Annotated in this window: 43 protein-coding genes; 11 read left to right on the top strand and 32 right to left on the bottom strand. The window is 71.0% G+C overall.

Annotated features, from left to right (window positions below; all coding sequences use genetic code 11):
* Positions 1-288 (top strand): SDR family NAD(P)-dependent oxidoreductase (locus tag ABR571_RS03875; protein ID WP_409451874.1); only part of this gene is annotated, 288 nt, incomplete at its 5' end.
* Here ABR571_RS03875 and ABR571_RS03880 read toward each other — a convergent pair.
* The 7 genes from ABR571_RS03880 to lgt form a co-directional block, all read right to left on the bottom strand.
* Positions 233-1,195, bottom strand: coding sequence for an LLM class F420-dependent oxidoreductase (locus ABR571_RS03880; protein ID WP_409451875.1), 963 nt, complete (start codon positions 1,193-1,195; stop codon positions 233-235). The genes ABR571_RS03875 and ABR571_RS03880 overlap by 56 nt on opposite strands.
* On the bottom strand, positions 1,192-1,776 hold the full coding sequence (locus tag ABR571_RS03885; RefSeq protein ID WP_409451876.1) for a TetR/AcrR family transcriptional regulator: 585 nt from the start codon (positions 1,774-1,776) through the stop codon (positions 1,192-1,194). The genes ABR571_RS03880 and ABR571_RS03885 overlap by 4 nt, the downstream gene beginning before the upstream one ends.
* The gene (locus ABR571_RS03890) at positions 1,773-3,002 is read right to left on the bottom strand and encodes an acyl-CoA dehydrogenase family protein (protein WP_409451877.1); all 1,230 of its coding nucleotides are present in this window, start codon (positions 3,000-3,002) and stop codon (positions 1,773-1,775) included. Before ABR571_RS03890 ends, ABR571_RS03885 begins: the two co-directional genes overlap by 4 nt.
* A 19-nt stretch (positions 3,003-3,021) precedes the next feature.
* On the bottom strand, positions 3,022-4,044 hold the full coding sequence (locus tag ABR571_RS03895; RefSeq protein WP_409451878.1) for a phosphotransferase family protein: 1,023 nt from the start codon (positions 4,042-4,044) through the stop codon (positions 3,022-3,024).
* A gap of 64 nt (positions 4,045-4,108) precedes the next feature.
* A complete protein-coding gene (locus ABR571_RS03900) occupies positions 4,109-6,271 on the bottom strand; it encodes an MMPL family transporter (RefSeq protein WP_409451879.1) in 2,163 nt (720 codons plus the stop codon).
* An 87-nt stretch (positions 6,272-6,358) separates the two neighbouring features.
* On the bottom strand, positions 6,359-7,090 hold the full coding sequence (locus ABR571_RS03905; RefSeq protein WP_409451880.1) for a VIT1/CCC1 transporter family protein: 732 nt from the start codon (positions 7,088-7,090) through the stop codon (positions 6,359-6,361).
* Positions 7,083-7,973, bottom strand: a complete 891-nt coding sequence (gene lgt, locus ABR571_RS03910) for a prolipoprotein diacylglyceryl transferase (protein ID WP_409451881.1) — start codon at positions 7,971-7,973, stop codon at positions 7,083-7,085. Before lgt ends, ABR571_RS03905 begins: the two co-directional genes overlap by 8 nt.
* Before the next feature lie 39 nt (positions 7,974-8,012).
* Between lgt and ABR571_RS03915 the strand changes: the two genes are divergently transcribed.
* Positions 8,013-8,993: a quinone oxidoreductase family protein gene (locus ABR571_RS03915; RefSeq protein WP_409451882.1), complete on the top strand. Its 981-nt coding sequence runs from the start codon at positions 8,013-8,015 to the stop codon at positions 8,991-8,993.
* 7 nt (positions 8,994-9,000) lie between these two features.
* Here ABR571_RS03915 and trpA read toward each other — a convergent pair whose 3' ends face one another.
* The gene (trpA, locus tag ABR571_RS03920; protein WP_409451883.1) at positions 9,001-9,798 is read right to left on the bottom strand and encodes a tryptophan synthase subunit alpha; all 798 of its coding nucleotides are present in this window, start codon (positions 9,796-9,798) and stop codon (positions 9,001-9,003) included.
* Positions 9,795-11,045, bottom strand: coding sequence for a tryptophan synthase subunit beta (gene trpB / locus ABR571_RS03925; RefSeq protein ID WP_409451884.1), 1,251 nt, complete (start codon positions 11,043-11,045; stop codon positions 9,795-9,797). The genes trpA and trpB overlap by 4 nt, the downstream gene beginning before the upstream one ends.
* 99 nt (positions 11,046-11,144) lie before the next feature.
* On the opposite strand from trpB, the gene ABR571_RS03930 reads away from it, so the two are divergent.
* Complete coding sequence (locus ABR571_RS03930) at positions 11,145-11,741, top strand: class I SAM-dependent methyltransferase (RefSeq protein WP_409451885.1); 597 nt, start codon at positions 11,145-11,147, stop codon at positions 11,739-11,741.
* On the opposite strand, the gene ABR571_RS03935 is transcribed toward ABR571_RS03930, so the two are convergent.
* From ABR571_RS03935 to hisD, 15 genes are all read right to left on the bottom strand, one after another.
* Entirely contained in the window at positions 11,738-12,268 is a 531-nt protein-coding gene (locus ABR571_RS03935; protein WP_409451886.1) for a helix-turn-helix domain-containing protein, read from the bottom strand. The genes ABR571_RS03930 and ABR571_RS03935 overlap by 4 nt on opposite strands.
* 396 nt (positions 12,269-12,664) lie before the next feature.
* On the bottom strand, positions 12,665-13,468 hold the full coding sequence (gene trpC / locus ABR571_RS03940; protein WP_409451914.1) for an indole-3-glycerol phosphate synthase TrpC: 804 nt from the start codon (positions 13,466-13,468) through the stop codon (positions 12,665-12,667).
* A 94-nt stretch (positions 13,469-13,562) separates the two neighbouring features.
* On the bottom strand, positions 13,563-14,171 hold the full coding sequence (locus ABR571_RS03945) for a Trp biosynthesis-associated membrane protein (protein WP_409451887.1): 609 nt from the start codon (positions 14,169-14,171) through the stop codon (positions 13,563-13,565).
* Entirely contained in the window at positions 14,168-15,670 is a 1,503-nt protein-coding gene (locus ABR571_RS03950; RefSeq protein WP_409451888.1) for an anthranilate synthase component I, read from the bottom strand. Before ABR571_RS03950 ends, ABR571_RS03945 begins: the two co-directional genes overlap by 4 nt.
* Positions 15,667-16,029, bottom strand: coding sequence for a phosphoribosyl-AMP cyclohydrolase (hisI, locus tag ABR571_RS03955; protein ID WP_409451889.1), 363 nt, complete (start codon positions 16,027-16,029; stop codon positions 15,667-15,669). The genes ABR571_RS03950 and hisI overlap by 4 nt, the downstream gene beginning before the upstream one ends.
* Before the next feature lie 24 nt (positions 16,030-16,053).
* On the bottom strand, positions 16,054-17,598 hold the full coding sequence (locus ABR571_RS03960; RefSeq protein WP_409451890.1) for a sensor histidine kinase: 1,545 nt from the start codon (positions 17,596-17,598) through the stop codon (positions 16,054-16,056).
* A gap of 10 nt (positions 17,599-17,608) precedes the next feature.
* Positions 17,609-18,328 (bottom strand): response regulator transcription factor, encoded by a 720-nt coding sequence (locus tag ABR571_RS03965; RefSeq protein WP_409451891.1) that lies wholly within the window; start codon positions 18,326-18,328, stop codon positions 17,609-17,611.
* A 115-nt stretch (positions 18,329-18,443) separates the two neighbouring features.
* On the bottom strand, positions 18,444-18,980 hold the full coding sequence (locus tag ABR571_RS03970) for a hypothetical protein (RefSeq protein ID WP_409451892.1): 537 nt from the start codon (positions 18,978-18,980) through the stop codon (positions 18,444-18,446).
* Positions 18,981-18,996: 16 nt separating this feature from the next.
* Complete coding sequence (gene hisF, locus ABR571_RS03975) at positions 18,997-19,770, bottom strand: imidazole glycerol phosphate synthase subunit HisF (RefSeq protein ID WP_409451893.1); 774 nt, start codon at positions 19,768-19,770, stop codon at positions 18,997-18,999.
* A gap of 42 nt (positions 19,771-19,812) precedes the next feature.
* Entirely contained in the window at positions 19,813-20,532 is a 720-nt protein-coding gene (priA, locus tag ABR571_RS03980; RefSeq protein ID WP_409451894.1) for a bifunctional 1-(5-phosphoribosyl)-5-((5-phosphoribosylamino)methylideneamino)imidazole-4-carboxamide isomerase/phosphoribosylanthranilate isomerase PriA, read from the bottom strand.
* On the bottom strand, positions 20,529-20,864 hold the full coding sequence (locus tag ABR571_RS03985; RefSeq protein ID WP_409451895.1) for a hypothetical protein: 336 nt from the start codon (positions 20,862-20,864) through the stop codon (positions 20,529-20,531). The genes priA and ABR571_RS03985 overlap by 4 nt, the downstream gene beginning before the upstream one ends.
* Before the next feature lie 10 nt (positions 20,865-20,874).
* Complete coding sequence (gene hisH / locus ABR571_RS03990; RefSeq protein ID WP_409451896.1) at positions 20,875-21,477, bottom strand: imidazole glycerol phosphate synthase subunit HisH; 603 nt, start codon at positions 21,475-21,477, stop codon at positions 20,875-20,877.
* A gap of 73 nt (positions 21,478-21,550) precedes the next feature.
* Entirely contained in the window at positions 21,551-22,144 is a 594-nt protein-coding gene (hisB, locus tag ABR571_RS03995; RefSeq protein WP_409451897.1) for an imidazoleglycerol-phosphate dehydratase HisB, read from the bottom strand.
* Positions 22,137-23,237, bottom strand: a complete 1,101-nt coding sequence (locus tag ABR571_RS04000) for a histidinol-phosphate transaminase (RefSeq protein WP_409451898.1) — start codon at positions 23,235-23,237, stop codon at positions 22,137-22,139. Before ABR571_RS04000 ends, hisB begins: the two co-directional genes overlap by 8 nt.
* Positions 23,234-24,532 (bottom strand): histidinol dehydrogenase, encoded by a 1,299-nt coding sequence (gene hisD / locus ABR571_RS04005; RefSeq protein WP_409451899.1) that lies wholly within the window; start codon positions 24,530-24,532, stop codon positions 23,234-23,236. Before hisD ends, ABR571_RS04000 begins: the two co-directional genes overlap by 4 nt.
* An 80-nt stretch (positions 24,533-24,612) precedes the next feature.
* Between hisD and ABR571_RS04010 the strand changes: the two genes are divergently transcribed.
* Entirely contained in the window at positions 24,613-25,290 is a 678-nt protein-coding gene (locus tag ABR571_RS04010) for an LON peptidase substrate-binding domain-containing protein (protein WP_409451900.1), read from the top strand.
* Here the strand turns inward: ABR571_RS04010 and ABR571_RS04015 are convergent.
* Both ABR571_RS04015 and ABR571_RS04020 read right to left on the bottom strand, forming a co-directional pair.
* A complete protein-coding gene (locus tag ABR571_RS04015; RefSeq protein ID WP_409451901.1) occupies positions 25,201-25,824 on the bottom strand; it encodes a hypothetical protein in 624 nt (207 codons plus the stop codon). The two genes, ABR571_RS04010 and ABR571_RS04015, sit on opposite strands and share 90 nt — an antisense overlap.
* Entirely contained in the window at positions 25,811-26,386 is a 576-nt protein-coding gene (locus ABR571_RS04020) for a hypothetical protein (protein ID WP_409451902.1), read from the bottom strand. Before ABR571_RS04020 ends, ABR571_RS04015 begins: the two co-directional genes overlap by 14 nt.
* A 98-nt stretch (positions 26,387-26,484) precedes the next feature.
* Between ABR571_RS04020 and ABR571_RS04025 the strand changes: the two genes are divergently transcribed.
* From ABR571_RS04025 to ABR571_RS04035, 3 genes are all read left to right on the top strand, one after another.
* A complete protein-coding gene (locus ABR571_RS04025; RefSeq protein ID WP_409451903.1) occupies positions 26,485-27,168 on the top strand; it encodes a PadR family transcriptional regulator in 684 nt (227 codons plus the stop codon).
* Positions 27,169-27,339: 171 nt separating this feature from the next.
* A complete protein-coding gene (locus ABR571_RS04030; protein ID WP_409451915.1) occupies positions 27,340-28,308 on the top strand; it encodes an ATP-binding cassette domain-containing protein in 969 nt (322 codons plus the stop codon).
* On the top strand, positions 28,305-29,165 hold the full coding sequence (locus ABR571_RS04035) for an ABC transporter permease (RefSeq protein WP_409451904.1): 861 nt from the start codon (positions 28,305-28,307) through the stop codon (positions 29,163-29,165). Before ABR571_RS04030 ends, ABR571_RS04035 begins: the two co-directional genes overlap by 4 nt.
* On the opposite strand, the gene ABR571_RS04040 is transcribed toward ABR571_RS04035, so the two are convergent.
* Entirely contained in the window at positions 29,147-29,767 is a 621-nt protein-coding gene (locus ABR571_RS04040; protein ID WP_409451905.1) for a TetR family transcriptional regulator, read from the bottom strand. The two genes, ABR571_RS04035 and ABR571_RS04040, sit on opposite strands and share 19 nt — an antisense overlap.
* 69 nt (positions 29,768-29,836) lie before the next feature.
* Here ABR571_RS04040 and ABR571_RS04045 point away from each other — a divergent pair, with 69 nt between their 5' ends.
* From ABR571_RS04045 to trxA, 3 genes are all read left to right on the top strand, one after another.
* On the top strand, positions 29,837-31,345 hold the full coding sequence (locus ABR571_RS04045) for an MFS transporter (protein WP_409451906.1): 1,509 nt from the start codon (positions 29,837-29,839) through the stop codon (positions 31,343-31,345).
* 64 nt (positions 31,346-31,409) lie between these two features.
* A complete protein-coding gene (locus ABR571_RS04050) occupies positions 31,410-31,823 on the top strand; it encodes a winged helix-turn-helix transcriptional regulator (RefSeq protein WP_409451907.1) in 414 nt (137 codons plus the stop codon).
* A 27-nt stretch (positions 31,824-31,850) separates the two neighbouring features.
* The gene (trxA, locus tag ABR571_RS04055; protein WP_409451908.1) at positions 31,851-32,183 is read left to right on the top strand and encodes a thioredoxin; all 333 of its coding nucleotides are present in this window, start codon (positions 31,851-31,853) and stop codon (positions 32,181-32,183) included.
* Between the two features lie 91 nt (positions 32,184-32,274).
* On the opposite strand, the gene dnaE is transcribed toward trxA, so the two are convergent.
* On the bottom strand, positions 32,275-35,745 hold the full coding sequence (gene dnaE, locus ABR571_RS04060) for a DNA polymerase III subunit alpha (RefSeq protein ID WP_409451916.1): 3,471 nt from the start codon (positions 35,743-35,745) through the stop codon (positions 32,275-32,277).
* Between the two features lie 199 nt (positions 35,746-35,944).
* On the opposite strand from dnaE, the gene otsB reads away from it, so the two are divergent.
* Positions 35,945-36,718, top strand: coding sequence for a trehalose-phosphatase (gene otsB / locus ABR571_RS04065; RefSeq protein ID WP_409451909.1), 774 nt, complete (start codon positions 35,945-35,947; stop codon positions 36,716-36,718).
* 60 nt (positions 36,719-36,778) lie between these two features.
* On the opposite strand, the gene ABR571_RS04070 is transcribed toward otsB, so the two are convergent.
* The 4 genes from ABR571_RS04070 to ABR571_RS04085 all read right to left on the bottom strand — a co-directional run.
* Positions 36,779-38,215 (bottom strand): trehalose-6-phosphate synthase, encoded by a 1,437-nt coding sequence (locus ABR571_RS04070; protein ID WP_409451910.1) that lies wholly within the window; start codon positions 38,213-38,215, stop codon positions 36,779-36,781.
* 34 nt (positions 38,216-38,249) lie between these two features.
* Entirely contained in the window at positions 38,250-39,179 is a 930-nt protein-coding gene (locus tag ABR571_RS04075; protein ID WP_409451911.1) for an RluA family pseudouridine synthase, read from the bottom strand.
* Positions 39,176-39,727, bottom strand: a complete 552-nt coding sequence (gene lspA / locus ABR571_RS04080) for a signal peptidase II (RefSeq protein WP_409451912.1) — start codon at positions 39,725-39,727, stop codon at positions 39,176-39,178. The genes ABR571_RS04075 and lspA overlap by 4 nt, the downstream gene beginning before the upstream one ends.
* 54 nt (positions 39,728-39,781) lie before the next feature.
* The coding region (locus tag ABR571_RS04085) for a TraR/DksA family transcriptional regulator (RefSeq protein WP_409451913.1) at positions 39,782-40,427 on the bottom strand (646 nt) is incomplete at its 5' end.

Below are 40,427 nucleotides of genomic sequence, written 5' to 3' on the forward strand. Positions count from 1 at the left end.
CCCTCGATGCTCGTGCGCGGCGAGGGCTGGCTGCTCAACACCGCCTCGGCCGCCGGCCTGCTGACCTCGCCGGGCGATGCGCCGTACACCGTCACCAAGCACGGCGCGGTGGCCCTGGCCGAGTGGCTGGCCGTCACCTACGGCGATCAGGGGATCGGGGTCAGCGTGCTCTGTCCGATGGGGGTGGCCACCCCGCTGCTGATGGACCCGCTGGCCGCCGGTGATCTGCATGTCAGCTCCTCCCGAGTGCGCAGAGCAGGTCGAGGGTCGGTGGGCCGGCCGGCGTAGGCAGCAGCGCGATCGCCGGCGTCTGCACGCCCGCGTCCACATACGCCTGCACGTGCTCACGGCACGCCTGCGGGCTGCCGTGCACCACCAGCGCGTCGATCACCTCGTCCGGAATCGCCGCAGCGGCGCCCGCCCGATCGCCCGCCGCCCAGGCCTCGTGCATAGGCTTCAGGATCTCGCCCCGGCCCAGCCAGTCATGGAAGGCGGCGTAGGCCGGCACGGTGAGGTAGGTCGAGATGAGCAGCTTGCCGATGTTGCGGGCGAACTCGGAGTCCTCGGTCGGGCAGACGAAGATCCGGGCGACGACCTCGGCGTCGGGGTTGCCGACGGCGGCGGTGCAGGTCGGGACGTCGGTGCTGGCCAACCAGTTGAGGATCGCGCCGTCGGCTTCCCGGCCAGCCAACCGGAGCATCTGCGGGCGCAGCGCGGCGAGCACGATCGCCGGCGGCGGGGTCGGCGCCTGCTCGAGCTTGAACCGCTTGATCGTGAACGAGTCGAATTCGCCGTCGACCCGCCCGCCGGCCAGCGCCGTCTTGACCGCCCGCAGGACGTCGCGGCTGCGCTTGTACGGTTCCTCGAACGCGATGCCATTCCAGTTGCCGACGATCACCGGGCTGGACGCGCCCAGGCCGAGCACGAACCGGCCGGGAGCAGCAGCGGCCAAGGCCGCCGCCGACATGGCGATCAACGCCGGGCCGCGGGTGTAGACGGGAACGATGGCGGTGCCGAGACGCAGCGTCGGCTCCCACGCCGCGGCCAGCGCCAGGGGGGTGAAGGCGTCGGTTCCGTTGGTCTCGGCCGACCAGACGTCGGTGTAGCCGAGGTCGGGCAGCGCGCGGATGATCTCGGCGTGCTCGGCGAGCGGCACCCCGGTCAACGGGATCGTGAGTCCCCATCGCTGGGTCATGCGGACGTCTCCAATGCGGCGAGGACGAGGTCGGCGAGCTCGTCGGCGAGTTGGGCCGGGCGCTTGCGGCCCGTCGGCTTGTACCAGAGCGGCAGCTCGTTGACGAAGCCGAAGATCGTGAACGTCACCGTGTCGGCACTGGCCACGCTCGCGAACTCCCCCGCTGTCTGGGCGTCGCGGATCAGCCGCCGGACCGTGTCGTGGTAGCGGCGCCGGGCCTGCCGGTACTGCGCCGTGCGCTCGTCGCCCAGCCGGTTCATCTCGCGCCAGAACACCAGCGCGGGACGGGCGCTGGCGGCCGTGGTGACGACCAGGTCGGCGATGAGGGCCCGCAGGGTGTCGGCCGGGGACAGTTGACGCCGGAGGATCTCGTCCATGCCGTCGAGCTGGCGGCCGATGAGGTCGCCGTAGACCTCGTAGAGCAGCGCCTCCTTGCTGGCGAAGTGGTGGTAGAAGCCGCCCTTGGCCACCCCGGCGCGGGTGATCACCTGGCTGACGCTGGTCCCGTCGAAGCCCTGCTGGGCGAACAGCTCGACCGCCGCGTCCAGCACCCGCTCCCGGGCGTCCGGAGCGGCGGTCACGGCGTCGGGCCGTGCTTGCGCAGCTCCTCGCGGGCCACCGAGCGCAGGTGCACCTCGTCGGGCCCGTCGGCCAGATGCAGCGTGCGCAGCTGCGCCCACATGGCCGCCAGCGGGACGTCGGACGAAACCCCGGCCGCACCGAAGACCTGCACCGCCCGGTCGAGCACGTAGGACGCCGCCCGGGGCGCGGCGACCTTGATCGATGCGATCTCGGTACGCGCGTTGCGCACCCCGACGGTGTCGATCAGCCACGCGGCGTTGAGCACGAGCAGCCGGGCCTGGTCCACTGCGAGGCGCGACTCGGCGATCCACTCCTGCACGACCCCGTGCTTGGCGATCGGCTGGCCGAACGTCGACCGCGAAACCGCCCGCTGGCACATCAGCTCGATCGCCCGTTCGGCCATGCCGAGCGAGCGCATGCAGTGATGGATCCGGCCCGGTCCGAGCCGGGCCTGCGCCATCATGAACCCGCCGCCCTTCGGCCCGAGCAGGTTCTCCCGCGGGACCCGCACCTTGTCGTAATGGATGACGCCGTGGCCGCCGTGCGGGCCGTCGTCGTAGCCGTAGACGGTGGTCGACCGCTCGATCTTCACGCCCGGTGTGTCGAGCGGGACGAGGATCATCGAGTGGCGCTGGTACTTCGCCGCCTCGGGGTCGCTGACCCCCATCACGATCGCGACCTTGCACTCGGGCCGCATGGCGCCGGTCGACCACCACTTGCGGCCGTCGACGACGTAGCTGTCGCCGTCGGCGGTGATGCCGAGCGCGATGTTCGTTGCGTCCGAGGACGCGACGTCCGGCTCGGTCATCGAGAAGCACGAGCGGATCTCGCCCTGCAGCAGCGGCTCGAGCCAGTCCTTGCGCTGCTGGTCGCTCGCGAACATGGCCAGCAGCTCCATGTTGCCGGTGTCCGGGGCCGAGCAGTTCATCGCCTCAGGCGCGATCGCGGCCGACCGGCCGGACAGTTCGGCGATCGGGGCGTAGTCGACGACCGACAGCCCGGCGCCGTGCTCGCGGTCGGGCAGGAAGAGGTTCCACAAGCCGCGCTTGCGGGCCTCGTCCTTCAGCCCGGCCAGCACCTCGGGCGTTCGGAACGGGGTGCCGGCTGCGCGGTTGGCCGCGGCCTGTTCCTCGAACAGGTGCTCGGCCGGGTAGACCGAGTCGTCGAGGAACGCGCGGACGTCCTCCTGCAAAACCTGCGAACGGTCGCTGAAGGCAAAGTCCATGTGGCTCTCCTGATCGGGGTCAGCGGCCGGCCAGCGCGTGCAGCGCGGCCTGCAGCAGCATCGGCACGGCCGCGCCGAAGTGGTCGAAACCCTCGCCGACTGTCTTGCCGGCGAGGAAGCGGTGATGGATGCCCTCGGCGACGACCGCGAGCTTGAAGTAGCCGAACCCGATGTACCAGTTCAGGTGGGTCAGGTCGCGCGGCGAGCGCTCCGCGTATCGGGCCACCATCTGAGCGGCGGTGAGAAACCCGCGCTCGGGCAGCATCTGCGGCATGATCGTGTCGCCCTGCTGGGCGAGGTCCTGGTAGACGACCAGTAGGCCCACGTCGGTGAGCGGATCGCCCAGCGTCGCCATTTCCCAGTCGACGACGGCGGCGATCCGATCGATGGCCGGCGTGTACATCACGTTGGTGAGCCGGTAGTCGCCGTGCACGATCGCCGGGGCCGACTGCTCGGGCAGTGTCGACGTCAACCTCTCGACCGTGGCGGCCAGCACGTCGAGCGGCCGGGTTTCCGAAGCCTGCCACTGCTGATGCCAGCGCCGGACCTGCCGGGCCAGGAATCCGTCGGGCCGGCCGAACTCCCCCAGCCCTATCGACAGCGGGTCGACCTCGTGCAGGTCGGCCAGCGTGTGCATCAGCAACTCGCACGAGCGGGTCGCATCGGCCGGGTCGAGTGCGGCCAGCAGCGGGGGCTTGTCGAGGACGACGCCGTCGACGAAGCCCATCAGGTAGAACGGCGCGCCGAGGACGTCGGGGTCCTCGCACAGCGCGACGGCCGGAGCCACGGGAACAGCCGTGTCGGCCAGCGCACTGATCACCCGGAACTCGCGGATCATGTCGTGCGCCGTCGGCAGGACGTGGGCCAGCGGCGGGCGGCGCAGCGCCCAGGTGGTGTGCCCGTCGGTGATCCGGTAGGTCAGATTGGACTTGCCGCCGGCAATGACCGTGCCGCTCAGCTCGCCGCGTCGCAGCTCCGGGTGATGTGCGTCCAGCCATTCGGTCAGCGCCGGCAGGTCGACGCCGGGCAGCTCAGCAGTCACCCGGCCGACCCTAGAGACCGACCGGTCGGTCGGTCAAGGGTCAGTACCCGAGGCCTCGCGCAGATCAGCCGACGGGAGCCGGTTCCCGCTCGGAATTCGGGTCGGGATCGCGTCGCTCGGCGTGGCCGTGCGACGGCTCGACCCTCAGCAGGCGCGCGACACCCTCGGGCAGGTACCAGTTCCACGAGCCGAACAGCGACACGAGCGACGGCACGAGAACCGACCGCACGATCGTCGCGTCCAGCAGGATGCCGATGCCGAGCCCGGTGGCGAGGGTCTTCAGGTCGGTCCCCGGCCCGGACGCCAGCGCGGCGAAGGCGAGGAACAGGATCAGCGCCGCGCACGTCACCAACCGGCCGGTGCGGCCGATGCCCTCGATCACCGCTTCGTCGGTCGACCGGCCCGCGTCGTACTCCTCGCGCACGCGGGACAGGATGAAGACCTCGTAGTCCATGGACAGGCCGAACAGGAATGCGAAGATCATCATCGGAATCCAGAACGTGACCGCGCCGGTTCCATGGATGCCGAAGATCGCGTTCGACCCGTGCCCGTCCTGCCAGAACAGGACCATCAGGCCCAGCGTCGCCGCCAGCGACACGATGTTCAGCAGGACCGCCTTCAGCGGCAGCAGCAGTGATCGGAACGCGCGGGCCAACAGGATGTAGGTCAGCGCGGCGATCAGCAGCAGCATCAACGGGAAGTTCGCGTACACCGCGTGCAGGAAGTCGATCTGCGCGGCCCCCAGACCGGTTACGCCGAGCACGCCGGTCATGTGCTTCGTAGCGTCCTTGACGCGTGTGACCACGCCCACGCTCTTGGAGTTCACCGTCTCCTGCTGGGGCAGGACGACCAGCACCGTCTGACCGTTGCGATTGCTCGCCGGCCCGGTCGGCACCAGCACGTCGTCGACCCCGTCGACCTGGCCGAGGTCGGACGCGATCTGCTTGGCGTCGTCGCTCTTGGCCAGCACTTCGATGGGCGTGAGCCGCCCGGTGGACCGACCACCGTCCTTCAGCAGCTGCAGGGAGTCGTAGGCCGGTCCGCTGCTGGCCAGCGAGCCGGAGGACGCCTGACCGACCTTGATGCCGAACAGGACCCCGACCAGCACCCCGAGCGCAGCCAGGGCGGTGATGGCGGCGATCCACCGGCGGCGGACGATCAGGCGCGCCCAGCGGCTCCACACCCGGCTGGCCCGGTCCTCGTGCCGGATCCGGGGCCAGTCGACCTTAGGCCCGATGCCGGCCAGGATCGCCGGCGTGAAACTCAGCGTGGTCAGGACGCTGGCCAGTGGGATGAGGGCGCCGCCGTAGCCCATGCTGCGCATGAACGGCACCGGGAGGACCACGAGGGCGAGCAGACCGATGGCCACGGTGATGCCGCTGAACAACACCGCATGGCCGGCCGTCTCCATCGCGGCGACCACCGCCTCGTGGTTCTCCTTGCCGCGATCGCGTTCCTCGCGCCATCGGGTGACGAGCAGCAAGGAGTAGTCGATCGCGACGCCCAGCCCGACCAGCGCCACGAGGAATTCGACGATGAACGACACGTCGGTGAGGTAGGTGATCGGCAGGAGCAGCAGGAAGGTCGCCATGATCGAGGCCGCCGCGACGATCAGCGGCAGGAAGGCCAGGAACGAGCCAAAGACGAAAACGAGCACCGCCAGTGCGCCGACGGCGCCCAGCAACGTCTCACCCAGAACGCCCGGGCCACCGCTGTCGTCGCCGACGGCGAGGGTGTCCTCGCCCGTCACCCCGACCGTGCCACCGAACGGCTTGGCCGCCGCCTCGGCGCTTTGCCGGATGGGCGTGGTCAGCAGCTTGGCCGACGGTGACGGATTGAAGCGGTAGAAGACGAGGGCGTACGAGGTGCGGTCGTCCTTCGTCCGGAACGCCTTGTCGCCGGTGTTGGCCTCGTCGACGACGCGCAGGCCCGGGACGTTCTTCGCGATCGCGTCGAACGTCGCGGCGACCTTGGCCTCGTTGCCCGTGATCTTCTGCCCGGCCGGAGCGGTGACCGTCACGACGTACGGGTTCGTGTCACCCCCGTTGCCGACCAGGGCCTTGATCTTGTGCGCCGCCTCGGTGCCGGGCTGGCCCGGCAGCGAGAAGTCGACCGTCAGACGGTTGTTCACCTTGCCGGCGGCCGCGCCGCCGCCGATGATCACCAGCAGCCAGATGCCGATGACGACTTTCCGGTGGTGCAGAACGAACTCCGCCCAGCGCCGCACGATTTCCCCCTGTGCCGTTGCCCCCAATGATTGCCGGAAGTCTAGGGACGGCGGCTGACATCGCGCAGCCGCTTTCGGCGCTTTCGCTCAGCCTGTCGTGGCGTGGAAAATCGAACCCACCCCATATGTCACAGCTGCGGCGATCACGCCGAGCAGCAATTGCCGGCCGCCGGAGTACGCCCAGTTCCGGCTGGTGAACCGGGCGGCGCCGGCTCCCGCGGCGAACAGGGCGAGGACGGCTAGGATGCCCGACAGCCACAGCGAGTGCGCGCCCAGCGCGTAGGGCAGCAGCGGGAGCAGGGCGCCGATGCTGAACGCGAGCAGCGACGACCCGGCGGCCGTCCACGGGCTCGGCAGCTGGGTCGGGTCGACGCCGAGCTCCTCCTGGGCGTGAATCAGCAGGGCTTGTTCGGGGTCGCGCGAGAGCTGACGGGCGACCTGCTCGGCCAGCTCGGGTTCCACCCCGCGGGCGACGTACATCTGGGCCAGCTCGGCCAGCTCGGCGCCCGCGTTGTGCTTCAGCTCGTGCCGTTCGACCTCGAGCTCGGCATGGGTCGACTCGTTCTGGCTCTGCACCGACACGTACTCGCCGGTGGCCATCGAGAACGCACCGCCGACGAGGCCAGCCCAGCCGGCCAGGGCGACCGACGAGGAGCTGGCCGACGCCCCGGCGACGCCGGCGATCAGCGCGAAGTTGGAGACCAGGCCGTCCATCATCCCGAAGACGGTGGGACGCAGCCACCCGCCGCTGACGTCGCGGTGCTGGTGGTGGATCTCCGGATCGGGCCGGTCGGACAGGTTGGCCACCGCGTCACTCATCGGCGCTCACCTCGGCCGGCTCCGGATCCGGCTCGTTGGGGTACGGGCTGCTCTCCCGCTCGGCCTTGAATCCGTCGTGGCTGATGAACCAGGCCAGGCCGCCCAGGAAGACGACGAGACTCGTCCAGTCGTTCAGCCGCAGGCCGAGGAAGTGATTGGCGTGGTCGGTGCGCATCGCCTCGATCCACGCGCGCCCGACGGTGTAGCCCATGACGTAGAGCGCCATCACGTTGCCGCGACCCAGCCGCAACCGCCGGTCGATGAGGAGCAGCGCCACGCCGACCGCGACGTCCCACAGCGATTCGTACAGGAACGTCGGATGGAAATACCCGAGCACCGTGCTGTTCGTGCCGGGGCAGTTCGTCGCATGGCCGACATCGATGTCGAGGCAGTGGATCTGCAGCTTCCACGGCAGATTCGTGGCCCGGCCGTAGAGCTCGTTGTTGAACCAGTTGCCCCAGCGCCCGATGGCCTGCGCGAACACCACGCCCGGCACGGCCGCGTCGGCGAACACGGCCAGGCTGATGTTGCGGCGGCGGCAACCGATCCAGGCGCCGACCGCGCCCAGCGCGATCGCGCCCCAGATCCCGAGCCCGCCGTCCCAGATCTTGACCGCGTCGATGGGGTGGCGGCCGGCACTGAAGTACAGCTCGGGGTCGGTGAGCACGTGATAGATCCGGCCGCCCAGGATACCGAGGACGATGGCCCAGCCGGCGATGTCCCACACGTGGTCGGGGTTGCCGCGCCGCTCGACCCAACGCCGGGTGGTCAGCCAGATCGCCACCAGGATGCCGGCGATGATGCACAGGGCGTAGGCCCGGATCGGCAGCGGGCCGAGGTGCCAGACACTGTGTGACGGGCTGGGTATCGAGGCGAGCTGCACCCGCTCACGGTAGCCGTCGCCGATGATTAGGTTGGACGTATGGCTGATGACGTGCGTGCACTGGTGGTCCGCGAGCCGGGCGGGCCCGACGTGCTGGAGGTCCAGACCCGGCCGATGCCCGAGCCCGACGCCGGCGAGCTGGTCGTCGAAGTGGCGGCGTCCGGCGTCAATTTCAAGGACGTCTACCAGCGCGAAGGCATCTACCCCGTCACGACCCCGTTCGTGCTGGGCAGCGAGTGCGCCGGAACGGTGACCGCGGTCGGCCCGGGGGTGGTGGACGTATCGGTGGGTGACCACGTGGCCACCGCAAGTGGTGCGGGCACGCACGCGTCGCACGCGGTCGTCGCCGAATCCGCAGCCGTCCCCGTGGCCGACGGGGTCGCCCTGGACGTGGCCGCCGCGGCGATGCTGCAGGGGATGACTGCCCACTACCTGGTCAACTCGACGTATCCGCTGAGGGCCGGAGAGGTCGCACTCGTGCACGCCGCGGCCGGCGGCGTCGGACAGCTGCTCGTGCAGCTGGCCAAGGCCAAGGGCGCCCGGGTCGTGGCCACCGTCGGCAGCGCGGCGAAGGTGGACGTCGCCACCGCAGCCGGCGCCGACGACGTGATCCGCTACGACGACGTCGACGACCTGGCCGCCGCCGTTCGCGAAATCGTCCCCGAAGGCGTGGACGTGGCTTACGACGGGGTGGGCAAGGCGACCTTCGAGGCGTCGCTGGGTTCACTTCGCCGGCGTGGCCTGCTCGCCCTGTTCGGCGCGGCCAGCGGGCAGGTGCCGCCGTTCGACCTGCAGCGGCTCAACCCCGCCGGCTCGCTGTTCGTCACCCGGCCGACGCTGGACCACTACGTCGCCGACCGCGACGAGCTCTTGTGGCGCTCCGGCGACCTCTTCCGCGCGATCGCCTCGGGCGAGCTGCGGGTCGAGATCAGCGGGCGGTACGGATTGGACGAGGCCGGCCAGGCGTACCGCGATCTCGAGGGACGGGCCACGACCGGCAAGCTGCTGATCGTGCCCTGATCCGGCCTCAGCGGCGGCGGACGCCGGCGGCGAGATCCTCGGTGAGGGCCTGGACGGTCGCCACTCCCCCGCTGTCCGGTGAGTCGAGCAGGCAGCGGACGAGCGCCGAGCCCACGATGACGCCGTCGGCGAAGGCGGCGACCTCGGCAGCCTGGTCACCGTTGGAGACTCCGAGACCGACGCAGACCGGGATCTCGGGCGCGAGCGAACGGAAGCGGCTGACGAGCGTGGCCGCCGTGTCGTCGACGCTGGTCCGGGCACCGGTGACGCCCATGACCGCCGCGGCGTAGACGAACCCTCGGGACGCGGCCGCCGTCGACACGATGCGCGCGTCAGTCGAGGACGGGGCGACCAGGAAGATCCGGTCGAGGCCGGTCTCGTCGCTGGCGGCGAGCCACTCGCCCGCCTCGTCGGGGATGAGGTCCGGGGTGATGGCGCCGGACCCGCCGGCGGCCGCGAGCTCGGTAGCGAAGCGATGCACGCCGAACCGGTCGACCTGGTTCCAGTACCCCATCGTGACGGCGGCCCCGCCGGCCTCGACCACAGCCGACACCGCCCGGAGCGCGTCGGTCATGCCGACCCCGTCGCGGACGGCCTGTTCGGTGGCCCGCTGGATCGTGGGGCCGTCCATCACCGGGTCGCTGTACGGCACGCCGACCTCGACGATGTCGCAGCCGCCGGCGACGAGCGCACGCATGGCGTCGATCGAGACGTCGACGGACGGGTACCCGACCGGGAGGTAGCCGATGAGCGCGGCCCGGTTGTCGGCCTTGGCCTTGGCGAGCGCGTCGGACAGCGCGGTCACGGGGTCACGCCCTCGGGACCGCCGGGTTGCGCGCCCGCGGCCTGCGGCTCGGCCGGGGTGAGCCCGAACCAGCGTGACGCGGTCTCGACGTCCTTGTCGCCGCGGCCGGACAGGTTGACCAGGATGATCGCGTCCGGGCCGAGTTCGCGGCCGAGGTCGAGGGCACCGGCCAGTGCGTGGGCCGACTCGATGGCCGGGATGATCCCCTCGCTGCGGGCCAACAGGGAGAACGCCTCCATGGCCTGGGCATCGGTGATCGGGCGGTACTGCGCCCGGCCGAGGTCGTGCAAGTAGGAGTGCTCGGGACCGACGCCCGGGTAGTCGAGGCCGGCCGAGATGGAGTGGGACTCGATGGTCTGGCCGTTGTCGTCCTGCAGCAAGTACGAGCGCGCGCCGTGCAGGACTCCCGGCAACCCGCCGGTGATCGACGCGGCGTGCCGGCCGGTCTCGACCCCGTCGCCGCCCGCCTCGAACCCGTAGAGCTGCACGTCGGCGTCGGGCACGAACGCGGTGAAGATGCCGATGGCGTTCGATCCGCCGCCGACGCAGGCCGCGACCGCGTCGGGCAGCCGGCCGCACCGCTCGAGGACCTGTTCGCGGGCCTCGTCGCCGATGACCCGCTGGTACTCGCGCACCATCAGCGGGAACGGGTGCGGGCCGGCCACCGTCCCGAACACGTAGTTCGTGGTCTCGACGTTGGTGACCCAGTCGCGCATCGCTTCGTTGATGGCGTCCTTGAGAGTGCGCGAGCCGGTGGTCACGGGCACGACCTCGGCGCCGAGCAGCCGCATCCGGGCGACGTTGAGGGCCTGGCGGCGGGTGTCCTCCTCGCCCATGTAGACCACGCAGTCGAGGCCGAGCAGCGCGGCGGCGGTCGCGGTCGCGACGCCGTGCTGCCCGGCGCCGGTCTCGGCGATGACCCGCTTCTTGCCGATCTTCTGGGTGAGCAGGGCCTGACCCAGCACGTTGTTGATCTTGTGCGAGCCGGTGTGGTTGAGGTCTTCCCGCTTGAGCAGGATGCGGGCGCCCCCGGCGTGCTCGGCGAACTTCGGCACATCGGTGAGTGGTGACGGCCGGCCGGTGTAGTCGTGCAGCAACCGGGCGAGCTCGGCGCGGAAGGCCGGGTCGGCCTGGGTCTCGTGGAAGGCGGCGGTCAGGTCGTCGATCGCGGCGACCAGCGCCTCGGGAACGAAGCGGCCGCCGTAGGGGCCGAAGTGGCCGGTGGCATCAGGAACGGAAGCGGACATGTGCGGACTCCAGGACGCGAAGGGACGAGGGCGGCGTCAGCCGTGCCATCGTCCGTCGAAGAGGCGCCGCGTCGAATCCATGGCCGTAGCCTACCGAGCGTGTCCGAACCCCGTCCCCGCTGGTTCACCGAGTACGACGAGGGCCATTCGGCCTGGTACATCGAGCGCTTCCGGCGGCTGGCCGCCGCCGGCGATGATCTGGACGGGGAGGCCCGGTTCGTCGACGCGATGCTGCCGCGCGAGGCCCGGGTGGTCGACGCCGGCTGCGGGCCGGGCCGGGTGGGCGCGGCCCTGCACGCGCGCGGGCACACGGTCGTCGGGGTCGACGTCGATCCGGCCCTGATCGAGGCGGCTGAGGCGGACCATCCCGGTCCGCGCTGGCTCGTGGCCGATCTGGCGTCGCTCGAGCTGGCCGAGGAACCGTTCGACCTCGCGGTCCTGGCCGGGAACGTCCTCGTGTTCGTGGCGCCCGGTTCGGAGCGTGACGTGCTCGATCGGGTCGCGGCCCACGTCCGTCCCGACGGCGCTGTGGTGACCGGCTTCGCCACCGACCGCGACTACGGCGTCGGCGATCTGGACCGGGATGCCGAGGCGGTCGGCCTTGCGGTGGAGCACCGTTTCGCCACGTGGGACCTGCGGCCGTGGCGGTCGGATGCGGGCTGGGCGGTCACGGTGCTGCGCACGCCGTCGGACTAGGCCGCGTCGCCGCCGTCGGGTTCCGCGCGCCACTGGTCGCCCGGCTGCCAGCCCCGAGGCAGCTGCGGGTGCGGAGCGTGGCGGAACTTGCTCGATCGCACCTCCCATTGGCTGCGTCGACGCTCGTAGTCGCGATAGGTGCGGTTGCGTCTGAAGGTCTCGGGTGGGCGGGCCAGGCCGAAGCCGTCGGCCCACCAGTCGCCGAACACCGGATCGAGGATCGTGTCGAGGTGCGCCGGATAGCGGCGACCGGCACCGTCCGCCACGTCCTGCCATACCTCGAGCGGCACGACCAGGTGGCCGTCGACATCCACGACGGCCAACCGATAGTTCGCGGCGTTGAGGATGCGCTGGAGGTTGGGAAGGCTGGGCGTGACGGCGCCCGTCTCGATCTGGGCGATCGCCGAGGGGCTCACGTGGGCGTGCTTCGCCAGTTCCCGTTGACTGAAGTCGGCGGCGCGCCGCACTCGGCGGACGATGCCGCTCAGCGGGTAGCCGCTGAGCTCGAATCCCTTGCCCTCGCTCATGCGCGGACGATGTCAGGGCCGCCGCGTGGGGCGCCACCGGCCGGAGCGATCTGTGGACGACGCGGCCGTTGTCCACATGCCGCCGCCCATACAACAGTTCCGGCGCCTTTGCTCTGCTAACTCCGACTGAGCAAGCCCTCCGCCCCCCTGAGCAGAGCAAAACGGTGGCTTTGCTTTGCTCTGCTCAGTCGGGATGAGCGGGCGGGCCTTTGCTCTGCTCAGTCAGGATGAGCGAGCGGAGCTTTGCTCTGCTCAGTGAGGGTGAGCGGGTGCTCAGCGGGACTGCGCAAAGCAAAGGCGCTGGAACAGCACTTTGTATCGGGGGCGCCGGAGCCGGACCATGTGCGCACCCTGGAGCCGAGCGCCACGGCGGCACGCGGGCGGAGGGACGCGCGCCTAGCGCGACGGGCGTGGCGTCGCCGGATGGGCGCCGGCGGTCACCAGCTCGGCGACGGCGTGGCGCGGATCGGCGCCGGTCACCAGCGTCTCACCCACGAGCACGGCGTCGGCGCCGGCGGCGGCGTACTCGATCAGGTCGAGTGGCCCGCGCACGCCCGACTCGGCGATCTTCACGACGCCGCTCGGCAGTCCGGGGGCGATGCGCTCGAACGTCGAGCGGTCGACGTCGAGGGTGCGCAGGTCGCGCGCGTTCACGCCGATCACCCTCGCCCCAGCGTCGAGCGCACGTGATGCCTCTTCCTCGGTGTGCACCTCGACCAGGGCCGTCATGCCCAGCGACTCGATGCGCTCACGCAAACCGATCAGCGCGTTCTGCTCGAGCGCGGCGACGATCAGCAGGACGACGTCGGCTCCGTGCGCCCGGGCTTCGTGCACCTGGTACGAGCCGATCACGAAGTCCTTGCGCAGCACGGGGACCTGGACCGCCGCGCGCACGGCGTCGAGGTCGTCGAGCGAGCCGCCGAACCGGCGCTGCTCGGTGAGCACGCTGATCATCCGGGCGCCGCCCGCTTGGTACTGCACGGCCAGCGCCGCCGGGTCCCCGATGACGGCCAACTCACCCTTGGACGGACTGCGCCGCTTCACCTCGGCGATGACTCCGACGCCGGGCGCACGCAGGGCGGTCCACGCGTCTCGTGCGGGCCGGGCGGCCGCCGCGAGCTCCTTCACCGCGTCCAGGGGCAGCGCAGCCTGGCGGGTCGCGACGTCCTTGCGGACTCCCGCGACGATCTCGTCCAACACGCTCGCCACCGGATCGCCTCCCGTCAATGCTCGCGCCGGTGCGCTCGGACCGAGGGTAGCGAGGTGTCCGGCCGACATACCGGCCGGGTGGGCACTAATCGTCCCCGGCGCGCGACCGGTCGGTGGGGTCCTCGCCACGGTCCAGAGCGGTCCAGAGTGCGGTCGCCGCCTTCGCCTGCTGCTGTTGCGGGTCGGCCGGCGCCTCGTACCGCGCCGACATCACCTGCCACGTGTCCCCGCGCCAGACGATCAGCGCTCCGGCCAGCAGCACGAGCAGGCCGCATGCCGCGGTCAACGCCGGCCACAGGGAGGACGTCGCGATCCGCGGCACAACCGCGGCAGCATTCACGGTCGGGTGATGGGCCGTGACCAGGTCGCGGGCCCGCTGGGTCCCGACGGCGCCGGAGGACGCCGCCGCCCGCCACACCAGTCCCGCTCCGACCACGGCCAGCACCGCGCCGACGCCGCGCCGCGCAACGCCGCGGGTGGCCAGGACGGCCACGACGCCGGCCAGCGCAACCAACGCGAGCGCCGTGGGCGCCGCGTCCACCGTCCGTCCCGACAGGTGCAGCACGTCGTCGTGCGACGGCGCCGGCCTGGGCGTGATCACCGTCTGCCAGGTGCGCACCGCCACGAGCAACGCGCCGCCCGCGCCGAGCAGCTGCAGCAGCAGGGCCACGGCGAACGGCCGGTACCTGTTCACGTCACCGTGCGCAGCGTCTCGGCGGTCGCGATCGCCTGCAGGACGGCGCGCGCCTTGTTGCGCGTCTCCTGTTCCTCGTTCTCGGGGATGCTGTCGGCGACGACGCCGGCGGCGGCCTGCACGTAGGCCTTGCCGGCGCGCATCACGGCGGTGCGGATGGCGATCGCGACGTCCAGATCGCCGGCCGCGTCGAGGTAGCCGACCGCGCCTCCGTAGATGTTGCGACGGACGGGCTCGAGCTCCTCGATCAACTCCATCGCCCGCACCTTGGGTGCGCCCGTGAGCGTGCCGGCCGGGAACGTCGCGACCAGCACGTCGAAGGCATCCTTGCCCTCGGCCACTTCGGACTCCACGGTCGAGACGATGTGCCACACGTGGCTGTACCGCTCGACGGCACCGAACTCGACCACGTGGACCGAACCGGGCGCCGATACGCGTCCGAGGTCGTTGCGGGCCAGGTCGACGAGCATCACGTGCTCCGCCTGCTCCTTGGGATCGCTGACCAGCTCGGCCGCCAGGGCGGCGTCCTGTTCGGCCGTCTCACCACGGCGGCGGGTACCGGCGATCGGGTGCAGAACGGCGCGGCCGTCCTTCACGGTCACCAGCGCCTCTGGGCTGCAGCCGACGATGTCGACGTCGGCGGTGCGCAGGAAGTACATGTAGGGCGACGGGTTCAGCGTGCGCAGTACGCGGTAGACGTCCAGCGGGTCGGCGTCCGTCTCGGCCACGAACCGCTGCCCGACCTGGATCTGGAAGACCTCGCCGGCCCGTACCGCCTCGAGCGCCTGCTCGACCGCAGGCTGGTACTGCCCGGCCGGCGTGCGCGAGCTGGCTTCCTTGGGCGGCGCGACGCCGATCGTCGCCACCGTCGGGTCCGACGGCGTCGCGAGTGCGGCTTGCATGGCGTCGAGGCGGCGCAGCGCGTCGGCGTAGGCGTCGTCGAGCTCGACCCCGGTCATGGCCGGATGCAGCAACGCGTTGGCGATCAGGACGACGGTGCATTCATGGTGATCGACGGCGGCCAGGTCGGTGACCAGCAGCATCGTGAGTTCCGGCAGACCGAGCTCGTCGACGGCCAGGTCCTTCAGCCGCTCGATCCGCCGTACCACGTCGTAGCCGAGGTAGCCGACGAAGCCACCGGTCAGCGGAGGCAGGCCCGGCAGCCGAGGGCCCTTCACCGCGCGCCAGGCCGCACCGAGGTCGGCCAACGGGTCTCCCGTTGTCGTCAATCCCGGTGGGACGTCGCCGGTCCATGACGTCTCCCCGTCAAGCACCGACAGGCACGCGGCCGCGTTCACGCCGACGAAAGACCAGCGGGAGAACGAGGCGCCGGGCTCGGCCGACTCGAGCAGGAACGTGCCCGGACGTCCGGCGGCGAGCTTGCGGTAGACGCCGACCGGTGTCTCGTCGTCGGCGAACAGCGTGCGGGTGATCGGCACCAGGCGGTGCGTCGCGGCCAACCGCTCGAGATCGGCGCGACCGATCGGGACGCTGTTCATTGCGAAACCGGCAGCGGGTCGGCGTCGAAGCAGGTGCGGTCGCCCGTGTGGCAGGCCGGGCCCACCTGGTCGACCCGCACGAGCAGCGCGTCGCCGTCGCAGTCCAGCGCGACGGACTTGACGTACTGCGCGTGCCCGGAGGTCTCGCCCTTGACCCAATAGGACTGACGGGACCGCGACCAGTAGGTCGCCCGGCCCGTTGTCAGCGTGCGGTGCAGCGCCTCGTCGTCCATCCAGCCGACCATCAGCACCTCGCCGGTGTCGTGCTGCTGCACGACCGCGGCCACCAGACCGGCGGAGTCGCGCTTGAGGCGCGCGCCGACGGACGGGTCGAGATCGGACGGATCGTTCGGCGGCATGCCGTCGATTGTGCCGAACGGCGCCTAACCGGCCGCCGGAAGCCACACCGTGACGGTGCTGCCAGCTTCCACACTGCTGTCGAAGCGCACCGAGCCACCGTGCGCCTGGACGATCGCCGCGACGATCGACATCCCGAGCCCGGAACCACCGCGGGCCCGCGTACGCGCCTTGTCGGCCCGCCAGAAACGCTCGAAGACGCGGGCGGCCTGGTCGGGCGGCAGCCCGGGACCCCCGTCGGCCACGGTGATGACCACCCCGCCGGCGTCGGTCGACGCGGCGACCCGGATCGGGCGCCCCGGAGCCGTGTGCACGGCAGCGTTGGTCACCAGGTTGCGCACGACGCGGACCAGCTGGTCGCGGTCACCGACCACTGCCGGCACGGCGCCGATCGTCATGGAGATGTCCCGCTCGGGGAACGCGGCCCGCGAGCCCCCCACTGCGTCGTCGAGGACGTCGGGGATGTCGAGCAGCTCCTGAGGGATGGGGACGGCCTCGTCGGCATCTCCGCGCGCGAGAAGCAGGAGATCGTCGACCAGGCGGGACATCCGGGTGCCCTCGGACTCGATGCGGTCGAGGTTGTCGGCGTGGGAGTCCCCGGCCGCGCGCTGCATGCGCGACAGCTCGGCGTAACCGCGGATGGACGTCAGCGGCGTGCGCAGCTCGTGCGACGCGTCGGCGAGGAACTGCCGCATCCGCTGCTCGCTCTCCAGCCGCGCGCCGAACTGGGTCTCGACTGCGGCGAGCAGGGTGTTCATGGATTCGGCGAGCTGGCCGACCTCGGTGCCCTCCTCGACGACTGGGACGCGACGGTCGAGACCGGCGCCGGTCGGCGACAGCTCGGCGGCGACCTCCTGCGCCGTGCCGGTGACGCGGTACAGGTTGCGCAAACTCCGCCGCACACCCCAGGTGGTGGCTACGAAGGCGACCGCGATCGCCGCTACGCCGATCACCACCTCGAGGGTCACCAGGCGGCTCAATGTGCGCTGTTCCTCGTCCGTCGACAGCCCGATGACCGCGACCGCTTGCTCCTCCGAGCCGTCAGGATCGCTGGCCACTGCGCTGCGGGTGATGACGCGAAGGCTCTTGCCGTCGGCTGTGCGGATAGTGGTCGTCGCACCTTCGCTGAGGCCCACGAGCGCTTTGCTGTCGCCGGCGGACAGCCGGAGCGACTCGACCCCGGTGTCCATCGGATACGCGAGAAGGCTCCCTTTCGGCGACAAGGCCACAGCCCACACTTCCTGAGCACGAAGTGTGGCGCCGGCCTGAGGTCCGCCGCCGTTGAACAGCGTCCGCAATGACCCGCTCGCCGTGCTCTGCAGCTGCTGGTCGAGCCGCGAGGTGAGGAACGACTTGAGCGCGAAGTAAGTGCAGCCACCCACAGCCGCAACGAGGACGACAACCAACGCCACGACGCCGAGCACGAGCCGAGAGGTCAGCGACCGCAGCCAGAGCCGCGGTCGGCGCGGCACCGGCTCGAGAACCTCCTCGGAAGCCGACGTGGGCGGTGGCCCCGCAGGGTCGGCCTGCGGGGCCACCTGATGCGGCACGTACTCGAGGGGAGCGCTCATGGAACAGCGCTCACGTGCGCGGTGCCTTGATGACGTAGCCCGCGCCGCGGATCGTATGGATCAGCTTGGGCTCGACGTTGTCGACCTTCTTGCGCAGATAACCGATGTACAGCTCGACGATGTTCGACTGGCCCTGGAAGTCGTACTTCCAGACCCGGTCGAGGATCTGGGTCTTCGACAGCACGACCCGCTCGTTGCGCATGAGGTAGCGAAGCAGCTCGAACTCGGTGGCAGTTAGGTGCACCTCGACGCCGGCGCGAGTGACCTCGTGGCTGTTCTCGTCCAGCTCGAGATCGGCGACCTTCAGCACGCCGTCCCGACCACCGTCCGGCGCCGAACGCCGCAGGACCGCGTGCACCCGGGCGAGCAGCTCCTCGATGCTGAACGGCTTCACGACGTAGTCGTCGGCGCCGGCCCGCAGCCCCACGATCCGGTCACTGGCGGCGTCGCGCGCGGTCAGGAAGATGACCGGCACCTGCGATCCCGCGGCCCGTAGATTCTGCAACACGCCGAGGCCGTCCATGCCCGGCATCATCACGTCGAGCACGACTAGATCGGGATCGGTCTCGGCCACCTTCGCCAGCGCGGACGTGCCGCTGTCGGCGGTGACGGTCTCGAATCCGTCGAAGCGCAGCGCCGATGACACGAGGTGGGTGACGTTCTCTTCGTCGTCGACGACGAGGACCCGCCGCTTGGTCGTGCTGGAAGTTGTCACAGTTGCCGCACTCATTCCGCTGTCACCCCGAGGTGTCGTCCGTGATTTCGCTGTGCTGATTCTGAGCATCGCGGCTGGGTGAACATTGGGTGCCAGCTGTGAGCAGCGTAGGCGCGCCTGGGCCGGACAGCTAGACGGCGGACCTGTCCTTGGTGCCCGGTCGGCGTCGGCCGACTGAGCGCGCCGACGTGGGGGTGGCGTCGGGCCCGGGCGCCGAGCCCGCGGGCAGGGAGGCTTTGCGCCGGCTCGGGCGGGATCGACCGACGTGCGTCCACGAGTCCGGCGCGGCGGCGAAGCACAGAGCGATGAGAGCGGCCACGCCGACTATCACCGACACCGTCCGGCCGCCCTTCGTGTTGTCGAGGACGAACGCCACCGCGGTGACCAGCACGGCGAGCTGGACGAGGACGAACGGCCAGCGCCGCCGCCCGTTGAGCATCCACAGCAGCACGACGATCAAGACGATGAACAACGCGAGGGCGATGATGCCGGCGAAGAGCTCGCCGCGCGCGGAATTGGTGATGTCCGGCGGGACGACGCGATGGAAACCGCCGTGCACGATGAACATGACCGCATAGATCGCCAGGAACGGCAGCGGGGCGGTCCCGGCGGCCACGGCGCCGACCACGGACGGCGGCGTCTCGCGCACCTCGTCGTCGTCTCGCATGCGAAAACCTTACGCTTCAGCGCACCGGAAGCCCGTGGGCGCGCAAGTCGGCCTTGACGTCCCCGACGGTCAGGTCGCCGAAATGGAACACGCTCGCCGCGAGTACGGCGTCGGCGCCGGCCGCGATCGCCGGGGCGAAGTGGTCCAGTGCGCCGGCCCCGCCGCTGGCGATGACCGGCACGTCGACCGCCGCCCGGACGAGCCGGATCAGCTCGAGGTCGTACCCGTCCTTCGTGCCGTCGGCATCCATCGAGTTGAGCAGGATCTCGCCCGCACCGAGCTCAGCGGCCCGCCGGACCCAGTCCACGGCGTCGACACCGGTGCCGCGCCGGCCGCCGTGCGTGGTGACCTCGAAGCCGGTCGCGGTAGGCGCGCCGCCGTCGGGCACCCGCCGGGCGTCGGCGGACAGCACGAGCACCTGGTTGCCGAACCGGCGGGCGATCTCGGCGATCAGCTCGGGGCGGGCGATGGCTGCTGTGTTCACCCCGATCTTGTCGGCACCGGCGCGCAACAGCGCGTCGACGTCGTCCACGGTGCGGATGCCGCCACCGACCGTGAGCGGGATGAAGACCTGCTCGGCGGTGCGCCGCACGACGTCATAGGTGGTCTCCCGACCGGCCGACGACGCGGTGATGTCGAGGAACGTGAGCTCGTCGGCGCCCTGCGCGTCGTAGCGGCGGGCGAGCTCGACCGGGTCACCCGCGTCGCGCAGCCCCGCGAAGTTGACGCCCTTGACCACGCGGCCGGCGTCGACGTCGAGGCACGGGATGACGCGGACGGCGAGGGACACCGCGTCAGTCTGCCAAGCGGCCCTGAGGCGTACGGGGCCGGCTCACCTCACGGCGGCGAGCGCCTCGGGCAGCGTGAACTGGCCCGCGTACAGGGCCTTGCCGACGATGGCGCCTTCGACGCCGACCTCGGTGAGGTGGGCGATGGCCCGCAGGTCGTCCAGGGACGACACTCCCCCACTGGCGACGACCGGCGCATCGGTGCGGGCGCACACGTCCCGCAGCAGCTGCAGGTTCGGGCCGGTGAGCGTGCCGTCCTTGTGGACGTCGGTCACGACGTAGCGGGCGCACCCGTCGGCATCGAGGCGGGCCAGGGTCTGCCAGATGTCGCCGCCCTCCTGGGTCCAACCCCGGGCGGCGAGGGTCGTGCCACGCACGTCCAGCCCGACCGCGATCTTGTCCCCGTGCCGGGCGATCGCCGCGCGGACCCAATCGGGCGATTCCAGCGCCGCCGTGCCCAGGTTGACGCGGGCGGCCCCGGTGGCCAGCGCGGCCTCGAGGGACGCGTCGTCGCGAATGCCGCCGGACAGCTCGACCGCCACGTCCAGGCGTTTGACGACGGCCGCGAGCAGATCGCGGTTGTCGCCCCGCCCGAAGGCCGCGTCGAGGTCGACGAGATGCACCCATTCGGCGCCGTCGCGCTGCCAGGCGAGCGCCGCGTCGACCGGGTCGCCGTAGGACGTCTCGGTGCCGGCCGCGCCCTGCACCAGCCGCACCGCCGCCCCGTCGGCGACGTCAACAGCAGGGAGCAGCACCAAGCTCATTTATGACTCCGATCGAAGAACAACAGAACGAGCACCGGCGAGCCGACGACGAAGACCAGTCCGGTGCCGAGCACCGCGCCCCACGAGCGAGTGACCAGATAGGCGACCATCATCGACAGCAGGACGAGGGTGGCCAGCGCCCCCCACGTCTCGCGCCGGCGCCGGAATCCGGGACCGTGCTGCCACAGTCGCACGCGCCGCCAGGCGAGCGCGCGCCGCTCCCGCCGGGCCCGGGCCGCCGCCGCCTTCGCCTGGTCGGCCGAGCGGGCCGCCGCCCGCTCGGCGACCTCGCGCTGCCGCTCGGCCCGCGCGACCTGCCGCGCCTTGCTCATTTCCTCTGGCTCATACGGTCTGCAGCCAGTTCTCGAGCAGCGCGGCGCCGGCATCGCCCGACTTCTCCGGGTGGAACTGGGTCGCGCTGACCGGCCCGCGCTCGACGGCCGCGACGAACGGTTCGCCGTGCTCGGCCGACGTGACCAGCCCCTCGGTGTCGTGCACGGCGTACGAGTGGACGAAGTAGAACCGCGTGTCGGCGTCCAGGCCCGCGAACAAGCGCGAGCCCTCGGCCGCGGACACGGTGTTCCAGCCCATGTGCGGCAGGATCGGAGCGGCCAGCCGCTCGACCCGCCCGGGCAGCACGCCCAGCCCCTCGGATTCGACCCCGTGCTCGATCCCCCGGTCGAAGAGCACCTGCATCCCGACGCAGATGCCCAGCACCGGGCGGTCGGCCGCCACCCGCTCGTCGACGACCCGCTTCGCGTCCACCTCGGACAGGCCGGCCATGCAGGCCGCGAAGGCACCGACCCCGGGAACCACCAGGCCGTCGGCCCCAGCCGCCGCCGACGGATCGGCGGTCACCTTGACGTCGGCGCCCACTCGTTCGAGCGCGCGCTGGGCCGAGCGGAGGTTGCCCGAGCCGTAGTCGAGGACGACTACACGCTTCACCGGGCATGGCCCGACGTGTGGAAACCACGGACCGGCCTCGCCCGCGAAATCGCGAAGCGATTTAGTGGGGTGGTCATAGAACACCTTTGGTCGACGGCACACCCTTCACGCGCGGGTCGAGTTCGACGGCGACGCGCAGCGCGCGGGCCACTGCCTTGTACTGCGCCTCCGTCACGTGGTGCCAGTCGCGGCCGGCGTGCACGGTGACGTGCAGGGCGATCGCGGCGTGGTAGACGAATGACTCGAAGACGTGCCGGGTCAGTGTCGTGGCGTAGTCGGGGCCGATGGTGGGCGGAGCGCCGGCCGGCTCGTTGTGCACGAGGTAGGGGCGGCCGGACAGGTCGACGGCCGCCTGCACGAGGCATTCGTCCATCGGGATGACCGCGTCGCCGAAGCGCCGGGTGCCCGCCTTGTCGCCGGCGGCCTGCGCGAACGCCTGACCGAGGGCGATGGCGGTGTCCTCGACCGTGTGGTGCGCGTCGATGTGCACGTCACCCGCGACCTGGACCGTGAGATCGAACAGGCCGTGCTTGCCGAACGAGGTCAGCATGTGGTCGTAGAAGCCGACGCCGGTGGAGACGTCGGTGCGCCCGGTTCCGTCGAGGTCGATCTCGACGAGCACCTTCGTCTCGTTCGTCTGCCGCTCGACCCGTCCAGTTCTAGCCATTGCGAACCTCTTCCAGTGCACGGCGGAAGGCCGTCATCTCGTCCGGCGTGCCGATGGACACGCGCAGCCAGCCGTCCGGGCCAGTTTCCCGGATGAGGATCCCGCGGTCGAGCAACCCCTGCCACACGGCATGGCGGTCGGCAAACGTGCCGAACAGGACGAAGTTCGCATCGGAGTCGGCCGCCTGCAGCCCGATCCCCCGCAGCCAGGCGACTGTGCGGTCCCGCTCGGCCCGTAACTCGTCCACCGCGGCGAGCAGCTCGGCGGCGTTGGCCAGCGCGGCGCGGGCGGCGGCCTGGGTGATCGCGGACAGGTGGTACGGCAGGCGGACGATGCGCACCGCGTCCACCACCGCCGGCGATGCGGCCAGGTAGCCGAGCCGGCCGCCGGCCAGCGCGAAGGCCTTCGACATCGTCCGGATGACGACGAGGCGCGGGAAGGCGGGCAGCAGGCTCAGGGCGCTCGGGACGCCGGCGCGGCGGAACTCGCCGTACGCCTCGTCGATCACCACCATCCCGGGCGCGACGTCGGCGATCGTTTCGATGTCGGCCAGCGAGAGCGCGGTGCCGGTGGGGTTGTTCGGCGAGGCCAGCAGCACCACGGAAGGCTCGTGCTTTTCAAGCACCTCGAGCACCTGGGCCAGGTCCAGCCCGAAGTCCTCGGCCCGGCGGCCGGCGACCCAGTCGGTGTGGGTGTCGCGGGCGTACTCGGGATACATCGAATACGTCGGTGCGAAGGACACCGTTGTGCGGCCGGGACCGCCGAAGGCCTGCAGCAGCTGCAGCATGATCTCGTTCGAGCCGTTGGCCGCCCAGACCTGGTCGGCCCCGAGTTCGACGCCCCCGTCAGCGGTCAGGTAGGCGGCGAGGTCGGCCCGCAGGGCGAGCGCGTCGCGGTCGGGGTAGCGGTTCAGGGAGCGAGCGGCGTCGGCGACGGCCGCCGCTATCTGGGCGACGACGTGCTCGCTCGGCGGGTACGGGTTCTCGTTGACGTTCAGGGCGACCGGCACGTCCAATTGCGGCGCTCCGTAGGGCGACTCGCCGCGCAGTTCCTCACGCAGCGGCAGGCCGGCCAACGTCCAGTCGGTGCTCACCGGATCCGCGCGGCGACGGCCGCGCCATGGGCCGGCAGGTCCTCGGCCTCGGCGAGCGCGATGACGTGCGGGGCCACCTCGGCCAGCGCGCCGGCGTCGTACTCGACGAGGTGCACGCCCTTGAGGAACGACTGCACCGACAGGCCGGACGCGTGCCGCGCCGTGCACCCGGTGGGCAGGACGTGGTTCGAGCCAGCGCAGTAGTCGCCCAGCGAGACCGGCGCGTGCGGCCCGACGAAGATGCAGCCCGCGTTGCGCACCCGTTCGGCCCAGCGGCGCGCGTCGGCCGTGATGACCTCGAGGTGCTCGGCGGCGTAGGCGTCGACGACGGCGAGCCCCTGCTCCAGATCGCGCACCACCACGGTCGCCGACTGCTCACCGGACAGGGCGGTGCGCACGCGCTCGCTGTGCTTGGTCAGCGCGACCTGGCGCTCGACCTCGACATCGACCGCATCGGCCAGCGCGACGGAGTCGGTGACCAGGACGGAGGCGGCGAGGGTGTCATGCTCGGCCTGGCTGATGAGGTCGGCCGCCACGTGAACCGGATCGGCCGTCGCGTCAGCGAGGACGGCGATCTCGGTCGGGCCGGCCTCGGCGTCGATGCCGACGACGCCGCGCACGAGTCGCTTGGCCGCGGCGACGTAGACATTGCCGGGCCCGGTGATCACGTCGACCGGTTCGATGCCGGCCGCGGCGTCGCCGTAAGCGGCCAGCGCAATCGCTTGGGCACCGCCGACGGCATAGACCTCGTCGACCTCGAGCAGTGCACAGGCGGCCAGGATGGTCGGGTGCGGCAGGCCGCCGAACTCCTTCTGGGCCGGCGAGAAGACGGCGACGGATTCGACGCCGGCGACCTGGGCCGGCACCACGTTCATCACCACGCTCGACGGGTAGACGGCGAGGCCCCCGGGCACGTAGAGCCCGACTCGGTGCACGGCGATCCACCGCTCCGTGACGGTGCCGCCGGGCACGACCTGCACCTCGACGGTCTGCCGGCGCTGCTCTTCGTGCACGATGCGGGCCCGGCGGATGGACTCGGTGAGTGCCGCACGGACTGCGGGGTCGAGGCGGTCGAGCGCGTCGCGCAGCGCGGTGGCGGTTACCCGAGGCTCGGCGACGTCCACCCCGTCGAAGCGCAGCGTGGCCGCACGCACGGCCGGGTAGCCGCGGGCGGCGACGTCCTCGACCAAGGGAGTGACGACCTCGAGCGCGGAATGCACGTCGACCCGCGCGCGGGGCAGAGCCCGGCGCAGGTCGGCGGACCCGGCGGAAGTCAGATCGAGGCGGCGCAGCACATGGCCGAGTTTACGGGGATCCGGTCGAGCGGTTTGCCGTCGCGGCGTCGACGCGGGCGGGCCGCGGCTAACGTTGCGGCGTGGCCGAGCTGATCCCGCTGTTCCCGCTCAGCCACGTCCTGTTGCCCGGCATGCCGCTGCCGCTGCACATCTTCGAGCAGCGCTACCGGGATCTGCTGGTCGATCTCGACCAGGCCGGCGGCACCGCGTCCTTCGGGGTGGTGGCCCTCCGGTCCGGTACGGAGACACTCGCCGGCGCGGAGTCCGCGAGCGGCCCGGACGTGGAGGAGGTCGGGACGATCGCCGAGATCCTCGAGGTCGAGACGGCCGAGGACGGCACATCGGACCTGCTGTCAGTGGGCAGCCGGCGCTTCCGCATCGAGTCGTTGGTGCCGGACGGGAAGGCCTATCTGCGGGCCGAGATCAGCTATCTGGACGAGGACGACGGCGCCCTCACCGCCGAGCAGGCCATCCGGGCCCGCGAGCTGATCGAGGTGTACGACGCCATGCTCACCCGGCTGTCCGGCCGGGCCACCGGCGCCGAGCTACCGACCGATGCCAACCAGCTCTCCTACCAGATAGCGGCCCGCCTTCCGCTTCCGCCCGACGAGCGGCAGGCGCTGCTCACCGATGCAACCACGGCCGAGCGGTTGGTGCGCCTTCGCCGGCTACTGCGGCGGGAGATCGCTCTGCTGCAAGGCACCCGGAGCATCGCCGTATCCCCCGCCGTACTGCGCATCGTCACCGGCACGAACTGAGACCCGTTCGCGGACGGGGTCGTCGCGGCCGAGGTCGTCGCGGGCGGCGAACGCGACGAACAGTCCGTAGACGAGTGCGGCGACGGCCGGTTCGACCAAGGCGAGTCCGCGCATGTGCAGAGAGAGCGGGATGTGGGCGATGGTGGTGCCGGGCTTGCCGTGGACGGTGCCGTCGCTGACGAGATGCCCGATCCACGCGGTGAGCACCGCTCCGACGAAGCCGCCGACGCACAGCGCCAGCTGGATCAGCGGACCGCGGTTGCGAGGGCGGACGGCCCAGGCGAACAGCGCAGCCAGCAGTCCCGTCGACGCGACGATCACGAGATAGCGGCCGTCGGCACCGGCCATCGTCTCGACCTCGTCGAACGGGTAGAGCTTGCCCGGCGCGATGACGTACGCCCGCTGCTGAGGGCCGCTCCACGCCTTCCAGAGCAGGCCGAGAACCGCTCCGAGAACGGAGAGGGTGAGCAGGAGGATGCCGGCGACGCGCAGGTCCTCGACGACCTCCGGCTCGCCGGACTCAGACCGGGCCAAGGCCCCGGCCCAGCAGCATGTGCAGTTCGTCGAGTCGAGCCTTCGGCACCGCGCGGTCGATGTCGAAGTCGCGCAGCCGGGTCAAGGTCGCCTTGCGCCGCTTGCCGACCAGCCGGAAGGCGAGTAGTGGCAGCGTCCAGGTGTGTGACGGCAGCCCGACCCGGCGCAGTTCCATGAGCACGTCGCCCTTCGTATCGGACACGAGTGCCCGCAGCCGTTGCTCGATGGGCCCGTACCGGTCTGCGGCGGTCAACCGCCGCAGGATGGCGCGCAGGCCGGCCCGGACGACGAGCACCACGAGGGCCAAGATGACGAGGACGACGGCCAGGAAGGTCGAGCCGAGCACCCACTGGCCGACCGCCGCCAGGGCGAGGATGACGCCAGCGACGAACAGCAGGGTGTTGCCGACCGACTCACCGATCGAGCGGCCGACCAGGTAGCGAGCCAGGGCCCAGCGACTGACCGCGGAGCCCTGGGCGAACTCGCCGACGTCGTCGGCCGACATCCACACCTCGTCACCGGACGAGCGGCCGGGCGGCTCGTCGGGCAGGGCAGGCAGCATGCCGTCGAGATTACCGGCGCGCTTCGGCGCGCCATTTCCGGTTGACCATTGCATTCTGACCCGAATACTCTGATTGAAGTATTCGAGAAAGGGAAAAAATGGCCCGGAGGCGCGTCAGCAATCCCCTTGCGCTCGCCGTGCTGTCCTGCCTGGCCGAGCGGCCGATGCATCCCTACGAGATCTCGACGACGCTGCGCAGCCGCGGCAAGGAGGACAGCATCAAGCTCAACTACGGCTCGCTGTACGCCGTCGTCGAGTCCCTGCAGAAACACGCGCTGATCACCGCGCGAGAGACGACCCGGGAAGGCCGCCGACCCGAGCGGACCGTGTACGAGATCACCGAGGCCGGCCTGGCCGAGCTCGAGGACTGGCTGTCGGAGCTGTTGGCGACTCCGGTGCGTGAATTCACCTCCCTCGAAGCCGGCCTCTCGCTCATGCCCGGGCTGCCGCCGGACGACGTGGCGCTGCTGTTGGCCAAGCGGGCCGAACGGCTGCGGGTCGAGCTGCGGACGCTGGACGCCAGCCACGCCGAGGCCGAGCAGATGCAGCTTCCCGAACTGTTCCTGGTCGAGAGCCGGTTCCGGCACGCGATGCTGACCGCGGAGCTCGAATTCGTCACCCGCCTCGCCGAGGGCATCCAGGGCAGCTCGATGGCCGGTGTCAAGGCCTGGCGCAAAATGCACGAGCTGCGCGCCGGCGGGCTGACCGTCGAGGAGATCCTGGCTGACCCGGTTCGCCACCTGGGAGAGGAGGGCCCCGCCCTGCAGCCACCCAGCAGTTAGCGAAACCCGCTGGATCCTCCCGTCCGGTGCGTGAACACCAACGACAGGACCCAGCGGGCCATTACACCCGAGCCGGGAGGCGAGTCCCGCCCGAGGCGCACTCATACGATAAGCGCTCGCGACCCCGGCTCCTTCTCGAAGGAGACCCCTGTGTCTGCACCAACCCCTGAGATGGCCCTCCTGGCCGTCGATCTCGTCAAGACCTATCCCGGTGGGCGTGGCGCTGCGCCGGTGCGCGCGCTCGACGGCTTGAGCGTGGAAGTCGCCGCAGGCGCCGTCGTCGCCCTGCTCGGGCGCAACGGCGCCGGCAAGTCGACCGCGGTCAAGATCCTGACCACCCTCGCCCGGCCGGACTCCGGCCAGGCCTGGGTCGCCGGCATCGACGCCCTGCGTGACGCGGCGAGCGCGGATGCCGTCCGGCGATCGATCGGCCTCGTCTCGCAGAAGGCGTCGAGCGACCCGATGGCGACGGGACGGGAGAACCTCGTGCTGGCCGGCCGGATCCAAGGGTTGTCCCGCTCGGCCGCCGCGGCGCGGGCCGGTGAACTGCTGGCCCGCTTCGACCTCGACGGAGCCGGCGACCGATTGGCCGAGACGTACTCCGGCGGCATGGCCCGCAAGCTCGATGTCGCGATCGGCCTGGTGCACGGGCCGCGGGTGCTGTTCCTGGACGAACCGACCACCGGGCTCGACCCGGAGGCCCGCGGGCAGATGTGGGCCGAGATCGCGCGACTGTCCGCCGAGGAGCGGACGACCGTGCTGCTGACCACGCACTACCTCGAGGAGGCCGACCGGCTGGCCGACCGGGTGGTGATCGTGGACGCCGGCCGGGTCGTCGTCGAAGGCGCACCCGAGGAACTGAAGAGCGAGCTGCGCGGCGACACCGTGCAGGTCGAACTCACCACTGCGTCGGCCGCGGCCCTATTCGCCCTCGACCGGCTACCCGGCCTGCGCGAGGCCAGTGCCGACGGAACCCGCCTGCGCGCGCGGGCCGACAGCGGCGCCCGAGCAGTCCCCGCCGTTCTCGCCGCGCTCGACGAGGTCGGGGCCGAGGTCGCGTCCGTCACCGTCGCCCGACCGTCGCTGGACGACGTCTACCTGCGGCACGTCGGGCGCGCGTTCCAGGAGGTGGCGGCGTGACCAGATCCGCGTCGGTCCTTCCCGCCCCGTCGACGGTGACGTCGACGGGCTCGACGGCGCGACGCCGCCGGGCCGCGGCCCAGGCGTGGCGACACTCCGGCTTCCTGACGGCACGGGCGGTGCGGACCCTCCTGCGCCAGCCGGCCTTCGCCGCCATCACCCTCGTCCAGCCGGTGCTCTGGTTGCTGCTGTTCGGCCAGCTGTTCCGCAACGTCGTCCATATCCCGGGTTTCTCGTCGGCATCCGGTTCCTACCTGGAATTCATCACGCCCGGCGTCGTCGTCATGACCGCGCTGTTCTCCAGCGGCTGGGCCGGCACGGTGTTCATCGAGGACATGAACCGCGGCGTCATGGACCGGCTGCTCGCTTCCCCGGTCCGGCGCGGCGCGATGATCGTCGGCACGCTGGCCTACCAGTCGCTGACCACGGTGGTGCAGACGCTGATCGTCTTCGGCATCGCGTACCTGTCCGGAGCCCGCTTCGACGGCGGTGCCGTCGGGGTACTGGTGACGCTGCTCGCCGCCTGCCTGATCTCGGTGGTGATCGCCTCCTTCTCCAACGCGATCGCGCTGCTCGTCCGTCAGCAGGAGGCGCTCATCGGGATCAGCCAGTTCATCGTGCTGCCGCTGCAGTTCCTGTCCTCGGCGATCATGGACACCCGGGTGGCTCCGGCGTGGGTGCGCCACGTCGCGCGGTACAACCCGGTCGACTGGGCCTGCACCGCCGCCCGCTCGGCACTGTCGGCCGATCCCGACTGGGGAGCGATCCTGCCGCGGCTGGCCTTGCTGGCCGGCCTGGCGATCACCATGGCCGAGCTCGCCACCCGTGCGTTCCGCAGCTACCAGCGGTCGTTGTGAGCGCGTCGGGGCCGCCCGGCGAGCGCGGTCCGCAGGGCGGGTGACACGCGCCGGACCACCTCGTCGACGGGCATGGAGGCGAGGGGTTCGACGCCGATGATGTAACGGGCGATCACCAGGCCGGCGATCTGGCTCATCGCGAGCGAGGCCCGGTGCCGGGCGTCCGCCCCGCCGAGCCGGTCGGCGATGCGGGGGATCATCTCCCGCTCCATCATTTCGCGGAACGCGCGCGCGACCTCCGCTTCGCGCAACGCGGCCTCGAGGAACGTCCGTAGGGAGCCGGAGCTGTCCGGGCCGTCCCAGGCGGACAGGACAGCCCGCACGAGTCGATCGGGCAGCGACTCGAGCGGGCCGTCGAGTTCGCGCACGAGGATCTCGGCCGGGTTGGCCGCGAGAGCCATCGCAGCGCCGAACAGCCCGCGCTTCGACCCGAAGTGATAGCTGATCAGCGCCGAATCGACGCCGGCCTCCTCGGCCACCCCGCGCATCGTGACCCCGTCATACCCGACGGCCAGGAAGCGCCGCCGCGCGACGGCGAGGATGTCGCTGCGGGTCTCCGTCCGCCCGGCCGGTCGGCCCCGGCCGCGGGTTTTATTCATCATCGTTGAAATGTAGCGGGCAGCGCGGCAGCCTTCAATTCACCACCGATGAATTGAAGGAGTCCGAGTCCGATGAGTACGCACCTGAACACGCCGGCCGACGCGGTCGCCGGCGCCGGCGCCGCGACGGTCAACCACCGCGCGGTTCTCGCCGTGACCTGCGTGGCGTTGGCGACCGTCGTATCGGCCGTGGCGTCGCTGAATGTCGCGATCCCCTCGATCGCTCGCGACACCCACGCCAGCCAGACGCAGCTGTCCTGGATGGTCGACGCCTACGCCCTGGTGTTCGCCGCCCTGCTCCTGCCGGCCGGCGCGCTGGGTGACCGCTACGGCCGGCGCCGGGCGCTGCTGGCCGGCCTGTCCGTCTTCGGCGCCGGCTCGATCGCCGCCATGGCCTACTCCGACGCCCGCTGGCTGATCGGCATGCGGGCGGTGCTCGGCCTCGGCGCCGCGCTCGTGATGCCCGCGACGCTGTCGACGATCACCAGCACGTTCCCCGATGCTCAGCGCACCCGCGCGGTGGGCACCTGGGCCGGCGTCGCCGGCGGCTCGGCCGTCCTCGGCCTGCTGACCTCGGGGCTGGTCCTCGAACAGTGGTCCTGGCGCTCGGTGTTCGCCGTCAACGTCGTGCTCGCGGTCATCGCTGTCGTCGGAACCCTTCGGGTGATTCCGGAATCGGCCGACCCGGACGCTCCCGCCGTGGACTGGACGGGCGCTGCCCTGTCGGTGGTCGGTCTCGGGGCGCTCGTGTATTCGATCATCGAGGCGCCCACTGCGGGGTGGGCCAGCGCCCAGACACTCGTCGGTCTGGCCGCGAGCTTCGTCCTGCTGGCCGGCTTCATCGGCTGGGAACTGCAGGCCGATCAGCCGCTGCTCGACCCGCGGCTGTTCGTCCATCGCGCCTTCGCCGCCGGCACGCTGTCCATCACGCTGCAGTTCTTCGCCTTCTTCGGCTTCATCTTCCTGGTCCTGCAGTATCTGCAACTCGTCCTCGACGACCGCCCGCTCATCGCCGCCCTGAGCCTGATCCCGATGGCGCTGGGCATGATGCCGAGTGCTCGCCTGCTGGCGCCCAAGCTCGCTGCGCAGGTCGGCACGGCTCCCACGTGCGCGCTCGGACTTCTCGTCGCCGCCGCGGCGTTCGGTTGGCTCGCCACGCTGGACGCGTCGAGTTCCTACTGGGTGTTGCTGATCGGCATAGTGCCGCTCGGCGCCGGGATGGGCCTGGCGATGACTCCGGCCACGGCGGCGGTCACCGATGCGCTGCCCAAGGACAAGCAGGGCGTCGGTTCGGCGATGAACGACCTGGCCCGCGAACTCGGCGGCGCGCTCGGCATCGCCGTGCTGGGCAGCATCCTGCAGTCGGCCTACCGCGACCACCTGTCCGTGGCCGGCCTGCCGCCGGCCGCGGCCGGCAAGGCTCGCGAGTCGTTGGCGCTGGCCTCCCGGCTCGGCCCGCGCGTCGCGCACAACGCCGAGGCGGCGTTCGTCGACGGCATGCAATACGCGCTGCTCGGCGGCGCCGCGGCAGTGCTCGTGGCCGCGATCGGCGTGCTGGCCCTGTACCGCCGCGGCCGCTGAGCCGACCCGCCCAGCCGGGGCCGGCCGGTCGCGAGAGCTGGGTTCATGGTCTAGACTCAGAACTGTGGATGACGCACTGCGGGTGGTCAGCGAGCGGTGGGCCCTGCTCATCGTGCGCGAGGTCTCCCTCGGCCGGCGTCGCTTCGACGAACTGCAGGCCGCTACCGGAGCCCCGCGCGCGGTACTGGCCGACCGGCTGCGCCGCCTGGTCGAGACCGGAATTCTCGACACCCGCAACTATCGCGCGCCCGGCAGTCGCGGACGCTCGGAGTACGTCCTCACGCCGGCGGGGGTCGACCTGCTCCCCCTCCAGGCCGCGCTCGCGCAGTGGAGCGACCGCCACGCCGCGCGGGCCGATGTGCCGCGCCTGGACTACCGGCACGTGGCCTGCGGCGGCCGGGTGAGCGCAGTCCTGGTCTGCGAGTGCGGCCAGCACGTCAGCCCGCATGCCGAGCTCATCGCGCAGATCAACAACTGACCACCACCCAACCCTGAGGAGAATCCGATGTCCGTTCCGGAAACCACCGACGCCGCCTTCGCGACCGACGTGCTCGCAGCCACGCAGCCCGTCCTCATCGACTTCACCGCAGCCTGGTGCGGCCCGTGCCGGATGATCGCGCCCGTGCTCGCGCAGATCGCTGACGAGGAGCGCGACCGGCTCAAGGTCGTCTCGCTCGATGTCGACAGCAACCCCGAGACGACCCGTCGCTACGGGGTGATGAGCATGCCGACGCTGGCCCTGTTCGTCGACGGCCAGATCGTCAAGCAGATCGTCGGTGCCCGCCCGCGGGCCGCGATCCTGCGTGAGCTCGAGCCGTACCTGCCCGTCCGCGCGTAACGGTCCGCCGCCCACCTCGCGAGTTGTCCGTGCCTCGCCACGTCATGGCGTGGCGAAGCACGGACAACTTCGGAAAGCGCGACGACCGCGGTCAGGTCGAGACGGCGGCCGGCCCGAGCAGCGCCTTCAGGTCACCCATCAGCGCGGCCGACGGCGTGACCCGGTAGTCGATCACGACGTTGAGGTCGTTGCGACCCTGCAGGTGCAAGTGCACCTCGGTCGTCCCCGGGTGCGTGCTCAGCACGTCCTTGAGCCGGTCGACCAGCGGCGGCGTGCAGCGGGTCGCCTCGATCCGCACCCGGATCGGGCCGCGCGGCACCTCCGTCGTGTCGAGGACGGTGAGGTCGCTGGCGATCAGCTTGACCGTGTCCTCGCGCGCGTCGGTGCGTCCCTTCACCGCGACGACCGCGTCCTCGGCGATGTTCAGCGCGACCTGCGCGTAGGTGGCCGGGAAGAACATCACCTCGATGGACCCTTCGAGGTCCTCCAGCACAGCCTGGGCCCACGGCGCGCCGGCCTTGGTCACCCGCCGGTTCACCGAGGACAGGATGCCGGCCAGGGTCAGCGTCTGCGGCTCCCCCGCGCCTTCGGCCTGCGCCGACGCGACGGTGACGTCCGCCGCGCCGCTCAGGATGTGCTCGAGCCCGAACAACGGGTGGTCGGACACGTACAGCCCGAGCATCTCGCGCTCGAACTGGAGCAGTACCTTCTTGTCCCACTCGCCGTCGGGGACGCGGACCGCGAACACGTCGTCGTCGGGCGCGGCCTCGCCCATCGAGCCGAAAAGGTCGAACTGGCCGATGGCCTCGGCCCGCTTGGTGTCGAGCACGGCGTCGACCGCGGCTTCGTACACGTTGATCAGTCCGCGCCGGCTGTGCCCGAGCGAGTCGAACGCGCCACCCTTGATCAGGCCCTCGATGGTCCGCTTGTTGCAGACGACGGCGTCGACCTTCTTCAGGAAGTCCCCGACGTCGGCGAACGCGCCCTTCGCCTTGCGGGTCGCCACGATCGAGGCGACGACGTTGGCCCCGACGTTGCGGATCGCGGTCAACCCGAAGCGGATGTCGGTGCCGGTGGGCGTGAAGTCGGCATCGGACTCGTTGACGCAGGGCGGCAGGACCTTGATGCCCATCCGGCGGCACTCGGCCAGGTAGATCGCCGACTTGTCCTTGTCGTCGCGCACGCTGGTCAGCAGCGCGGCCATGTACTCGGCCGGGTAGTTGGCCTTGAGATAGCCCGTCCAGTAGGCGATCATGCCGTATGCCGCCGAGTGCGCCTTGTTGAACGCGTAGTCGGAGAACGGCAGCAGGATGTCCCACAGCGTCTCGATCGCACCGGCCGAGTAGCCCTTGTCGGCCATGCCGCCGGAGAACTTCTCGTACTGCGCGTCGAGTTCGGCCTTCTTCTTCTTGCCCATCGCGCGGCGCAACAGGTCGGCCGCGCCGAGGGAATAGCCGGCGACGTGCTGCGCGATCGCCATGACCTGTTCTTGATAGATGATCAACCCGTAGGTGTCGCCCAGGAGGTCCTGCAAGGCCTCGGCGAGTTCCGGGTGTATCGGCGTGACCTCTTTGCGGCCCGTCTTGCGGTCGGCGTACTCGTTGTGCGAGTTGGCGCCCATCGGCCCGGGGCGGTACAGCGCGATGACCGCGGAGATGTCCTCGAAGTTGTCCGGGCGCATCGACCGGAGCAGCGCCCGCAGGGGGCCGCCGTCCAGCTGGAAGACCCCGAGCGTGTCGCCACGGGCAAGCAGGTCGTAGGTCGGCTGGTCGTCGAGCGGGAGTTCCTCGAGGACGATGTCCTCGCCGCGGTTGGCCTTGATGTTGCGGACGGCGTCGTCGAGCACGGTGAGGTTGCGCAGCCCGAGGAAGTCCATCTTCATCAGGCCGAGCTTCTCGCAGGTCGGGTAGTCGAACTGCGTGATCATGGCGCCGTCCTGCTCGCGCTTCATGATCGGGATCAGGTCGAGCAGCGGGTCCGACGACATGATCACGCCGGCGGCGTGCACGCCCCACTGCCGCTTCAGCCCTTCGAGCCCTTTCGCCTGGTCGACGACCTTCTTGACCTCGGGGTCGGCCTCGTAGAGGGCGCGGAACTCGCCGCCTTCCTTGTACCGCTCGTGGGTCGGATCGAAGATCTTGTTGAGCGGGACGTCCTTGCCCATGACGGGCGGCGGCATGACCTTGGTGACGCGCTCACCCATCGCGAACGGGTAGCCGAGGACCCGGGCGGCGTCCTTGACCGCCTGCTTGGCCTTGATCGTGCCGTAGGTGACGATCTGGGCCACCCGGTCGTCGCCGTACTTGTCGCTGACGTAGCGGATGACCTCACCGCGCCGGCGCTCGTCGAAGTCGACGTCGAAGTCGGGCATCGAGACGCGGTCGGGATTGAGGAACCGTTCGAAGATCAGGCCGTGCTCGAGCGGGTTGAGGTCGGTGATCCGCATCGCGTAGGCGACGACCGAGCCGGCGCCGGAGCCGCGGCCCGGCCCGACCCGGATCCCGTTGTCCTTGGCCCAGTTGATGAAGTCGGCGACCACGAGGAAGTAGCCGGGGAAGTTCATCTGGTTGATGACGTCGACCTCGTACGCCGCCTGGGTACGGATGTCGTCCGGGACGCCGTTCGGGAAGCGGCGGGCCAGGCCGGCCTCGACCTCTTTGGCGAACCACGAGCGTTCCGTCTCGCCCTCGGGGACCGGGAAGCGCGGCATGTAGGTGCCGTTGCCCTCAGTGAAGGAGACCTCGCACCGCTCGGCGATCAACAGCGTGTTGTCGCACGCCTCGCGCAGGTCGTACTTGTCGGCCCACAGCGAGCGCATCTCGGCCGGGCTCTTGACGTAGTAGCCGCCGCCTTCGAGCTTGAACCGCTTGGGGTCGGCCATCGTCTTGCCCGACTGGACGCAGAGCAGGATCTCGTGGGTGTCGGCGTCCTCGGCGTGGGTGTAGTGCAGGTCGTTCGTGGCGATCATCGGCATCTTCAGGTCGCGCGCCAGCTGCAGCAGGCCGTCGCGCACCCGGGCCTCGATGTCGAGACCATGGTCCATGAGCTCGATGAAGTAGTTGTCGCGCCCGAAGATGTCCTGGAACTCCGCCGCGCTCGCCCGGGCCTTGTCGTAGTCGCCGATGCGCAGCCAGGTCTGCACCTCACCGGACGGGCAGCCGGTGGTGGCGATGAGCCCGGCAGCGTACTGCGAGAGCAGTTCGCGGTCGGCGCGCGGCTTGTAGAAGAAGCCTTCGAGCGACGAGCGCGACGACAGCCGGAACAGATTGTGCATGCCCGCGGTGGACTCGGCGAGCAAGGTCATGTGGGTGAACGCCCCGCCGCCGGACACGTCGTCGCCACCACCGCCGGCCCAGCGCACCCGGGTCCGGTCGGACCGGTGCGTGCCGGGAGTGACGTAGGCCTCCATGCCGATGATCGGCTTGACCCCCGCCGCCGTGGCCTTGCTGTAGAAGTCGTAGGCACCGAAGACGTTGCCGTGGTCGGTCATGGCCAGCGCGGGCATCCCCATGCGCGCGGTCTCGGCGAACAGCTCGGGAAGTCGGGCGGCGCCGTCGAGCATCGAGTACTCGGTGTGGACGTGCAGATGCACGAACTGGTCGGCGTCGCCTGATCCCACGGTGAACTGTGCTCCTCTGTGCTCCTCTGCAGCGTGACCGATCGATTCTCACACTGCCCTACGACGACCCTCGGCGTGTCGGGCGGGCGTGTCTCTCGACTCCCCGTCGAGGGTTGTCTACCGGGGTCGGCAGGATGGGGGCATGCAGCTCGACGAGATCGTGGCGTCCGTCCGTCCGCGTCTCGACGGAGCCCTGATCGCCACCGACTTCGACGGGACGCTGTCGCACCTGGTGCCCGATCCGGAAAGCTCCCGGCCGGTCGGCGGCGCCATCGACGCATTCGGTGCGCTCGGCCGCCGCGGGGCCCACCTGGCCGTGATCACCGGACGGGACGCGGCCACCGTAGTGCGGCTCGCCGGCCTGGACGCCGTGCCCGCCTTGGTCGTCGCCGGGCTGTACGGGCTGGAGACCTGGACCGCCGGCCGGCTCACCACCCAGGACACCCCCGAGTCGGTCGAGCGGCTGCGCGAACGGCTACCGCTGATCCTGGCCGGCGCCGACCCCGCTGTCTGGGTGGAGGACAAGCGGCTGTCCCTCGTCGTCCACGCCCGCAAGGCGCAGGATCCGGCGGCCGCGCTGGCCGGGCTCGCTCCCGCCGTCTCGGCGCTCGCCGACGAGCTGGGGCTCAAGGTGCATCCGGGCAGCGACGTCCTCGAGCTACGGCTGCCCGGCTTCGACAAGGCCGGTGCGCTGGGCCGACTGGCCGACGGCCGCTCGACCGTCCTCTACGTCGGGGACGACCTGGGCGACATCCCCGCCTTCGCGGAGATTCGGCGGTTGCGCGACGCCGGGGTGACCGCCTACGGCGTTGCCGTGCGGTCGTCTGGTGTTCCCGAGGCCGTCGAGGCGGCTGATGCGGCGGTGGAAACGCCTGAGGACGTGGCCGCGCTGTTCCGGACACTCGCGACCGGCTAGCGCTCCGCGCATGATCGGGTCCCACCCCTGCGTGCTCTGGGCCGCCGGGATGGGAACTGATCAACGCGATTTCGGGCCGAGGGCCTCGAGCTGCGCCTCGAACCACGGGATCGGAGGCAGCCGCACCGCCGCGGTGCGCATCCGGTCGGCCCGTTCGGCCCGCTCGTCCGGCGGAAGCAGAAGCGCCTCGTGCAGAGCGGCCGCAGTCGCGCCGACGTCGAACGGGTTGACCGTGAAAGCGTCGTCGCCGAGGACCTCGGCCGCCCCGGTCTCGCGCGACAGCACGACGGCCGGGTTGCGCTCGGACAGCACGAGGCCCTCCAACACGACGAGGTTCATCCCGTCGCGCACCGAGTTGACGAAGACCACGTCACTGCGCCGCAGAATCGCCAGCGCGGCCGGATAGTCGTCGCCGATGTCGAACAGCAGCGGCGTCCAGTCCTCGGTGCCGAACTCGTCGTCGATCTCCTGGGCCAACCGCTCGATGCGCGCGGTGTACTCGCGGTAGGCCGGCAGGTCCTCTCGCGACGGGTTGTTGTAGACGGCGTGGACGACGCGGCCGTGCCATTCCGGCCGGGTACGAAGGAGCTCGCGGTAGGCCAGCAGGCCGCGCCAGACATTCTTCGACAGCTCCGTCCGGTCGACCCGCCCGATCACGGAACGATCGCCGACCACGTCGTGCAGGACGCGAAGCTCGCTGTCCACGCTGCGGCGCCCGGCGAGCTTGTGCATCTCGTCGGCGTCGGTGCCGAGCGGGAAGACCCGCACCCCGCTGGCCGTGGCTCCGGTGACGGCTTGGGCGGTGTCCCGGAACAGGCTGGCCCAGCGCTCGGTGTGGAAGCCGATGACGTCGGCGCCCAGCATCCCGTCAACGACCGCCGCCGCGATGTCGTCCGGCAGCGTCGTGAAGTACTCCGGGGTCACCCATGGGGTGTGGGTGAAGTGGCCGATCCGCACATCAGCTCGCAGCTCGCGCAGCATCCGCGGAACGAGGAACAGGTGATAGTCCTGCACCATCACGGCCGCGTCGGGCGCCGCCTCAGCGGCCAGCGCCTCGGCGAACGCGCGGTTGTACCGGACGTAGCTCGCCCACTGGCGGCGCCAGGCCGCGTCGAACGAGGGTGAGGTGGGCAGGTCGTACAGCTGGTGCAGGACGAACCACAGCGTCGAGTTGGCGACCCCGTTGTACGCGTTGCGGAAGGTCTGCGCGTCGATGGGCAGCATCCGCACGTCGAAATCGCCGTGCAGCGCGTCCGCGACCAGCGGCAGCTCCGAGACCCGGCCGTTGGGTGCCTGGCGGGCAAGGGCGCGCTCGCGCTCGTTGAGCGCGGCGCAGACCCAGACCGCCTCCGGGGTCGCCGACAGTGCCGCCTGCATGCCGCTGACCAGTCCGCCGCCGCCGCGACGTACCTCGTCGTCGCCGTCCTCGACGGCCACCACGGTGAGCGGTCCACGGTTGGAGGCGACGAGAAGTGGGGCACGGCCGGGCGCAGTCACGGGCAGTCACCTACCCACCAGCGTGGGGCCGCTCTCACGACTCGGCCCGTAGAGCGTCCAGAGCATGCCGCAGGTCGGCCGGGAAGGGTGAGCTGACCCGAACCGGCTCGCCCGTGCGGGGATGCGCGAACGCCAGCTCGCGCGCGTGGAGCCATTGGCGGGTGAGGCCGAGCCTTTTGGCGAACACCGGGTCCGCGCCGTAGGTGAGGTCCCCGACGCAGGGATGCCGGATCGCGGCCATGTGGACGCGGATCTGATGCGTGCGGCCGGTCTCGAGGTGGACGTCGAGCAACGTGGCCGAGCGGAACGCCTCGTCGGTCTCGTAGTGCGTGACGCTGGGCCGGCCGCCCGCGACGACGGCGTACTTGTAGTCGGCCGTGGGATGCCGGTCGATAGGCGCGTCGATGGTGCCCCTGGTCGGATCCGGATGGCCCTGGACGAGGGCGCTGTACCGCTTGTCGACCGTGCGTTCCTTGAACGCGCGCTTGAGCTGCGTGTAGGCGTGCTCGCTCTTGGCCACCGCCATGACCCCGGTGGTGCCCACGTCCAACCGGTGCACGATGCCCTGGCGCTCGGCCGCGCCGGACGTCGAGATCCGGTAACCCATCGCCGCCAGGCCCTGGATGACCGTCGGGCCGGTCCAGCCGGGGCTGGGATGCGCCGCGACGCCGAGGGGTTTGTCGACGACCACGACGTCGTCGTCGTCGTAGAGGACCATGAGCCCGTCGACCGGCGTGGGGTCGGGCGCCGGCCCGGTGTCGACCGCCGGCATGGTGACCTCCAGCCAGGACCCGCCGCGCACCTTCGCGCTGCGCGCCTGGGCGGCGCCGTCGACGCTGACGTTGCCGGCGTCGATCAGATCGGCGGCCGCGGTCCGCGAGAAGCCGAACAGGCGCGAGATCGCGACGTCCAACCGCAAGCCGTCGAGGCCGTCGGGGACCGGCAGGAGCCGCGGCTCGGTCATGTCCGGGCCGAGCGGCCGTCGAGGTCGATCCCGCGCAGCGCGAGAAGGGCGGCGAGGACAGCGCCGCAGACGATTGCGGAGTCGGCGATGTTGAAGATCGGCCAATGGGCGTCGAGGGGGCCGAACACGCTGATCCAGTCGACGACGTGCCCCCGCCCGAAGCCGGGCTCGCGGAAGATCCGGTCGCTGAGGTTGCCGAGCGCGCCGCCGAGCACCAGGCCGAGAGCGAGAGCCCAGCCGGTCGACCGCATCCGGCTCGCTGTCCGGACGATGACGACGACCACGGCGACCGCGACCGCGGTCAGGATCACCGTGAACCCGGTGCCCAGCGAGAAGGCGGCGCCGGAGTTGCGAGTTTGGTTCAGGTAGATCGCCCCGCCGAGGATCCGGACCGGCCGATGGCTCTGCGGCAGCTTCGCCACGACGAGCGCCTTCGACACGACGTCGAGGACCAACACGAGCACTGCCGTCAGCACGAACAGCACTACGCGCTTGGCGCGGGTCGGGAGTTCGGTCTGCGCAGGGGTGTCGGTGTCGTCCGGACTCACGAGGCGATCACCGAGCCATTGTCCCGTACACGGACCCGGCTCCGAGCAGCACTCCTAGCGACGCTCCTCGCGCTGCTTGCAGGCGACGTCGAGGGTGGCCGCGGGGAATGCCTTCAAGCGGGCCTTCGGGATCGGCTTGCCGCAGCTTTCGCAGAAGCCGTAGGTGCCCGAGTCGATCCGCTCGACGGCGTGCTGGATCTGCGTGATCAGATCGCGCCGGTTGGCCGCGATCGACTGCTCCTGCTCACGCTCGAAGGTCTTGCTGCCCGCGTCGGCCTGGTCGTCGCCGGCACCGTCGGTGCTCGAGCGCTGGAGGTTGTCGAGGTCGCGCATCGAGTCGTCGTACGCGCTGCGCATCTCGGTGAGCTCGTCGATGAGTTGCGTGCGGACGGCGGCCAGTTCCGCCTTGGTCCATTCCGAGCCGGTCGGGACGGCGACGTCCTGCGGCGAGGGAGCCGGCCGCGACGGCGTGGCCGCCGGTGCGGCCGTCTTCGTGGGCGACGGTCGTGGAGCCGGTGGCGGGGCCGGGACCTGTTTGACCGGGGCCGGCCGGGGCGCGGGCGCGGCCGTCTTGGCCGGAGCGGCCGTCTTGGCCGGAGCGGCCTTCTTGGCCGGAGCGGCCTTCTTGGCCGGAGCGGCCTTCTTGGCCGGAGCGGCCTTCTTGGCCGGAGCGGCCTTCTTGGCCGGAGCGGCCTTCTTG

It is taken from the genome of Jatrophihabitans sp., assembly GCF_046262535.1.
GTDB lineage: Bacteria > Actinomycetota > Actinomycetes > Mycobacteriales > Jatrophihabitantaceae > Jatrophihabitans.

Bases quoted from the DNA above. Each gene is read 5' to 3' on its own strand.
- ABR571_RS03915 (WP_409451882.1), top strand. From the start codon at position 8,013: ATGGCTGATGACGTGCGTGCACTGGTGGTCCGCGAGCCGGGCGGGCCC.
- ABR571_RS04020 (WP_409451902.1), bottom strand. From the start codon at position 26,386: ATGCTGCCTGCCCTGCCCGACGAGCCGCCCGGCCGCTCGTCCGGTGAC.
- ABR571_RS03950 (WP_409451888.1), bottom strand. From the start codon at position 15,670: ATGAACAGCGTCCCGATCGGTCGCGCCGATCTCGAGCGGTTGGCCGCG.
- trxA (WP_409451908.1), top strand. From the start codon at position 31,851: ATGTCCGTTCCGGAAACCACCGACGCCGCCTTCGCGACCGACGTGCTC.
- ABR571_RS03880 (WP_409451875.1), bottom strand. From the start codon at position 1,195: ATGACCCAGCGATGGGGACTCACGATCCCGTTGACCGGGGTGCCGCTC.
- ABR571_RS03970 (WP_409451892.1), bottom strand. From the start codon at position 18,980: ATGCGAGACGACGACGAGGTGCGCGAGACGCCGCCGTCCGTGGTCGGC.
- ABR571_RS03890 (WP_409451877.1), bottom strand. From the start codon at position 3,002: ATGGACTTTGCCTTCAGCGACCGTTCGCAGGTTTTGCAGGAGGACGTC.
- ABR571_RS03965 (WP_409451891.1), bottom strand. From the start codon at position 18,328: ATGAGTGCGGCAACTGTGACAACTTCCAGCACGACCAAGCGGCGGGTC.
- trpB (WP_409451884.1), bottom strand. From the start codon at position 11,045: ATGTCCGCTTCCGTTCCTGATGCCACCGGCCACTTCGGCCCCTACGGC.
- priA (WP_409451894.1), bottom strand. From the start codon at position 20,532: ATGAGCTTGGTGCTGCTCCCTGCTGTTGACGTCGCCGACGGGGCGGCG.
- ABR571_RS04045 (WP_409451906.1), top strand. From the start codon at position 29,837: ATGAGTACGCACCTGAACACGCCGGCCGACGCGGTCGCCGGCGCCGGC.
- ABR571_RS03960 (WP_409451890.1), bottom strand. From the start codon at position 17,598: ATGAGCGCTCCCCTCGAGTACGTGCCGCATCAGGTGGCCCCGCAGGCC.
- ABR571_RS03985 (WP_409451895.1), bottom strand. From the start codon at position 20,864: ATGAGCAAGGCGCGGCAGGTCGCGCGGGCCGAGCGGCAGCGCGAGGTC.
- ABR571_RS04040 (WP_409451905.1), bottom strand. From the start codon at position 29,767: ATGATGAATAAAACCCGCGGCCGGGGCCGACCGGCCGGGCGGACGGAG.
- dnaE (WP_409451916.1), bottom strand. From the start codon at position 35,745: ATGCTCGACGGCGCCGCCCGACTTCCCGAGCTGTTCGCCGAGACCGCG.
- ABR571_RS03905 (WP_409451880.1), bottom strand. From the start codon at position 7,090: ATGAGTGACGCGGTGGCCAACCTGTCCGACCGGCCCGATCCGGAGATC.
- hisI (WP_409451889.1), bottom strand. From the start codon at position 16,029: ATGCCGCCGAACGATCCGTCCGATCTCGACCCGTCCGTCGGCGCGCGC.
- ABR571_RS03935 (WP_409451886.1), bottom strand. From the start codon at position 12,268: ATGAGCGAGGGCAAGGGATTCGAGCTCAGCGGCTACCCGCTGAGCGGC.
- otsB (WP_409451909.1), top strand. From the start codon at position 35,945: ATGCAGCTCGACGAGATCGTGGCGTCCGTCCGTCCGCGTCTCGACGGA.
- ABR571_RS04030 (WP_409451915.1), top strand. From the start codon at position 27,340: ATGGCCCTCCTGGCCGTCGATCTCGTCAAGACCTATCCCGGTGGGCGT.
- ABR571_RS04075 (WP_409451911.1), bottom strand. From the start codon at position 39,179: ATGACCGAGCCGCGGCTCCTGCCGGTCCCCGACGGCCTCGACGGCTTG.
- ABR571_RS04025 (WP_409451903.1), top strand. From the start codon at position 26,485: ATGGCCCGGAGGCGCGTCAGCAATCCCCTTGCGCTCGCCGTGCTGTCC.
- hisB (WP_409451897.1), bottom strand. From the start codon at position 22,144: ATGGCTAGAACTGGACGGGTCGAGCGGCAGACGAACGAGACGAAGGTG.